General features: G+C 40.6%; 38 protein-coding genes. 27 read left to right on the forward strand and 11 right to left on the reverse strand.

What is annotated here, in order from left to right; all coding sequences use genetic code 11:
* From B3E92_RS18570 to ygiD, 4 genes are all read left to right on the forward strand, one after another.
* The coding region (locus B3E92_RS18570) for a hypothetical protein (protein ID WP_286897891.1) at positions 1 to 192 on the forward strand (192 nt) is incomplete at its 5' end.
* A gap of 44 nt (positions 193 to 236) precedes the next feature.
* Positions 237 to 479, forward strand: a complete 243-nt coding sequence (locus B3E92_RS18575) for a hypothetical protein (protein WP_159333286.1) — start codon at positions 237 to 239, stop codon at positions 477 to 479.
* Positions 480 to 687: 208 nt separating this feature from the next.
* Positions 688 to 1521 (forward strand): helix-turn-helix transcriptional regulator, encoded by an 834-nt coding sequence (locus B3E92_RS18580; protein ID WP_070565951.1) that lies wholly within the window; start codon positions 688 to 690, stop codon positions 1519 to 1521.
* A gap of 137 nt (positions 1522 to 1658) precedes the next feature.
* Entirely contained in the window at positions 1659 to 2516 is an 858-nt protein-coding gene (ygiD, locus tag B3E92_RS18585; RefSeq protein ID WP_286834798.1) for a 4,5-DOPA dioxygenase extradiol, read from the forward strand.
* Here the strand turns inward: ygiD and B3E92_RS18590 are convergent.
* Entirely contained in the window at positions 2513 to 2644 is a 132-nt protein-coding gene (locus tag B3E92_RS18590) for a hypothetical protein (protein ID WP_262886174.1), read from the reverse strand. The two genes, ygiD and B3E92_RS18590, sit on opposite strands and share 4 nt — an antisense overlap.
* A gap of 76 nt (positions 2645 to 2720) precedes the next feature.
* Between B3E92_RS18590 and B3E92_RS18595 the strand changes: the two genes are divergently transcribed.
* The 3 genes from B3E92_RS18595 to B3E92_RS18605 all read left to right on the forward strand — a co-directional run bounded on the left by B3E92_RS18595 (position 2721) and on the right by B3E92_RS18605 (position 4558).
* Positions 2721 to 3020 carry a SelT/SelW/SelH family protein gene (locus tag B3E92_RS18595; protein WP_070565953.1) on the forward strand — a complete coding sequence of 100 codons (300 nt, stop codon included), beginning with the start codon at positions 2721 to 2723 and terminating at the stop codon, positions 3018 to 3020.
* A gap of 67 nt (positions 3021 to 3087) precedes the next feature.
* The gene (locus B3E92_RS18600) at positions 3088 to 3924 is read left to right on the forward strand and encodes a bifunctional transcriptional activator/DNA repair enzyme AdaA (protein ID WP_286834797.1); all 837 of its coding nucleotides are present in this window, start codon (positions 3088 to 3090) and stop codon (positions 3922 to 3924) included.
* A gap of 22 nt (positions 3925 to 3946) precedes the next feature.
* A complete protein-coding gene (locus tag B3E92_RS18605; RefSeq protein ID WP_070565957.1) occupies positions 3947 to 4558 on the forward strand; it encodes an alpha-ketoglutarate-dependent dioxygenase AlkB family protein in 612 nt (203 codons plus the stop codon).
* A 123-nt stretch (positions 4559 to 4681) separates the two neighbouring features.
* On the opposite strand, the gene B3E92_RS18610 is transcribed toward B3E92_RS18605, so the two are convergent.
* Entirely contained in the window at positions 4682 to 6562 is a 1881-nt protein-coding gene (locus tag B3E92_RS18610) for a M1 family metallopeptidase (protein WP_286834796.1), read from the reverse strand.
* A 196-nt stretch (positions 6563 to 6758) separates the two neighbouring features.
* Here B3E92_RS18610 and B3E92_RS18615 point away from each other — a divergent pair, with 196 nt between their 5' ends.
* From B3E92_RS18615 to B3E92_RS18630, 4 genes are all read left to right on the forward strand, one after another.
* The gene (locus B3E92_RS18615; RefSeq protein WP_070565961.1) at positions 6759 to 8069 is read left to right on the forward strand and encodes a BamA/TamA family outer membrane protein; all 1311 of its coding nucleotides are present in this window, start codon (positions 6759 to 6761) and stop codon (positions 8067 to 8069) included.
* Between the two features lie 107 nt (positions 8070 to 8176).
* Positions 8177 to 8974: a hypothetical protein gene (locus B3E92_RS18620; protein ID WP_070565962.1), complete on the forward strand. Its 798-nt coding sequence runs from the start codon at positions 8177 to 8179 to the stop codon at positions 8972 to 8974.
* An 18-nt stretch (positions 8975 to 8992) separates the two neighbouring features.
* Complete coding sequence (locus B3E92_RS18625) at positions 8993 to 11062, forward strand: TonB-dependent receptor (RefSeq protein ID WP_286834794.1); 2070 nt, start codon at positions 8993 to 8995, stop codon at positions 11060 to 11062.
* 9 nt (positions 11063 to 11071) lie between these two features.
* Positions 11072 to 14389 carry a DEAD/DEAH box helicase gene (locus B3E92_RS18630; RefSeq protein ID WP_070565968.1) on the forward strand — a complete coding sequence of 1106 codons (3318 nt, stop codon included), beginning with the start codon at positions 11072 to 11074 and terminating at the stop codon, positions 14387 to 14389.
* 71 nt (positions 14390 to 14460) lie between these two features.
* Here the strand turns inward: B3E92_RS18630 and B3E92_RS18635 are convergent, their stop codons facing one another.
* On the reverse strand, positions 14461 to 14757 hold the full coding sequence (locus B3E92_RS18635) for a hypothetical protein (protein WP_286834793.1): 297 nt from the start codon (positions 14755 to 14757) through the stop codon (positions 14461 to 14463).
* Between the two features lie 290 nt (positions 14758 to 15047).
* Positions 15048 to 15533 carry a hypothetical protein gene (locus tag B3E92_RS18640; RefSeq protein ID WP_286778456.1) on the reverse strand — a complete coding sequence of 162 codons (486 nt, stop codon included), beginning with the start codon at positions 15531 to 15533 and terminating at the stop codon, positions 15048 to 15050.
* 130 nt (positions 15534 to 15663) lie between these two features.
* Here B3E92_RS18640 and B3E92_RS18645 point away from each other — a divergent pair, with 130 nt between their 5' ends.
* The 3 genes from B3E92_RS18645 to B3E92_RS18655 are packed head-to-tail and all read left to right on the forward strand — an operon-like array spanning position 15664 to position 18767.
* Entirely contained in the window at positions 15664 to 16110 is a 447-nt protein-coding gene (locus B3E92_RS18645) for a MarR family winged helix-turn-helix transcriptional regulator (RefSeq protein WP_083295940.1), read from the forward strand.
* A 48-nt stretch (positions 16111 to 16158) separates the two neighbouring features.
* Complete coding sequence (locus B3E92_RS18650; protein ID WP_083295941.1) at positions 16159 to 17220, forward strand: HlyD family secretion protein; 1062 nt, start codon at positions 16159 to 16161, stop codon at positions 17218 to 17220.
* Positions 17221 to 17222: 2 nt separating this feature from the next.
* Entirely contained in the window at positions 17223 to 18767 is a 1545-nt protein-coding gene (locus B3E92_RS18655; RefSeq protein WP_286778457.1) for an MFS transporter, read from the forward strand.
* Here the strand turns inward: B3E92_RS18655 and B3E92_RS18660 are convergent, their stop codons facing one another.
* Positions 18768 to 19517, reverse strand: a complete 750-nt coding sequence (locus B3E92_RS18660) for a class I SAM-dependent methyltransferase (protein WP_115046855.1) — start codon at positions 19515 to 19517, stop codon at positions 18768 to 18770.
* Positions 19518 to 19534: 17 nt separating this feature from the next.
* Positions 19535 to 20233 (reverse strand): RadC family protein, encoded by a 699-nt coding sequence (gene radC / locus B3E92_RS18665; RefSeq protein WP_070565979.1) that lies wholly within the window; start codon positions 20231 to 20233, stop codon positions 19535 to 19537.
* A 163-nt stretch (positions 20234 to 20396) separates the two neighbouring features.
* Between radC and B3E92_RS18670 the strand changes: the two genes are divergently transcribed.
* On the forward strand, positions 20397 to 20855 hold the full coding sequence (locus tag B3E92_RS18670) for a peptidylprolyl isomerase (protein WP_046671802.1): 459 nt from the start codon (positions 20397 to 20399) through the stop codon (positions 20853 to 20855).
* A 26-nt stretch (positions 20856 to 20881) separates the two neighbouring features.
* The gene (locus tag B3E92_RS18675) at positions 20882 to 21286 is read left to right on the forward strand and encodes a DUF5606 domain-containing protein (RefSeq protein WP_070565981.1); all 405 of its coding nucleotides are present in this window, start codon (positions 20882 to 20884) and stop codon (positions 21284 to 21286) included.
* 100 nt (positions 21287 to 21386) lie between these two features.
* Here B3E92_RS18675 and B3E92_RS18680 read toward each other — a convergent pair whose 3' ends face one another.
* The 5 genes from B3E92_RS18680 to guaB form a co-directional block, all read right to left on the reverse strand.
* Positions 21387 to 22319, reverse strand: a complete 933-nt coding sequence (locus B3E92_RS18680) for a hypothetical protein (RefSeq protein ID WP_070565983.1) — start codon at positions 22317 to 22319, stop codon at positions 21387 to 21389.
* 128 nt (positions 22320 to 22447) lie between these two features.
* Positions 22448 to 23773, reverse strand: a complete 1326-nt coding sequence (gene murA, locus B3E92_RS18685; RefSeq protein WP_070565984.1) for a UDP-N-acetylglucosamine 1-carboxyvinyltransferase — start codon at positions 23771 to 23773, stop codon at positions 22448 to 22450.
* A gap of 210 nt (positions 23774 to 23983) precedes the next feature.
* Positions 23984 to 24814, reverse strand: coding sequence for a DUF4290 domain-containing protein (locus tag B3E92_RS18690; RefSeq protein WP_070565986.1), 831 nt, complete (start codon positions 24812 to 24814; stop codon positions 23984 to 23986).
* Positions 24815 to 24867: 53 nt separating this feature from the next.
* Positions 24868 to 27147 (reverse strand): ATP-dependent helicase, encoded by a 2280-nt coding sequence (locus B3E92_RS18695; RefSeq protein WP_201638693.1) that lies wholly within the window; start codon positions 27145 to 27147, stop codon positions 24868 to 24870.
* A gap of 143 nt (positions 27148 to 27290) precedes the next feature.
* A complete protein-coding gene (gene guaB, locus B3E92_RS18700; RefSeq protein WP_115046845.1) occupies positions 27291 to 28766 on the reverse strand; it encodes an IMP dehydrogenase in 1476 nt (491 codons plus the stop codon).
* 225 nt (positions 28767 to 28991) lie between these two features.
* Here guaB and B3E92_RS18705 point away from each other — a divergent pair, with 225 nt between their 5' ends.
* The 11 genes from B3E92_RS18705 to rodA form a co-directional block, all read left to right on the forward strand.
* Entirely contained in the window at positions 28992 to 29465 is a 474-nt protein-coding gene (locus B3E92_RS18705; RefSeq protein WP_070565992.1) for a hypothetical protein, read from the forward strand.
* Positions 29466 to 29723: 258 nt separating this feature from the next.
* On the forward strand, positions 29724 to 32705 hold the full coding sequence (gene secDF / locus B3E92_RS18710; RefSeq protein ID WP_070565994.1) for a protein translocase subunit SecDF: 2982 nt from the start codon (positions 29724 to 29726) through the stop codon (positions 32703 to 32705).
* Between the two features lie 115 nt (positions 32706 to 32820).
* Positions 32821 to 33258, forward strand: a complete 438-nt coding sequence (locus B3E92_RS18715) for a MarR family winged helix-turn-helix transcriptional regulator (RefSeq protein WP_046671811.1) — start codon at positions 32821 to 32823, stop codon at positions 33256 to 33258.
* Between the two features lie 2 nt (positions 33259 to 33260).
* Complete coding sequence (locus tag B3E92_RS18720; RefSeq protein ID WP_286834791.1) at positions 33261 to 34265, forward strand: NAD(P)/FAD-dependent oxidoreductase; 1005 nt, start codon at positions 33261 to 33263, stop codon at positions 34263 to 34265.
* A 2-nt stretch (positions 34266 to 34267) separates the two neighbouring features.
* Positions 34268 to 34600, forward strand: coding sequence for a 2Fe-2S iron-sulfur cluster-binding protein (locus B3E92_RS18725; RefSeq protein WP_112375625.1), 333 nt, complete (start codon positions 34268 to 34270; stop codon positions 34598 to 34600).
* A gap of 253 nt (positions 34601 to 34853) precedes the next feature.
* The gene (locus B3E92_RS18730) at positions 34854 to 36164 is read left to right on the forward strand and encodes an NAD(P)/FAD-dependent oxidoreductase (protein WP_286834790.1); all 1311 of its coding nucleotides are present in this window, start codon (positions 34854 to 34856) and stop codon (positions 36162 to 36164) included.
* A 475-nt stretch (positions 36165 to 36639) separates the two neighbouring features.
* Positions 36640 to 37665, forward strand: coding sequence for a rod shape-determining protein (locus B3E92_RS18735; RefSeq protein ID WP_046671815.1), 1026 nt, complete (start codon positions 36640 to 36642; stop codon positions 37663 to 37665).
* 91 nt (positions 37666 to 37756) lie between these two features.
* A complete protein-coding gene (gene mreC, locus B3E92_RS18740; protein WP_070566004.1) occupies positions 37757 to 38599 on the forward strand; it encodes a rod shape-determining protein MreC in 843 nt (280 codons plus the stop codon).
* The gene (locus tag B3E92_RS18745; protein ID WP_046671817.1) at positions 38592 to 39110 is read left to right on the forward strand and encodes a hypothetical protein; all 519 of its coding nucleotides are present in this window, start codon (positions 38592 to 38594) and stop codon (positions 39108 to 39110) included. The genes mreC and B3E92_RS18745 overlap by 8 nt, the downstream gene beginning before the upstream one ends.
* A gap of 27 nt (positions 39111 to 39137) precedes the next feature.
* Positions 39138 to 41120 carry a penicillin-binding protein 2 gene (gene mrdA, locus B3E92_RS18750; RefSeq protein WP_046671818.1) on the forward strand — a complete coding sequence of 661 codons (1983 nt, stop codon included), beginning with the start codon at positions 39138 to 39140 and terminating at the stop codon, positions 41118 to 41120.
* The coding region (gene rodA, locus B3E92_RS18755; RefSeq protein ID WP_286727166.1) for a rod shape-determining protein RodA at positions 41113 to 42371 on the forward strand (1259 nt) is incomplete at its 3' end. The genes mrdA and rodA, both read left to right, overlap by 8 nt.

Below are 42371 nucleotides of genomic sequence, written 5' to 3' on the forward strand. Positions count from 1 at the left end.
CCCTCAACTTTTCTTTATTTACTGGGGAAGCATGGCTCATTTAGGGCAACTAGGGTTCCGGTTGGGGATAGGACTCCGGCTGCTGACAAAGGTCTGCAGGAACCTCCGACTACCCTCCCAGCCCTGCTTCGTACCATGGTCGGGGCAGATTTGCCCTGCAACCGTGTTCTGTCCGTGTTGAGTCCGTGTTGAGTCCGAGTCTAAGCCCGCACTCACCCCGCTGCCAACACGGGCAAATGACGCTCCGAACGCGACCATATTCCCTGGATGCCCCTAAAAAAGGCCAACGCCAATCCGAACCGCAGCCGAAAAATTCCGCAGCGACGCTGCAACACGAAAATAACTCGGAAAAACACGCTATAAAGACAGACAAAATAACGATTCAAGGGTTCACATCAGACTGGGGAATACCTCAATTTAACGATGAAGCGGAGCAGCCCTTGCTTCGGAATACCAACTCAAATGAAAAACTAGCATAGAAACGGATAAACATATAAGGATCTATATTATAAACTAGCCAACATAAAAAATGTACCGCCAACCATCAAAGCCTCATTTGGGCACAGTATTGGAAAATAACATAGATTCAAAAGTCAATAACTGTAAACTGCCGGTAGGACACTGCGAATAGCCAATATGCAAACGAAACCGTATATTCGTAAATAGCAAATTAAAATTTCCCTTATTTTGAACGGACTTTTCAAAATTTACAAAGTTGACGCCGATGAGGCACTGCGCATACAACAATCCAAAAACGAAATACACCAACATGATTTCGAGGAACTGATTATTGGTGTGGCAGGAAAACTCGAACATTTTATCGATTTTAAAACAAAAACCTACACCGCTCCATTTATAAGTTTTGTCACTCAGGGCAAAACGCACCGTGTGAAACCTCTTTTGCACAACAATAGCATTGAATTTTGGGTCATTCGATTTAAAAGTGAATTTATCCCCGAAACAACTTTCCAACTTTATACCCACTTTCATGAAAATGCGACATTGACCTTCGCCAGCCCCAACTGCTTCGGGAGATTGATAGTCTTGTGTGAGCTAATGCAGCAGGAATGCTTACAACATAGCGTAGACTATGCGGTTATCAAGCAGCTATTGAGCACCATCTTTACCATGATTGAATCTGAACGAAAAAGGCAATTTCCAGACAGCCAACAGCAATTGAAAAATCAGAGTACAACGTTCACAAGCTTTCTATCTATACTGGAAGAGAACTACCGCCGTCCTGAAGGCGTTAATTTTTACGCGGAGAAGCTTTTTATGTCGACACGAAACCTAAATTTAATTTGTCAGAGCATATTACAACAAAGCGTTTCTGAGATTATCGAAACACGGAAACTTATTGAAGCAAAAAACCTCTTGTTGACAACGACTAAAACGATCTCGGAAATTGGTTTTGAACTCGGTTACCAAGATAAAGCCTACTTTACCAATGTCTTCAAAAAGAAAGCAGGCATGACGCCTTCGGAATTTAGAAATGAAATCCAAAAACTTATTTCCGAATAGCGTATAACAGATTTCCGAATAGTACAACAGATTGACAGGATAATGATACCGCCTAGCCAAGCCCATCCCCTACCTTTGTAATAAAAATTGACGCAGTCACATCATATCAAATGCGTAGAAAGGATTTTATTAAAATTATGGCAACATTAGCATTAGCTGGAGTAGCTTATAAAGCAAACTCTTTATATAAATTTTCCGAGGAACTGGAGGCAACGGACAAATTTCCGGTCTTATTTTTAGGACATGGAAGTCCCATGAACGCCATAGAGGACAACGAATTTGTCCGGGGATTCAAAAAAATTGGCCAAACTTTCGAAAAACCGAAGGCGATTCTTGTTGTCTCGGCACACTGGGAAACACGTGGAACATTTGTCACAGCGATGGAGCATCCCGCCACCATTCATGACTTTGGCGGTTTTCCTCAGGCGTTATTTGATGTCCAATACCCAGCTCCAGGCAGCCCGGCTCTCGCTTTAGAAACACAGCGTATCGTAAGCAAAACAGACGTTCATCTCGACGACAAATGGGGGCTGGACCATGGATCATGGTCTGTAGTCAAACACCTATACCCTGATGCAGACGTGCCTATTATTCAAATGAGCATCGATTACACACAATCTGCAGCATACCATTATGAAATTGCACAGCAATTAAACACGCTAAGAAAAAAGGGGGTACTCATTATCGGTAGCGGCAATATGGTGCACAACTTACGGATGGTCGCCTGGGACAAACTCGATACGGCAGGCTATGCCTATGAGTGGGCTACGATAGCCAATGAAAAAATGAAGAAATTTATTCAGAACGGCAACCATCAAGCGCTCATCGATTTCAGAAAACAGGGCAAAGAGTTCGACTTGGCAATTCCAACTCCTGAACATTACCTCCCTTTAATCTATACCTTGGGTTTACAGGAGAAAAATGATGAGTTGTTTCTCTTCAACGACAATTCAGTGGCTGGATCGCTGACCATGACTTCTTTGAAAATCGGTTAAGCCTCCAGCATACCTGTCAGGAATATCCAACAATGCCAGCCCATTCCATTAACTGAGAAAAAGGCCAATGGAATGGTCTTGTTGTATACAGGACTCCGCTGAGTTGGAAATAATCTCGAAATTTCCATGACAAAAAGCGTTAGGATTGCAGCGCTAGGATTGATAAATTTGTTTGAAACAAAACAACGTACTTGAACTTAACTCATGGCAACAAAACCTGTTATTGAAATTGAATATTGTCCAAAATGCAATTGGATGCTGCGCGCCGCCTATATGGCGCAGGAGGTACTGAGTTCGTTCACGGATGAGATCCATGGAGTGATGCTGGTTCCCAGCGAAATTGCAGGCCGTTATACCGTACGGGTAGCGGATCAGGAGATTTTCGATCGAAAAAGAGCGGGTCGATTCCCCGAAATAAAAGAACTCAAACAGCTCATCCGAGATCTAATTGCACCAGATAAATCCTTGGGTCATTCGGACAAATCTCCTTCATCCAACATTTAATTTAGCATAAATCGGATTTTAAAGACTTCTTCTTATTAGCAATTTTGTATAAATTAAATGAACAATCATGACTACTCAACAAGAAGTAGATTTTCAACGTATCGCCAAGGCCATACATTTCTTACAGGAAAACTTTAAGACGCAACCTACATTGGGTCAGATCGCTTCTCATGTTTACATGAGTGAAGCTCATTTTCAACGCATGTTTACCGCATGGGCTGGTACAAGCCCCAAGAAATTCTTACAGTACGTAAGTATAAATCATGCAAAATCATTGCTCAAGGAAAGTAATATCGCCGAAACCACCTATCAACTTGGTCTTTCCAGCAGCAGTAGACTTCATGAGCTATTTATCAATATTGAGGGAATGACTCCCGCTGAATATAAAAATGAAGGCTCCAATCTATTGATTTCCTACGCCTATTATCAGAGCTTATTCGGCACAATGCTAATTGCATCCACTTCAAAAGGTATTTGTCATATTGCCTATGCCGATGACAACTTAACAGCTTTTGACACCCTTCAACAACGCTTTCCGAACGCAACATATCGACAACAGGGAGATAGCATGCACGATAATGCACTCAGCGCATTAAATCCCCAAGACAAAGATATCCGCCAGGTAAAATTACATTTAAAAGGCACTGATTTTCAATTGAAAGTCTGGGAAGCTTTATTAAAAATCCCTATGGGTAACTTAAGTACCTACGGTGCTATCGCTTCTCAAATCGGAAACCCCAAAGCTTCCCGTGCTGTCGGCACAGCTGTCGGTAGCAATCCGATAGCTTACCTTATCCCCTGTCATCGTGTTATACAAAACAGCGGTATATTTGGTGGTTACCGATGGGATCCAATGCGGAAAACAGCGATGATCGGATGGGAGACTTTGCATACGGCTATTTAATAAACACACACAATACGATAAAATGGAACTTTTCGACAATCTCTTCGATGGCAATAGAAATCTACTCCCTTACGATGGGACTGTCAATTATTATGGTAAAATACTGCCTCCACAGAAAGCAAACCACTATTTTGATAGACTCATGGACTCGATCGAATGGGTAAATGACCGTGCTATTATTTTTGGAAACGAAATCGTCACCAAACGAAAAGTGGCTTGGTATGGCGACCAGGCTTTCGAATATAGCTATTCCAACACCACTAAAAGGGCGCTTCCCTGGACAAAAGAGCTTCTTGAGCTGAAAAAGATTGCCGAAGAACAAACACAGGAGACGTATAATTCCTGCCTGTTGAATCTTTATCACAATGGCGACGAAGGAATGGCCTGGCACAGTGACGGTGAAAAAGACCTTAAAAAAAATGGAGCAATTGCTTCTTTAAGCTTTGGTGCTGAACGAAAGTTTGCCTTTAAACACAAAACGAGCAAAGAAAAAATAGACCTCATCTTGGGCCATGGAAGTTTATTGGTGATGAAAGGTCTTACACAAACGTATTGGTTGCATCGGCTTCCACCGACAAAAAAAGCGTTCAGTGCACGAATTAATCTGACATTTCGAAGCATTGATCAGCTGTAGTCTTACAGGCCCAAGGTACGGCTTACAGGAATGGACACCTATTTGTAGGTAAACTTCACAACAGCATTCAGTCATTAATCGTGTCAACCTTTTCAAACATAAAGGCTGACACGATCGATCGGGTTATTTAATAACGTCCCAGCTGTTGTCCTTGGCTGTGTAATCCATAAAAATCCCTCCGTCCAAGGTAATATTTTTCACTTTTTTAGTCGAAGTCCACGTCAGGATTACCTGTATTTCATTGTGTTGCCAAATTGACGGAGTTTGATGTTTTGTCTCCACCGATCCATCCGTATAGGTAATCAACACATCAAACGGAATTGCAAATCCCCCAACATTAGTGATCGTAAGTGTATTTTTACCGGCAAGCTGTTTAAAACCATTCACTTTAAGGTCGATGTAATTATTGGTAAAATACCAATTTTTCCAATACCAATTTAAATTTTGCCCAGCTCCGGCGTTGATGCTGTAAAAGAAGTCCCAAGGCGTCGGATGCTTTCCATGCCATAGCTCCATATAATGATGTAGTGCTTTTTTAAACAGTTGATCGCCCAGATAATCCCGCAATGCAATATAAGACAACGCGGCCTTGATGTAAGCATTGTTACCATAACCTAAACCACTTAACTGAGAGGTCATCGTAATCAGGGGTTGGTCTTCTTCTGTAGAGGGGTCAAAGATATAACGCTTTACACGGGCATCTTTGAAAAGTTCTTTATTTTTTTCGGCACCAATCTCCGCATTTCCGATCCAGAATTCCAATGCAGTAGCCCAACCTTCATCCATATAACCGTATCGCGTCTCATTGATACCCATGTAAAAAGGAAAATAAGTATGTGCAATTTCATGGTCTGCTGTTTGCCGTGCATCCACAAGATTATCTGGAACACTCGAATCGTTGATCATCATCGGATATTCCATATCTGCAAATCCCTGAACGGCTGTCATTGTTGGGTATGGATAGGTGACACCAGGCCAATTTTTAGAAAACCAGTCAATGCAGTATTGTTGCCAGACAATGTATTGTTCAAAATCTGGCGTTCCGGCGACATAACTAGATTGCACACTCACGCGCTTGCTTCCCAAATCTACACTCCCCCCGTCCCAGATATAATTGTCACTCAAGCTGAAACAAAAATCAGGTACGTAGCTTGCTTTGAATTTCCACGTATTCCAGGCTTCTTGTGCTGTCACTTTGCCCGATTTCATTTCGGCATCTGTCGCGATATGTATTGGGGTATCGCTGACTTTTGATTTTTCGAAACGGTCCAGAATAGGTTTCTGCAGTACATCAGCCGCATTGGTCAATTCGCCTGTCGCCCAAACAACAAAGTTCTTCGGAACGGATATCTCAAATTGATAATCGTTGAAACCATTGTAGAATTCTTGTCGGCCATTATGTTCCAAAAGATCCCAGCCATTGTAATCGTCGTATACAGACACACGCGGATAAGAGTAAGCACAATAAAAGGTCGAAGCATTCAATAGCCCTTCACGGTCGCTTTCGACAGATAACGGATATTCCCAGCTAATGTCCAATGTTGCAGTGCTTCCCGGAAGGATTTTCTGCCCAAAATCACCTAACTTCACCGTTCCCCAGTCCTTGCTGTTTACGTCGTAAACTTGACCATTCAATTTAAACGATTTAATCTTTAGGCCCGAAGTCAGGTAATCGTCCGAAGCGTATGCCGCACGTACCGCATTAGGTTTGTGCACATTGTTCACAAATCGGATAGCCAAGCGTTTCAATGTATCAGGACTATGGTTTGTGTACAGAATAGTCTCTGTTCCACTCACCATCTTTGTAGCCGGATCCAACTGCACCCGCACATCATACTTTCCAAAATTCTGCCAATAGTTTTTTCCCGGTATGCCCGTTGTAGTACGGGTCCCCTTTGCGATCGCTTGCTGAATATTCCTTGGGGTATACAGTTCTTGTGCATGAGCAGCCCCTGTCAATAAAAGCAACGTCAATCCGTAATTCAATATAGTGCGTCCTATCATATCCTAGTTTAAATAATCAAACTAAGATAAATTTGCTGTGATTTGCAAGTTTAATTCTCCAGCTTCGCAAGAAAAATAAACTTCTCCAACACAATACCCTATTCGCATTTGTTCAACCATCAAAAAGACAGGCTCCAAGTGCCGGAGAAAACATTTTATTTTTTTTTACGTTTAGTTTTAAGATAAGCCCGAATGTATGCATCAACTTTTACGTTATAACGATTTCTTCCGATACGCTTTTTTAGGAATACTTTTAATTTCAATCCCTACACTCCTTGCAGCTCAAAATGATGTGAAAGCAGACTCTGTTGCACAGTACAAACAGCAGCGTGACTCTGCCTTGGCTAGTCAATACGATATATCGGATCTCATCGGAAGAATAATACATCCCAAACGAAAAAAGGAACATGCAAGTAAACGTTCTCCCATCACCTTAATGCCCAACATTGCCTACAACCCAACCATTGGTGGCCAGATTGGAATCAAGGCTGTCGCCGGGAAAGTACTAGGTGATCCCAAAACAACCACCATGTCGATCGCAGCGACATCCGCCTCGATCACCACGAAAAATATTATGGTCTTCTATATCAGCCACAATGTATTTACTCCGAACAATAAACTAAATTTTCAGGGTGCTTTTGCACTTGTCAAAATGGTGGCTTTAGACGCAGGGCTGGGCATGACTCCCCATGGAAAATGGAACAATGCCGATGAAGAGATTCTTGCCAACCCCGACCATAAGAAATACGGCGCAAAATATAATGCATTTACATTTAATGAAAAAGTCTATAAACGCATCGCCGACGGGCTATTTGTTGGGGCCGGACTGGCGTTTGACTTACGACGGAAAATAACCAGCAGCGGCCCGAATGGCAACGTTACGCCCAACACCATCTACACCGAAAAACATGGCTTCGAGCCCGACAGTTACAATTCCAACGGCCTATTGCTCAATATGCAATATATGACCAGAGACAATCCCAACAGGCCTTACAAGGGTATATATTCGGATATCGGTGTGCGATGGAACACAACGCTGCTGGGTAGCAGCAAAAGTGCAGTACAGCTTACCACCGACTTTCGCAAATACTTTAGTCTATCCCAGTCCGACCCAGCTCATGTACTCGCCTTCTGGTATTGGGGTTCCTATAAACTTGGTGGTACTCTGCCCTATTTTGATCTTCCAGGAACAGGAAGGGACGTAGCCGTCAGAAGCGGCCGCGGTTATACCATCGGTTATTTCAAAGGAATTTCTTTCGGTTATGCCGAAACAGAATACCGCTTCCCAATTTTAAAGAATCGCTTTTTGAGCGGAGCTGCTTTTTTTAACCTACAGACTGCCAGCGACGAACTGGGCACCAAACTTTTTGAAAGGTGGCAACCTGGGGGTGGTGCCGGGTTGCGAGTTCTCTTTAACAAAGCAACACGCACAAATCTATGTCTGGACTATGCCTTTGGAAAATATGGTTCCCGTGGTTTCTTTTTGGGGCTGAATGAAGCTTTCTAATTCCAGGCTGCGGCAGCTTTCTTTGCCATAAAATAACTAAATTAGCCGATGTTATTGCTCTTTCGCTGCATGAAGAGTGACTGCATAAGCATTGACGATACTTCATCATGAATTTAAAAACCTTTTTTCTATACATTCCATTATGTTTAGGTCTCGTTTCCTGTCATCAGGCAAAGACGCCAACACCAACATCAACGAAAAGTGAAGACCAAAAGAAAGAACAAGTAGCCCTTCCTGCCTCCGCGTCGCTCCCATCGGATACGTCGAGCTACGATAGCCCGCGTTTTGAAGGCAGGGTAAAAGAACAAGCGCAGCAGTTAATGGAAATGAATGATGCCGGCCTCTTCGATAAACTTCATCAGAAGTTAACGACAACACTACCGGCGGACCAGAAGGATTATTTTCTTAGGCATCCTACCTTAGCTGTTTTAGCGATCACCAAAGGGAATATCTTTGAAAATGGTGCCGATGACCTTGGGTATATTGTGTACAATAAAGATAATCATCGCATCGAAATCATCCTATTGGATCGTAAGAACAATACATTCAACACACTGTATAAAGAATTAAAAGTTGTCAATACCCTTCAAAATTTGGATTGTTCATCCAGCTTTGGATCGCTCGATTATCTTGTTGCTTCCGAACTGATTTACCAAGAGGATTATATTCGCCTAAACAATTCAAATTACCTGATTGACGACAACTCCTTTGAGGTGACCGATATTTCTACGAACAAAAACTTCGATTTGCAGCAGGGCTGTCTGAACAAAAACATCGCAAAAGATGCCATGGCCAACAGTCTTTGTGTACCGACCAGCTCCGTATACGCGAATTTTCAATGCTTAAAATACAATAAGAAAAAGCAGATTTTTGAAATTTATTTCAGTCAGGAATTTGCAGACTAAGCCGAACTAACCCGAACAATGAAAAGATATTACCTACTTGCTACCCTTGGTTTATGTAGCAAATTATATGCGCAAGAAGTGGATACTACAACTAATCGGCTAGAGCAAGTCGAAGTTAAAGCCTACTTCAATAAACAACCGCTCTTGCGATTGACTTCTTCTGCAGCTGTGTTAAGCAACCAAGCGATCCAATCCCAACAGTCGCCCTCTTTTGTTTCGGCAATGAACAGGGTACCGGGTTTACGGATGGAAGAACGTTCTCCTGGAAGTTACCGGCTTGCACTCCGCGGGAGTATGATCCGTTCACCTTTTGGTGTTCGCAATGTTAAAATCTATCTGGACGACTTTCCGCTTACTGACGCCGGCGGGAACACCTATCTTAACTTGCTCGATCCCTATGCAATCGAGCAAATCAATATCTTGAAAGGTCCGGACGGATCGATCTACGGGGCCAATTCAGGCGGTATACTCTCCTTATATAGTAAAGGATTTGATCAATCTGCAAAACCTGAAGTCAATCTCCAATTAACGGGAGGCTCCTATGGTCTTTTCCAGGAGCAGCTCAATGCAATATTACCCGTCAGCAAGACGCAACAACTTGCCGTCAATCAGAGTTGGACGAGAAGTGACGGTTATCGCCAAAATTCAGCCTTAAACAAAAAGAATATCCAGCTCAATTACAATTGGCAATATGCAAAAACATCCGAATTAAAATTCACGGGGCTCTATTCGGATCTCGGTTACCAAACTCCGGGAGGGCTCACCGCAGCACAAATGGAAAGCGACCGCAGGCAAGCCCGGCCAAAGGGCGGACCAAACCCTGGTGCTGCTGAACAAAAAGCAGCAATCTACGATAAAACATTCTTTGGTGGACTGAGCAACCAGACGCATCTCAGTTCTAAGATGACCTTATTCGCCAGTGTATTTGGTTCATCCAATCAGATCAAAAATCCCTTCATCACCAATTACGAGAAAAGAGATGAAAAGAATTTGGGAACGCGCCTGTATTTATCTTATGTCGATCTGTTGAGCCAAGATTTAAAATATGAAGTACAACTGGGCTTGGAAGCGCAAAAGGGATGGTATGCTATTGACAATTATGACAACGCCCAAGGTGTCGCTACCGATCCTCAGGCCAAGGACAAATTGGAAAACAGTCAGCAATCATTTTTTGCACGCACCCAACTGGAATGGCTAGAGCGTCTCCAGGTAGAGCTGTCGCTCGGATTAAATGAGAATAAAATTGGCTACCAGCAACGTTATCCTGTCGCACAAGAAAACAAAGAAAATATTGATTTCGGGAGTACATGGATGCCACGAGCAGCACTATCCTATTTGATCACTCCAATGCTTGCACTTAGAGCATCGATTTCTAAAGGTTTCTCTGCACCAACTGTTGCTGAAGTCCGCTCGTCAGACAATACAATTAATACGATGCTGAAACCAGAAACAGGTACAAACCATGAATTTGGGCTTCGTTGGCATTTGTGGAATCGCCGGATTATTTTAGATGCAGCGGCCTACACGTATCAAATGAACAATGCCATCATCCGACAGGTACGGGATAATGGTGCTGAATATTTTCAAAATGCGGGTAAAATAAACCAAAAGGGATTGGAAGCCTCGCTATTCATGTATTTGATTAGGCCTCAAACAACCGGTATGGTCCGTAGCCTACAGCTGACCAGCAATTTTTCCTTCAATGACTACAGTTTCAAAACCTATCAGGTAGGCGACAAAAACTATAAGAACAATAAACTCCCTGCAGTTCCTAAAACAGTATGGGTAAATTCGTTGAATATACTTTTCCCGAATGAATTCCAACTGGATCTTCTTTCCAATTTAACAGCAGCCATACCACTGGATGATGCAAACACTGTTTATGCCAAACGGTATCATCTTTTGCAAGCCAAATTATCTTGGAGCAAATCTGTCTGTTCACGGCATAAAATCAGGCTTTTTGTTGGGGCCGACAATCTGCTCAATGAAAAATATAGTCTTGGAAACGATATCAATGCTTTTGGAGGACGGTATTTTAATCCTGCCCCTTTACGTAATTATTATGGCGGAATGAGTTTTAATTTTTAACCAAGCATCATGGAATTCCATCAGTATACATTGACCGATATCGATTTCACCAAGGTGAGCCGTTATTCTTATTTTCCTTGGATGGACCTGACACTGGCCCATTTTCAGGTCAATGCGATGGAAATGGAGGTCAATCAGGCAACTTTTCGGGTACTGGAGAATTATACCGATTTTGAAGTGATGATCATCCATACGTTGCCCACAACAGCCGTCTTTTGCAATTGTCCACAAACAGGATTCTGCCGTCATCAAAAGGCGGCTTTAGGTAAACTATTTACACAGGAGAATTGGCTGGCATTTTTTGATCACAACCGCTATCAGCATCTCCTCAAGAAGGTTGCGGCACAATATGGACTGGAAAAGGAATCGTCTTTAGAAAACTATTTTTCAGCCCAGATCAAAGCAGGGAAGCTTGAGTTTCTATTAAAAGACAAACAGCTAACCTCTATTGATGACTTTGATCTAGTGGAGGAATCTCTTATCCCAAAAAAGGTCAAGACGACGGCCGAACAGCAGCATTATTTTGTGGTGTTAACGCGCAACCGGTACTACAAAAATCTACAAATACTCCTGTGTCAAGCTCCAATGACGAAATCCGGCCTACCTAAAAATCCGATTTCCGCCAGTGAGAGCCAGTCCCGTATCTGGCAAAGCAGCTCGATTGAGGAAATGCAATTTTACACCGCTGTTTACCAATTTTCTCAAGCTGTACAACAGGATATCGAAATCAGCTCCAGTCTGAAGGCGGTTGCAAAAAATCCGTTACACCTCGATTTTTATCTGCATGACTATGAAAAATCCGACAATATAACAGCCTCCACCTTATCGCCGGTTCAATTTAACCTAAACAAAGGTGAAATTAAGCTCTTCATTACAAAAAAAGGTGCGTTTTATACCATTCAAGGAGAAATTCATATTCATACGATAGCCTACAATTTACAGGATTTAGTCGTTCTTTTGGACCATTTCATTCTCATCAAAAATCAGCTTTTTCTGATTGAAAATAGATTTCACCTCAAGTTGATCCGTTTGTTTGGCAACAAAGGTGAGCAATTGTTGATCCATCAGCGTAAGTTCGAAGAATTCAACAGGTTGTTTTTGGAACAGATAGCACATTCCGTGGAGTTAAATTTTAAAGATATTCCCAAAGCAAGCAAGCCACAGTTGAAGGAAAATCTGTATTATCAGGACATGCAGCCATTTTTGTTTCTGGAAGAATCGGAAGATTTTGTCAACCTTATTCCTGTCATGCGTTATGGTGAGGTCGAAATTCCTATTTTAAGTAAGCGGAATATATTTGGTACAGACAGCAAGGGTACACAATTTTTGGTCGATCGGAAACGTGAAGCTGAAACAAAAGTTATTTCCCTGTTACTGAAGCAGCATCCCTATTTTCAGGAGCAAATGGATGAAGGAAGCTTTCAGCATTTTTATTTGCATCGCAAATACTTTCTGGACAGTAACTGGTTTCTGGATGCTTTTGAGGAGTGGCAACATCAGGGTATACAGATCATCGGATTTAATACGTTACGTGGAAATAAATTAAGCCGTTTTAAGGGAAAAATACATGTGGAGGTCCTCAGTGGACAAAATTGGTTCAACGCCAATATACAGGTCAAATTTGGCCCCAAAAGTGTCTCCCTAAAAAAACTTGAAAAGGCAGTACGGAACCGCTCGCAATTCATCACCTTGGATGACGGCACCCAGGGCATTTTACCGCAACAGTGGCTCGATAAATTTGAAGCCTATTTTAATGCAGCAGAATCGATAGCTGATGATTTCATTGAAATTCCAAAATACAAATTCAATGAAATCGATCAACTATTTGATCAGGCGGAGCTAGACCCCATCGTGTTGGCGGAGCTCAGCACGTTGAGAAAGCAGCTCGCTAATTTTTCTTCGCTATCCGAGGTCCAGCTACCTCCAACTTTTGTCGGAAACTTACGCCCTTATCAGCAACAAGGACTACAATGGCTGCATTTCTTGGATGGGCTTAACTTTGGCGGCTGTCTTGCCGATGACATGGGACTTGGCAAAACGATCCAAATATTAGCCTTTCTGGCTACTCAAAAAGCAAAGGGACAATCTGCACCAACATTACTTGTACTTCCCACGACCTTAATTTTTAATTGGCGGCATGAAATCCAGCAATTCCTTCCATCTTTCCAGACGTTGGTTTTAGATGGTCCAAATAGAATGGAAAAAGGGATGCAGTTTGAACAATATGACCTTGTTTTAATTTCTTATCACAACCTGCTGACGGATATCAATATGCTGAAAAAAATAACCTTCAATTATGTCATATTGGACGAATCGCAGCAAATCAAAAACCCGGATTCCCAGCGATACAAAACGGTAAATTTATTAAAATCAAGAAATCGCATTATTTTAACAGGAACTCCTATCGAGAATAATACGATGGATCTTTATGCCCAGCTTTCCTTTATTGTGCCGGGGCTACTAGGAAGCAAAAAATATTTCAAAGATGTCTATACGACTCCTATTGATGCTTTCCATGACCGCAAGAGAAAAAAAATGCTGAAAGAGAAAATAAAGCCTTTCATTCTCCGTAGAACAAAACAGGATGTATTACGTGATCTTCCTGCAAAAAATGAACTGATCCTTTACTGTGAGATGAAAACCGCCCAACGGCGAATTTATGATCTTTATGAAAAAGAGTTTCGGGATTTTATCTCAGCCAAAGATGGCGATGAAATCAAGAAAAGCCCCATGCATGTCCTAAAAGGTCTAACAAAATTGCGTCAGATATGTAATTCAAGCAAACTTCTCCAAAACGAAGATCTGACTACCGCTGCGGACTCTGCCAAAATCGAAATGCTTATCGAGCAGATTCAGCATAAAAAAGACCAGCACAAAATGATCGTGTTTTCACAGTTTGTCAGTATGCTCAACCTGATTAAAGAGGCTTTGGATAAACAGGGGATTCGCGCGTTGATGCTCACGGGCCAGTCCAAAAATCGAGGTAAATTGGTTAGTGACTTTCAATCCGACAAGGATATCCCCGTTTTTCTGGTTAGTCTAAAAGCTGGTGGTACCGGACTTAATCTTACCGCAGCCGATGTAGTGTACCTGGTAGACCCCTGGTGGAATCCTGCTGTTGAACAACAGGCGATCGACAGGATCTATCGCATGGGGCAACAAAAGACGGTTACCGCTGTTCGATTAATCAGCCCTAACACGGTCGAAGATAAAATTCAGACCTTACAGCAAAATAAAAAGGAAATTAGCAACAGTATTCTGGATGAGGGCGGAAGTTTAGATGCCTTTTATCTCGACAAAAGCTATTTAATGAATTTGCTACGCTAAACTATTGAAATCAAAAAAGGGGACATCGATCGATGTCCCCTTTTTTGATATAATTCGTTTTCAGCTGCTCTTTATTTTTTGTCAGAAATGTACGTTTTGTTACCATTTCCGTTGATATAATATTTGCCACCTTTTGGACCGAGATATATTGTATGGCCGTTGTATTTTTCACTTGTTGCTTTATCAGTTGTTGCTACGGCATCCTTTTTAACAGCAGTGGCTTGTTTTTCAGCTTTAGCACTTTCTTTTTTCACGGCTTTTTCCTTCGCTTCCATTGGTGCTGCTGGCGCTGTTTTTGTATCAGCCATCTTTTTCGTCTGCGTTGACTTTTCCTTGACCGCAACTTCCTTCTTCGCTGTAGCTTTCACCGGCGCTGCCTTCGTTTTCGTTTCGGCCTCGTTGGCTTTAGTCTTTACTTTTTGTTCAGACTTTTTGGCTTATTTTTCCATTTTTTTAGGAGCCGTTTGTGCATAGGATTGTCCCAATCCGACTGCAGCGATCAAAGCTAATGCAGCTGTGATTTTTTTGAAACGATTTATTGCTTTCATAACCCAATTGTTATTTAAATAATTGTAAATAAAAGCACAATACAAATGCCATATTTCGATTTAATTACCTGAAAAAATATTTTTTACAAATTTTTAACTTAGCCAAGGAATTATTCGACAACTTGTTTTCTAAATTTCGAATCAATTATATATTTTATCCCCTTTGCATCTATAAATACGGGCTTTCCATGGTAGTGCTCATTGCTCCTTCGATCAATGGCAACACGATACCGGGTGGGTGAACTAGTGGAGCTGTAGGTTATATTTCCAACCGATTCTCCAGGGCTCACGATTACTTCCGAACCTTCATATACGCGCTCACTCACCCTGCCCGTAAAACGCTGTTTTCCCGATGACGTTTTTACTTTCTCCTGCTGTTCCGGCCCTTTATCGATTGGCGCAACGTCTAAGCTCATCACATCTATCTGAGGGCTTAAAGGGAAGAATGGATCTACCCAGCGATATACAAAATGATAATCAGTCTCTAAATTATTAAAAGCATGCATTTGCTGCGCTCTTACAACACTTATCCCGCCTCCTAAAATCAGCAGTGGCAGTAGGCAACGTCTAAAGAAGATTAATTCAACTCTTAACATATCTTTTTTTCCTTTCGTTTAGGTGCTCCCAAATAAAATGCCATCTCTCTCTAAAGCATTCATCTTTAACACATTTTTAACTAAAGTAATTTAGTTTGATATTTAACTATTTTATATTTAACTTTGTACTATGAAAAACGAATCCATGAATCCAGTAAAACCCTTAGTGGATAGTATCATTGCTTTGCGAACGAGCTTAAAACAATACTATATCCAGAAAATAAAGGAACAGCAATTGGATATCACCTATGAAATGTTACAAGTATTGGCAGCACTGTGGAAAAAGGAGCAAATGAATCAGCAAGATATAGCCACAGCAATACAGAAGAACAAAGCAAGTGTCACTCCGTTGATCGATAATCTTTGTAAACGGGATCTGGTTAGACGCGTCAGCGATCCCAATGACAGGCGAAATAATTTAATCGAATTAACGGTAAAGGGAAACGAATATAGGACATTATTAGACCCTGTCCAACAAGACCTCTACCGTGTGATCCTGCAGGAGATATCAGAAAAAAAAGTATTGGAAATTACAGAAACTCTCGAAAAATTGACCGCAATTATTGATAAGCAATAGTATCGGGAGCCTTGATTTTCAGAAAAAAAGAAGATAAATAATTGAGTCATGAGCAATTCAACATTAAGTGAGAAAGAAATAAAACGAAGGCGGAAGATATGGATCATCAACATCCTATCTGCAGTCGTCATTGTGTTTACCATTATCTGGGGTATCTTAGTCTTTTTCCACATCAACGAATCTGTTTATACAGATGATGCCCAGGTAGATGCCCATATTACCCCTATAAATTCGCGTATCAGCGGTTATATCAAAGCAATTCGATTTGATGAGCATCAAAAAGTTCACAAAGGCGATACACTCGTCATTATTGATGATGCGGAGTACAGAATTTTATTACAAAATGCACAAGCCACTCTTGCCGATGCCAAAGCAAGTAAAACTATATCGCAATCTGGAATTGCCATTGCCAGCAATAGTACTGCGATAGCAAATGCCAATATCGATGAGATGAGAGCCCGGCTAGATAATATGGAATTGAATTATAGGCGTTACGAGAGTCTGGTGAAAGATGAAGCAGTAGCGCAATATCAATTCGATCAGGTAAAAGCAGATTATGAGGCCATGTTAGCCAAATATAAGGCACTTTTGGCGCAAGAGCGTGTATCGAAACTTAACACACATGAGTCTGAACAGAAGCTGTCGGTCAATGATGCCTCATTACTAAAGGCCGAATCTGCGATTGATCTAGCCAAGTTAAACCTTTCGTATACGGTTATCACGGCACCGTACGACGGTGTATTGGGACGGCGGACGATTGAAGAGGGTCAATTGGTGCAAAACGGTACGCCATTGGTCAATATTGTACGTGATGAGCAGAAATGGATTACCGCAAATTATACCGAAAGTCAACTAAAAAATATTGCCCTCGGGGCAAAAGTCAACATTGAAATTGATGCATTGGCCGGGAAGACATTTGAAGGTGAAGTAGCCGCCATATCCGAAGCAACAGGATCTAAGTATTCTGCTGTTCCGGTTGACAATTCTACGGGGAACTTTGTTAAGGTACAACAGCGCATTCCGGTTAGAATTAATTTTACAGCATCCAATACCCCAAAAGATCTCGCCATGCTTCGCGTAGGTATGAATGCTATCATACGTATTAAATAATCATGAAAGATCGTATATTCAGAGATTGGTTGAGTTCAGGTTGGGAATTGTTCTTTCTGTTTGTACTCAATATTTTATTTTCGTTCAATAATGGAATCCCAACATCCATTAACACGTATGTCATGAATGGATACGCCGGTATCACTGCAGATCTGAGTATGGCTACATATTGTTATTATGCAGGAATGGTATGTGCCATACCACTGGTATTTAGGTTGTTGAAATTATTTTCCAAAAAGACGATATTAATTGTATCTATCTTCATTATCCTCGCTTCCAATGCGGTTTTGGAACATGCTAATAATGGTGTTAACATCTGTATGGCCACATTTTTTATCGGGAGTGCCAAGATTATTGTCACGATGGCTATCATTGGGGAAATGATCCCTTTTCTCATGCCACGTGGAGAACGGTATCAATTATATGCAGTCTACTACCCCATGACAATGATCATTCCTGCCTTGGCAAGTTATGTATCTGTTCTATTTGCAACACGTTTCTATTGGGAAACTGTCTTTTTATTTCAAAATATACTACTTGCAGTAGCGTTGTTAATCTGCATCATCTTTATGAAATCGTCAGATTTTAAAAAGGTACCGCTGTATCAATATGACTGGTTTGGAAGTATTTTACTTTGTATTTCATTATTGAATTTTGCCTATTTCAGCACATATGGTCTGACACAAAATTGGTTTCATTCCAGGTTTATTTTGGTCACCGGAATCGCATCGCTCTGTTTTTTTATACTTTTTATAAATAGAAGTGTACTAATCCGAAAATCACTCTTAAATTTTGAAGCCTTTTCAACACGGATTCTGCCTATCTCCATTGGAACAATTTTTATTTTCGGCATTTTTTATAGCTCGACCTCGCTGTACTCCTCCCTTTTGGGAATTACGCTTGGTACAAACCCCTTGGAAGTCGCCGAAATAAATACCTATGTAATTCCTGGTTATATGATCGGCGCAGTAATCGCTTATATTTATTTCAAAATAACAAAGAAATGCAAGTTCATTTTGGCATTCTCCGCAGCGTGTTATGCCCTATCTTGCTTTTTCTTTGCAAGGATTATTGACCAACATACAAACTCGGCTTTGTTCTATCTCCCTTTGACATTAAGAGGAATGGGCGTGATCACTTCCTACATTGGAATAGGCGTATATATGGCCGGCAATATTCCCAGTAAATATTACCTCTCTGGCTTAGTATTTTTGATTCTTACACGTTCATTTTTGGTGCCTGTAGTCTGGTCAAACATCATTGCCAATTGGTATTACCACCTACAGATCCTTAATGCCAATAATCTTGCTGGTATAATCGATCGAACAAATAGCTTGGTGCTACAAAGAGGAAATATAATGAAATCGGTCCAAGTCCAAGCCTCGCTACTATCCATACGCGACGCCTACTCCGGGCTATTTATTATCGGGGTAATCCTAACGTTATTCATCTTAATCTTCCCTTTTCATTCTTCGCCTATACGAAGAGTTTTCGACTGGAAGAGAAAAAATGCAACGAAAGAAGCTTTGCAAATTCCTATTTCTTAGTTAACTGTTATAAATTTCAGTAATATACTTGAATACGATACGCTCAGCGATTGCGTACTTATCGAAAAGTGTACGGAGATCGTCATAGAGCGTTTTGTTTTCAGCCTGCTCTTTTGGAAAATAGGATGATGAACGTACTCTTCCCAAGAACGACCGAAGATCCAATATCTGTTGGTTTGGCAAGGTTATTTTGATCATTGGACGTGGTGAAAAAAATTGTTTGAGATCATCGTCACTGATATTTTTGTGACTGACAGATTGATAGCTTGGTATATGGCTGAGCAGAAAATCTTCGTATTCCTGTTGAAAAGCGTCGTCCGGATCACGCTGGTTCCAAACCAACACAATATGTCCATTTTCGGTGAGGATGCGGGCGAACTCCCTTTTACATGCATCCCGATCAAACCAATGAAACGATTGACCCGCAAAAATAAGATCGACACAGCCAGACTCAATGGATGTACTTTCGCCGGTGGCATTCAGCGCGATTAAATTCCGATAGGTTTTAAAATGATGCAATAAAGATTCACGCATTTTCCGATTGGGTTCAACAGCAAAAACGTCATTTCCATTTTCGAGAAAAAGTTGCGTAGATAGCCCAGTGCCACTACCAATATCGGCAACCAACCATTTTTTATCCAGCCCTATCTGTTCTTTAAGTACTTGAATAATCTCTTTTGGATAACAAGGTCTAAATTTCTCGTAATCGACAACCCGGTCTGTGAATCTATCAATACTGTTTTTGTTCATACTAAGAATTACTGTAACTAGTCGATTATACCTTCGTCTTTAAAACTATAATAGCCGTTATCGGTAAAGATTAAATGATCGGCAACTCTAATATCCATAATTTTAGAGGCTTCAACAATTTTTTGCGTCAGAATTTTGTCAGCATTGCTGGGATACAAGGTGCCCGATGGGTGGTTATGAACTAAAATAATGGCATGTGCTTTAAGGCTGAGTGCGGAGCGTAAAATTATCCGGACATCGACCGGCGTAAAATCATTACCACCACGGCCGATGAGCTGTTTGTCCAATATTTTATACCCCGTATTCAAATACAGAGTCCAAAACTCTTCATGAGGCAGATCCTGCAGGATGGGTTTCATCAAGTTGTAAACGAAGCGGCTGCTATTTACCAGCTTTCGTTCTTCTGCAGGCAGGTCGTTTTTGCGGCGGGCGAGCTCCAATGCCGCAATAATGGCGATGGCTTTTGCTTCACCTATCCCTTTATATAGGCTCAGTTCCGAGACCTCCATCATCGAAAGGGTGTGCAGGTTATTTTTGACATCAGCCAATATGCGTCGACATAATTCGACAGCACTTTCATTTTTGGAACCAGAGCCGATCAGGATAGCCAATAATTCGGCATCTGTAAGCGCCCTACGCCCCTGGCTCAATAGCTTCTCTCTCGGGCGGTCGGCCTCTGCCCACTCCCGAATGACTAGTTTGTACGGATTTGACATCTAAAGTTAATTATAATTGGCTAGCGTACATAAATATACAAAAAATAGCTAATTAATATCCTGAGAAATACACAATCTATCAATTAAAAAAAATTGGCAATCGCGATTTACTTCACATTTCACTCTGAAACGTTATCTTTGTATTTCATAAAAATTTTTGAATATGAGTAAAGCGATTATTAAAACAGAAAAAGGCGACATGACTGTGGAGTTCTACACAGCTGATGCTCCAAATACAGTAGCCAATTTTATCAAACTTGCTAAATCAGGATATTATGATGGATTAGCGTTTCACCGTGTGATCCCTGATTTCGTTATCCAAGGTGGATGTCCAAATTCACGTGAAGGTGCTGCTGGAATCCCTGGAACAGGTGGACCTGGTTATAAAATTGACTGTGAACTAACAGGCGAAAACCAATACCACGATAGAGGTGTATTGTCTATGGCTCATGCAGGTCGTAATACAGGTGGTTCGCAATTTTTCATCTGTCATAGCCGTAACAACACTGCGCACTTAGATCGTAACCATACTTGTTTTGGAAAAGTAATCGAAAACGTAGACATCGTTGACGATATCAGACAAGGTGACCGTATTTTATCAATTGAAGTTATCGAAGATTAATTCTTGGAGATTTAAATAATATTAAAATGAATTTAAGAGCATTAGTATCCGTAACTGGTAAACCAGGATTGTTCAAATTGGTTGGACAAAATAAAGGTGGTTTTATTCTAGAAACCCTTGATCAAGCAAAAATTAAAACTGTAGTAAGTTTATCTTCTACAAAAATGGCGACTTTGGAAGATATCACAATCTATGGTGAAGAAGAAGAAATTCGTCTATTGAATATTTTTGAAACAATCAAAGAGAAAGGCATCGCTCTACCAGATACAAAATCTGATGGCGCTACTTTAAGAAATTTCTTCCGTGAAGTAGCTCCTGGCCATGATGAATCACGTGTTTATTCTTCGGATATTAAAAAGGTAATCACATGGTACAACATTATCAAGGAATTCCCTTTATTTGAAGAAGAAGCACCAGCTCCTTTAATGTAAACTTTTACATATAGCCCAAATAAAAAAGGAGTTGATCAAATGATCAACTCCTTTTTTATGGTGTTTTCTTTTCAATGATGTTTCCTTGATGTGTTGTTTCCTAATGAAACACTACATAAAGTACATTTTTTTCGATGTTCTTTTGATCCTTGGCCCCATCAAGCTTAACATGTGCTTTTGTTACCTCAAATTCTTTGGGTTCAAATTTCTTTTCGACAACGGCAGTGGTCGTAAAGCGCAAAAGGGAATTTTCATCCGCATTGAGATAGGCATCAATTTCAAGTATGCCTTCGTTTTCGTCAAACACATAAGGATGCAACACATTGATTCCTTTCGGAATACGTGGACTTTTCCAGACAACAAATTTAGGGAGCGTCTTATCGCTTGCATCAATTTTATTGTAAATAGCCTGCTGACAGGTAATTCCGGCAATTACTTTTGTTTTTCCGGTCTTATCGATCATATACTCTTTGGGATTTATGCGTATCTGCACTTTCGCCAATCCATTAAGTCTCCCTTCAGGATAGTTCAGCCCTACATGGATAGCCTCATTTTCGCTATTTGCTAGAAAAACCTCGCCTAAGCCTTTGTTATAATTCACATAATTTTCCAGGCGGTAAGTCAGGCCTTCAGCATTCGATTTTGCTTGCTGTTGATCAAATTTAATTTCCATCTTGCGTAAAGGAACAAGCATCAGCTCCATGCGCTGCAGGGGATTTTCAATATCAAAGCTATCTTTCTTTATCTGTTCCGCCTGAGGTAGTGCGGATATCGCTTTCCACAATGCAGCAGGTGAACTATCATTGGTCAGATTCATCAACTTGATCAGTTCAGCAAAAGGCATATTAGGAAAAGTAACTTTTTGTACGATTACCGCAGCATTGATCCGTTTAGAAGAGCGGATATCCGTTGTTGTATTTGATTCTTCATGTAGCTTAACCTCTTTAGGTGTAGAGGATTGACAATTGTGAAAAAGAAGCACTATGCCTAATAATGGGAAAACTAAGGCGTACTTTTTTAGATATTTTTTCATATCTATAGCTGTTTAAATGTAGTATAGACAAATTTACCTTATTTGACGCAGATATCACAAAAAAAGCCCCAGAATTTATATCCGGAGCTTCTTTTATCTTACACTAGCACATAGGCTATTCGCTTTAATTAATGACCTTTTGGTTCGGCATCGATACGTTTAATATCTGCTCCTAATTTACGCAAGCGTTCTTCGATATCTTGATAGCCACGTTCAATCTGTTCGATATTGTGGATCACAGATTTTCCTTTAGCAGATAGGGCTGCAATCAATAAAGAAACCCCGGCACGAATATCTGGCGAAGTCATCTCAATACCTCTCAGATGATGTGATTTATTCAGTCCAATAACGGTTGCGCGGTGCGGATCGCACAAGATAATCTGAGCCCCCATATCGATCAATTTGTCCACGAAGAACAAACGGCTCTCGAACATTTTTTGGTGGATCAATACGTTTCCTTTTGCCTGAGTCGCCACAACAAGTACGATACTTAATAAATCGGGCGTAAAACCTGGCCAAGGTGCATCTGAAATCGTCAGGATAGATCCATCGATAAATGTATCGATTTCATACGATTCTTGCGCTGGAATAAAAATATCATCACCGCGTAATTCAAACTTGATGCCTAAGCGCGAAAATACAGATGGAATAACACCCAGTTCTTCAAAACAGACATCTTTAATGGTGATTTCTGAACCTGTCATTGCTGCAAGGCCGATGAAAGAACCTATTTCAATCATATCAGGCAACATGCGGTGTGAAGTTCCCCCCAGACGCTCTACGCCTTCGATGGTCAACAAATTAGATCCAATACCGGATATTTTAGCCCCCATGCGATTCAACATCTTACATAGTTGTTGTAAATAAGGCTCACAAGCAGCGTTGTATATCGTTGTTGTCCCTTTTGCCAATACAGCAGCCATCACGATATTTGCCGTACCCGTTACAGAAGCTTCGTCCAAAAGGATATAACTTCCTTTTAACTCCGTTGCATCAACGTTAAAAAAATGGGTAGTCGCATCGTACACAAACTTAGCACCCAATTTTTCAAAACCCAAAAAGTGGGTATCTAATCGTCTACGTCCGATTTTATCACCCCCCGGTTTCGGAATAGCGGCTTTTCCGAATCGAGCCAACAAAGGACCGACAATCATGATAGAGCCACGCAACCCACCGCCTTTTTCTTTAAATTCGGGTGACTGGAAATAGTCTATATTTATATCTTTAGCTTCAAAAACGTATGTGTCCTTATCTATGCGATCAATTTTAACACCTAAAGCAGCCAATAGATCGATCAACTTATTGACATCCTTAATATCTGGGATATTACTGATGGTCATAGGTTCTTCTGTCAGTAAAACTGCAGAAAGGATCTGTAAGGCCTCATTTTTTGCTCCTTGAGGAATAATCTCTCCCTTTAACGGTTTTCCACCGATTATTTCAAATGCGTTCATTTATATATAAGTGATATCTTCTTAGTGTCATACCCCTGTTCTTGTATTTGTCTCGGGATATTTAGCCTTCCGCCCAACATACCGGGATCGGAGACCAAAGAACCTTGTTTTTTTATAAAACAGCGCGATTCTTAAAAAAAGAAGGCAATTGTAAAGAAATCTGTTAATCACTTCGCAATTGCCTGCTTCTTTAAACAAAATCTTTAAGAACTAGCCTCGTTTATTATTATAATTACCCTGCGGCTTTCTGTTTCTGTTATTGTTGTTATTGTTGTCCCTACCGTAGCTGTTGTTATTGTTGTCTCGACTATAGCTGTTGTTATTGCTTCCGTAGTTATTGCGCTTCGTATTATTGTTGTTGTTACTTGTCATACGAGGCTTGCCTCCACCTTTCGACTGGTGACCGGAATTATTATTATTGTTATTGTTATTATTTCCGCCTGAGTTACTGTTAGCCGGACCTTTAACGCGATTTCCCGGAGGCGGAGTTTTAAAGTCAAGTTTGGTCAATACGGTACCTTCTGGTAAGGTCAATTGATAACCTGACAACTCTTTGAGATCCTGGATGATCAACTCGTCTGAAACAGAATCCTTATTCCAGGTCAGGTAAGCCATTTTCATAAAATTAGCGATACCGATGACCATCTGCTCTCTTTTGGCTTCGTCATTGGCCAATAACGCCTTTTCAATCATTTTCTCTACGGTAAAACCATAGTGCTTGAATCTAATGGAATGCTGCGGATAGCCTAAATGCTCAACTTCGTGTTTCACACTTTTCGCTGTGGCAATTGGATAAGGCGAGTCGATATCCAATTTAAAATCAGAGATAATCTGTAGGTGATCCCACAGTTTATGTTTAAAATCAGACACGTCTCTCAAATGTGGGTTCAATACCCCCATCATATCGATTACAATCTGCGCATGTTTATTTCTTTCTTCCTTTGTGGGTAAAGTACAGATGTAATCTACCATATTTTGCACATTGCGACCATATTCTGCAAGGATCAATTTTGGTCTAGTGCTGTTGTAGTCAAAGTTCATATAGCTAATATAAGTACCTAATTAAACGATTAAGATATCGTTTTGGTATTTTATTATTGAATTATTCTAAGTTTTGCAAATTTAAGCAACAATTGTTTCTGTCCCAATTCCTTAAAGAAAATAGTTGCTTTTATATCTCCTTTGTTTCCTTCGAGATTCACAACTTTGCCAAATCCAAAGCGTTCATGTTCAACTTCCATGCCGACCTGAAGATTTGATGTATCTGAAGGAGCAAAACCCGCAGTAGGTTTGTGGGCTTTCGGCAGTATCGATGTCGTTTTAACCATGGGCTTAGGCTTAGGTTTAGAAAACGTATCATCACTGTCCTTTTGCTGCCATGCAATTCGTTCGCCTTGAAAACTTCCGGCTGAGGCAGAAGTTTGTCGTGGTTTAAAATCCAATGCAAGACATGCCGGATTCAATTCATCCAAGAAGCGACTGGGTTCGCAGTTATTCAGCGTTCCCCAACGATATCGCGAAGTAGCATACGAAAGTAGTAATTTTTTTTCAGCTCTCGTAACGGCAACATAAAAAAGTCTTCGTTCCTCTTCCAGTTCCGACCTGGAATTCAACGACAACTGGGAAGGAAATAGGTTTTCTTCTAAGCCTACAATAAAAACAATCGGAAATTCCAAGCCTTTGGAAGAGTGGATGGTCATCAATGATACAGTATCCGCATTTGGATCTTTATCATTATCGTCGTTTGTCAACAGGGCAATATCCTGCATATAGACATCAAGTCCACGTTCTTCGATATCTTCCCGTTCCGAAAATTCCTTGATACCATTGAGGAGTTCCTGGATATTTTCGTAACGTGCCAACCCCTCTACCGATTTGTCTTCGTACAATTCTTTCAGAATACCGCAGTGCTGCGCAATATGCATTGCGGTATCAAATGCGTTATTGTTTTTGGCCAGGGCCTGAAAACTCTGAATCATCTGTGCAAAACCACCGACAGACGTTGCGCTACGCCCATCTAGAAACTGGGCTGCATTTGCAACAACATCCCATATACGATACTGATTCTGATCTGCAGCGATCATGATCTTTTCCATCGTCGTATCCCCTATCCCTCTACGCGGGTAATTGATCACACGCTTGAGTGCTTCCTCATCATTCGGGTTGAAGGTAAGTCTGAAATACGCGATCAGATCTTTAATTTCTTTCCGTTGATAAAAAGACGTACCACCATAGATTTTATAAGGGATATTGATTTTGCGTAAGGCCTCCTCCATAGCCCTGGATTGGGCATTGGTACGATACAGAATAGCAAAATCCTTATAATTAAGCCCTTTTAACGATTTCTCTTCAATGATCTGGTCGGCGACGATCTTACCTTCCTCATTGTCAGAGAAAGCACGTGAAACCTTGATCTTTTCGCCTTCTTCATTATCCGAGAAAACATTTTTCTCCAATTGATTCTGATTATTGGCAATCACCGAATTGGCCGCATTCACGATCATCTTCGTAGATCGATAATTCTGCTCCAGTTTAAAGATCTTCACATCCGGATAATCTTTTTGGAAATTCAGGATATTCTGAATATTTGCGCCACGAAATGCATAGATTGATTGTGCATCATCCCCAACCACACAGATATTTTCGTTGACTGCTGCCAGGCGTTTGACAATAAGGTATTGCGAGAAGTTGGTATCCTGGTACTCATCGACCATCAAGTAACGAAATTGATGCTGGTATTTATGCAGTACCTCTGGATGTTTATTTAACAATACATTCGTTTTAAACAACAGATCATCAAAATCCATTGCCCCAGCACGGTAACAGCGCTGTGCATAGGTCATATAAATCTGTCCCAGTTGACCACGACCATTGGAAATATCCTCGGCCAATATGGCTTCATTCTTATTATATTCCTGCGGTGAGATCAGGTTATTTTTTGCCTGTGAGATACGTCCGTACACATGATTGACATTATACAGCTTATCATCGAGATTCATTTCCTTTAAAATGGCACGCAACAAACTTTTGGTATCATCCGTATCGTAGATGGTAAAGTTTCTGGGATAACCGATCAATTCAGCTTCTACACGGAGTATTTTTGCAAACACCGAGTGGAATGTTCCCATCCAAATATTTTTCGCTTCGCTCCCAACAACAGAAACGATACGCGCGCGCATCTCTTTGGCCGCTTTGTTGGTAAATGTTAATACCAAGATATTGAATGGATCAACACCTTTTCGAATCAAGTGTGCGACACGATAGGTAATGACCCGTGTTTTTCCTGAACCAGCTCCCGCAACAATCATCACAGGACCTTCTGTTTGCTCTACGGCTCCTCGTTGTGAAGGGTTTAAACCCGCTAAATAATCCAAATTAACTCCTTAAATTTTAAAACCTGAGAATAGGGTATAAAAGTACAAATTTCCTGTTGATCACTCAGGCTATTTTGCTAATATTTTTACACAAAAAAAACCGATAATCAAGATTATCGGTTTTTATATCATCCAAGCAACATCTAGCCTCTGCTGTTATAATTTGGTGCTTCCTTCGTAATGGAAATATTATGTGGATGGGACTCTCTCAGCCCTGCTCCTGTAATACGGACAAATTGTGCTTCCTGTAATTTTTCAATTGTTGCAGCACCACAGTAGCCCATAGAAGCGCGTAATCCACCAATGTATTGATAAACAACCTCAGCCAATGTACCTTTATAGGGAACACGTCCCACAATACCTTCGGGAACCAATTTTTTGATATCATCTTCTACGTCTTGGAAATAACGATCTTTCGATCCTTTTTCCATGGCTTCGATTGAGCCCATGCCGCGGTAAGATTTAAACTTACGTCCTTCATAGATAATTGTCTCTCCAGGAGCTTCTTCCACGCCTGCGAATAGAGAACCAGCCATAATTGTGCTTGCTCCGGCTGCGATTGCTTTCGCAATATCACCAGTCTGTTTGATACCTCCGTCTGCGATCAATGGCACGCCAGTTCCTTTAAGGGCTTTGGCAACTTCATATACGGCATAAAGCTGCGGAACACCGACACCAGCGATAATACGGGTTGTACAGATAGAGCCCGGTCCGATACCTACTTTTACAGCATCTGCACCTGCTTCAGCCAAAGCTGTTGCTGCTGCACCTGTTGCAATATTTCCAACGATTACCTGTAGGTCAGGGAACTGCGATTTCACCAATTTCAACTTATCGATTACACCTTTAGAATGCCCATGTGCTGTATCGATTGTAACCACATCCACACCTGCTTTCACCAAAGCCTCCACGCGGTCAAGGGTATCTGGTGTAACGCCTACTGCCGCACCAACCAATAAACGACCATGGCTATCTTTGGCAGCATTTGGGTAATGCTTATATTTTTGTATATCTTTAAAGGTAATCAAGCCTTTCAAAATACCTTCTTCATTGACTACTGGAAGTTTTTCGATTTTTTCGTTTTGAAGAATTTCTTCCGCTTTCACTAAATCCGTTCCTTCGGGAGCAACCACAAGATTTTCCTTGGTCATCAATTCATTGATGGGACGGCTCATATCTTTTTGGAAACGAAGATCACGATTCGTCACAATACCGACCAATTGACCTTTTTCGTTCACAACAGGGATTCCACCAATCTTGTGCTCCTTCATAATATTGAAGGCATCACCCACCGTTGCTGTTGCCAATAACGTAACTGGATCCTGAATCATACCGCTCTCAGAGCGTTTTACTTTACGTACTTCAGCAGCTTGTTCTGCAATAGTCATGTTCTTATGTAACATACCAATACCGCCAGCTTGTGCAATCGCAATCGCCAAATCAGCACCGGTTACCGTATCCATTGCTGCAGAAACCAATGGAATATTTAATTTGATTTTTTTTGTTAGCGAAGTGCTCGTATCAACGTCACGGGGTAAAATTTCAGAATAAGCTGGAATTAATAAGACGTCGTCGTAAGTGAGACCTTCTGCTACGAATTTTTGTGGATCTAATTGCATGGCAAATATGTATTGGGTTTTCTATTTGCCAGGCAAATTTAAGAAAAATAAGCAATAATAAAAAATAAAAGATACAAATTACAATCGGAAGACAAATTAGAAACGTTATGAATTAAGACTACATGACGGCCCCTATGTTGGCAATATCATTTTTTGGCAAGCTATTTGCTTTTGTGTAACACGAAAAGTTATTTTAATTAATGAAAATATAAAGATAAGATAATTATGAAAAAGACATTACTCTCATTAGCTGCCGTCGCAGCATTAGCATTTGGCGCACAGGAAGCGAAAGCTCAGTCTCCATTCAGATCAGCGATAGGTGTTGTATTCGATGGTACAACAACTGACTTATGGGGTGTTCAATATAAGCAATCTTTTGGCGGTGCCAACATGGGACAAGCACAGGTGATGTTTGACGACCACGTGGTTGCTGTAGGTGCAGACTACCAATATGCAAGACCCTTCCAAGGCGTGAATGGTTTGGGATGGTATGCCGGCGTTGGTGCACAATTGACATTTATCGACGTAGGAGATAATATTACAAATGTTGCTTTACGTCCTCAACTAGGTTTGGAATTCAAAATTCCAGTTGCTCCGATTGCTTTCCACGCAGACTGGAAACCAGACTGGAGATTGAATCACAATAGTGATTTTGATGCATCAACATTTTCTTTTGGTATCAAATACACATTGAAATAATATAAGCAACTAAACAGTGTAAAAAGGTCCTTCTCGTCTTGAGTAGGGCCTTTTTTTATAAATAAAATCAATTAATATTTCTTTTTTTCTTCAATTCTCCTATTTTTATGCCGTTGACCTAATTGGCATAAATAAAACTTTTCATTCTACAAAAATTTTATACCTTTGCCATTCTTGGTAAAATGTGATTAAACGAGAACTAATTATCAATTACATAAACAGTATTTAACATTAAAATTAATACAATTATAACAGACGATGCAAGGTAAAGGGCTGATTAAACTTTTAGTGATAGTGGTGTCATTAGCGTGTCTATACTCCCTATCATTTACTTGGGTGACCCGCAATGTGGAGCGAGATGCTGAGAATTTTGCCAAAGGAGACTTGGCAAAAGAGAAAAGCTATCTCGACTCAATGGCAGGTGAAGTAGTGTACAATTTAGGTTTTGCAAAATACACCTATCGGGAAGCTAAAGCAAATGAACTCGCTTTGGGATTGGATTTAAAAGGCGGTATGAACGTAACCATGGAGATCTCATTGGACGAATTGATCCGCAATTTGGCGAACAATCCAAAAGATGAGAAATTCAACAAAGCGTTGGAACAGGCAGTGGCAAAAAGTAAAACGAGTGCAAAAACAGTCGTTGCTTTATTTATGGAGGAATACAAATCCATCGGTGCGACAACGCCACTTTCAACATTCTTCTCAACAAAAGACAATGCTTCTTTAATTAAACCGGGTGATTCAGACTCAAAAGTTGAATCATTCCTTCAAAAAGAAGCAGACAATGCCATCCAAAATTCTTACAAAGTACTTCGTACGCGTATCGACAAATTTGGCGTTGCATCTCCAAACATTCAAATTCAACAAGGTACAAACCGTATTTTAATCGAATTACCTGGTGTAAAAGATGAAAGCCGTGTTCGTAACCTATTACAAGGTTCAGCTAAATTGGAATTCTATGAGACCTATACGAATCAGGAAGTTTATCCAATATTAGAAAATATCGACAAAACTTTAGCTTCAACGTTAAAAGCTGCTCCAGCAGCTACGACAAATGCTGCTGCAGATACAAGCAAAAAATCAGATGATTTATTGTCTAATCTAACCGGTGGTAAGAAAGATGCTAAGAAAGACAGTGCTGCTGTAAATCTAGGTCAGAAAAATCCATTATTTGAAGTATTACGTCCAGCAGTTTATATGGGCGAAAACCAACAAATGGCGCTTATGCCAGGTTCAATGGTTGGTATTGCTTCTTTAAAAGATACAGCAAAAGTAAATGCTTATTTACAACGTCCAGAGGTAAAATCAATCCTACCTGGAAACTTAAAACTTTTATGGGCTGTAAAACCTGAGCAAAAGACACCTGAGCAACTATCATTATATGCAATTAAGGGGGCTGGACAAGACAACGGTGCTGTATTGACAGGAGATGTCATTACGGATGCAACAGCAAACTTTGATGAGAAAAATCAACCTGTGGTTGGTATGCAAATGAACAGCGAAGGTGCACGTGAATGGAAGAAAATTACTGCAAAAGCGGCTCAAAACAGAGATGCAATTGCGATCGTTCTTGATAATGTGGTTTATTCTGCTCCTTCTGTAAACGGTGAAATCCCAAATGGTAGTTCATCAATCTCTGGATCCTTTACGGTAGAAGACACCAAAGATTTAGCAAACGTATTGAAAGCAGGTCGTCTTCCGACAACTGCTAAAATCGTTGAAGAAGCTATTGTGGGACCTACTCTAGGTCAGGCTGCCATCGATGCGGGTGTTAACTCTGCTGTTATCGGTATTATCGTAGTAATGATCTTTATGATCGCTTACTACAATACTGCAGGTATCGTGGCAAACATCGCGGTGTTGTTAAACGTATTTATCATTATGGGGGTATTGGCATCCTTAAATGCTGTACTCACCTTACCGGGTATCGCGGGTATCGTATTAACGATGGGTACTGCGGTCGATGCGAACGTCTTGATTTATGAACGTATCCGTGAAGAACTGGGATTAGGAAAATCGATCCGTCAGGCTGTTGCAGATGGTTACAAACACGCTTTACCTTCCATCCTGGATTCGCAGATCACAACGTTTTTGATCGGTATTATCTTATTCTTATTTGGTAGCGGTCCAATCTTAGGTTTCGCAACAACATTAATGGTGGGTATCATTACTTCATTGTTTACTGCGATCCTTGTTACTCGTGTTATTTTCGAATGGATGTTGGCGAAAGATTTCAAAATCAAAGTCTCTTTCCCTTGGTCTGCAAATACCTTGCATAATGCAAACTTTAAATTCGTTCAGAAACGTAAAATCTTTTATGCGATTTCAATCGTTGCCGTGTTAATTTCTGCGGCATCAATTTTCACAAAAGGATTCAGTTTAGGTGTAGACTTCCAAGGTGGCCGTACGTATACTGTCCGTTATGATAAACCTGTGGACTTGGAAGCTGTACGTACAAACTTGGATGATATCTTCCAGAAAACAACTGAAGTAAAAGTCTTTGGTGCATCCAACCAACTGCGTATAACAACAACTTACCATATCGAAGAAACTTCGGACACTGCTGATAAAGAGGTATTGGACAAATTAAACCAAGGTTTATCAAAAGTAGATGCTTCCAATAAACATGAGATCCTTTCGTCTCAAAAAGTTGGACCAAGTATCGCTACCGACATCAAATCTAGAGCAACCAGTTCCGCAGTTTTCTCTATCATCATTGTTGCAGCTTACATCCTGATCCGTTTCCATAAATGGGAATATTCAGTTGGAGCAGCTATTGCAACAATTCACGATGCGATTATTTTATTGGGATTATTCTCAATTTTGGATGGTATCGTACCATTCTCATTGGATATTGACCAACACTTTGTGGCAGCGATATTAACTGTAATTGCCTACTCGGTGAATGATACAGTGGTTGTATTTGACCGTTTACGTGAATTCGTATCGAAACCAAATGCGCATAATGAAGATCTAGGCGATGTGGTAAACCATGCGATAAACTCTACTTTAAGTAGAACAATCATCACATCATTGACAATCGTGTTTGTGCTTGCTGTATTGTTTATCTTTGGTGGTGAAGTTATCCGTGGATTCTCATTCGCAATCTTAATCGGTGTTATCGTAGGTACATATTCATCGATTATCTTAGCGGCACCTTCGGTATATGACTTACGTAAAGGAAAGCATTTAGCAGAAGGTAATACAGCTAAAAAAGCTGAAGTCGTAAGACCATAATAGCTAATGTTAATAAAATAAAGAAGGGCGTTCGAATGAACGCCCTTTTTTTATTGCATTCAAATTACTTGTCACACTAAATATTTTAAATATATTTGTTACACTAAATATTTGTATGCTAAACGAAAAATTTGACCGCTACTCTTTCATCTTGGACCAAACGGCCAAGAAAGTAAAACAGTTCGCCCAATCTTCTTTTGCGGAGAAAGGATTTGATATTACTGTAGACCAATGGACCATCTTAAAGGCTTTATACGAAACAGATCAACTTTCACAAAAAGAATTGGCAAAGCGCTGCGGAAAAGACCAGCCCACACTGACACGGATCGTTGATATCCTTCTTAAAAAAAACCTGGCCGAGCGGATTACTGACGAAACTGACCGTCGAAGTCTCTACCTTCATTTGACAGAAGAAGGAAAATTAAAAGTAGCATCGCTAACGCCGCTTGTTACAGAGATTCGCATGAAGGCCTGGGAAAATCTAGCAGACGAAGATTTCGAAGCTTTTACAAGAATTTTGAATACAATATATAACAACTTAAATATAGAATAGCTATGATAAATACGGATATCTGTATCATCGGAGCAGGACCTGTTGGCCTATTCGCAGTTTTTGAAGCTGGACTTTTAAAAATGCGCTGCCATTTGATCGATGTACTACCTCAAGTGGGCGGTCAGCTTTCGGAGATCTACCCCCATAAACCTATCTACGACATTCCCGGTTATCCAAGTATCACTGCGCAGGAATTGATCGATAAACAGCTCGAACAGATTAAACCCTTTGACCCCACATTCACCTTAGGCGAGCGAGTGGAACATATCACAAAACAGGACGATGGTTCCTTTATCGTAGAAACCAATGATCATACGATGGTCCATACACAGGTCATTGTCATTGCCGGGGGATTAGGCTGCTTTGAACCGCGCAAGCCAGAAATCCCAAACCTTCATCTCTTTGAAGGAAAAGGCGTCGATTATATGGTAAAAGATCCCGCCAAATACCGGGATAAAAAAATCGTCATTGCCGGTGGCGGTGACTCCGCGCTCGACTGGACTTTCCATCTTGCAGATATTGCGCAACAGGTCACTTTAATCCACCGAAGTGACTCCTTCAGGGGTGCCCCAGACTCGGCTGAGAAAGTGTTCAAATTGGCCAAGCAGGGTAAGATCAACCTATTATTGTCTCACAATCTGACCAATATCCATGGCAATGGCTACTTGTCCCATGTTGAAACCACAAATAAAGAAAAAGAAGTCATTGCTACAGATGCAGACTATTTTATTCCTTTATATGGTCTTACACCGAAGCTTGGTCCAATTGCAGATTGGGGATTAAATATCGATAAAAATGCCATAGCGGTCGATACGTTCGATTACTCGACCAATATCGAACGAATCTATGCTATTGGAGACATCAACACCTATCCAGGTAAACTGAAACTCATTCTTTGTGGGTACCATGAGGCTGCACTAATGTGTCAAAGTGCGTTCAAATTTGTGTATCCAGATCAAAAATTGACATTCAAATACACAACAGTAAACGGTATAAATACTTTCTAGCCATGGACGATAATTTAATTCAAGTCACTGTTATAGATCGGGATGGGACCGAAAATATCCTGGAAGTTCCGACCGATATCAATCTTTCACTCATGGAGATTTTAAAGGCATCCGACTATGAAATATTGGCCACTTGCGGTGGTATGGCGCTGTGCGCTACCTGCCATGTCGAAGTTGTCGAAGGACTGCATACACTTCCCCAAGCGAGTGATCAAGAACTCGACATGCTGGACACGCTTCCGGATGCCGATGATCAAAGTCGACTTGCCTGTCAGCTGTATCTACAGAATAACAACAACGGCATGAAAATCAAGATCAAAGGTGCGCTACAATAGTATCATCATTGTGTATTTTATACACAATGATGATACTATACATCGTTTTTTTTCAAAGGGTACAATGTACACTATAAAGAGCTAAAAATCAAACAACTACAAAACATATTATTGAAAGAATTAGCCTCTTTACAATAAAATTCACAACATATCAGCATAATAAATAAATATTTTTTAGCTTTTTGAGCCAAAATTTAAGATATTTGCAGCTTAATTCGATTGTACCGAATTTTTACAACAAACTATTAAAAATATGCCAAGCAATAGTTCAAATAGAAAATTCCCAAGAGTAATCATTATTGGTGCTGGATTTGGAGGAATTGAAGTTGCTAAAAAGCTTAAAAATAAGGAAGTTGAAGTTCTGTTGCTGGACAGAAATAACTTTCATACTTTTCAACCATTGATGTACCAAGTTGCCACGGGTACTCTTTCAGCGGACTCCATCTCCTTCCCTGTTCGCAAAATGTTCAAAGGTCAAGACAACTTTCATTTTAGACTTGCTGACGTAAAAAGCGTAGACAATGAAGCTAAGATTGTAAGAACAGATGTTGGTGATTTTGACTACGATTATTTAATTGTTGCGACAGGTGCTACCACGAACTTCTTCGGAAATCAGCAAATCACGAAATATGCTTTGCCGATGAAAAATATACAAGAAGCATTAAATATTCGAAGCTATGTTTTACAGAACCTCGAAGAAGCAGTGCGAATAGAAAACCCTGCTGATCGTAAAGCTAATTTGAACTTTGTTATTGTTGGGGGTGGTCCAACAGGTGTAGAACTTTCGGGAGCAATCGCAGAAATTAAAAACAATGTTCTTGAGAAAGATTATCCAGAATTGAAAAAATCTGAGATGTCGGTTTACCTGGTTGAAGGACTTCCAAAAGTATTGGCCAACTTATCTGAAAAATCTTCTAAAGATTCAGAAATGTACCTCAAAGATTTGGGTGTAGAAGTATTATTGAATGTTCAGGTAACTGGATATGATGGCAATTCAATTACTTTCGCCGATGGCAGAAGCATTGAAACAAAAACTGTTATCTGGGGAGCAGGTGTAGCTGGGCAGTATCCGAATGGTTTCAAAAAGGAGATTATCCAACGTGGTAACCGTATACAGACAGATGATCAATGCCGTGTTATTGATATGCCAGGGGTCTATGCTATTGGTGATGTTTCGGCATTTATCACAGATGATCTTCCTCGTGGCTTACCTGGTGTTGCACCGGTAGCGCAACAGCAGGGAGCATATGTTGCAAAACACATTCTCCAAACCATGTCCAATCAACCAACAGAGAAATTCAACTATTTTGATAAAGGATCCATGGCTACGGTAGGTCGTAACAAAGCTGTCGTCGACATGGGAAAAATCCATTTCAATGGATTCTTTGGCTGGATGACATGGATGTTTGTCCACTTGATGTCCATCTATGGATTCAGAAATAAATTGATCACATTCGTCAACTGGTCGATCAAATTTTTCACCAAAAACAGTGGTGTGCGTTTGATCTTCCACAAATATGATGAGCCAACTCCAGAGGAAAAACAAGCAGAAACTGCCCACTAACTTCCTATTGGAGTCTAAATAAACATATTTCAGTAGCCCGACAGCGGCATTATCCCAAACGATAATGCCGCTGTTTCTTTTATCTTTATTAACCTTCTGAAGCTGTTTCTCTTCGCCATATTAACCTACTGAATAGGCTTCTAAAACGTTGTGACGGCTTCGCTTATCAGCTCTTCATAGCATTTGAGTCTTTAGCTAGTTTTCCAAAACCACCTTTTCACTTTTGGATTCTTGCTCCTTGTGCTCCATGATTTAAAAAACACCCACTTATTTCTTAATTTAACACGGCGTCCGATTAAAAATAACTTCAGCCGGGACGTAAGAATTACAGATTATATTCGTTAAATTTAAAGACAGTTTTTTCCAGATAGAATTTACTTTCAGAATATAGTTTTTTTTGATGTATAACCTCAAAAAGATTAATTTTTTTTGTGTAGGTTTGCATATTATTTTAAAATAGCTTAAGGATTAGCAGATGGGCTTATTTAATTGGTTTACGCAAGAAGTTGCGATTGACTTGGGTACTGCAAATACCCTAATAATTCATAATGACAAAGTAGTAGTGGATGAACCTTCTATTGTTGCATTTGACCGCACCACAAACAAAGTGATCGCCATTGGTCGCCAGGCCATGCAAATGGAAGGTAAAACACACGATAATATAAAGACAGTACGTCCTTTACGTGATGGAGTAATCGCTGATTTTACGGCAGCTGAACACTTGATCAGAGGTATGGTCAAATTGGTAAACAATGGTAAGAGCTGGTTTTTCCCTTCCCTACGTATGGTGGTTTGTATTCCTTCCGGTATTACGGAAGTAGAGAAAAGAGCTGTACGCGATTCAGCGGAAATTGCTGGTGCGAAAGAAGTCTACTTAATTCATGAACCCATGGCTGCTGCTGTCGGCATCGGAATTGATGTGGAAGAACCAATGGGTAATATGATTATCGATATCGGTGGTGGTACCACTGAAATTGCTGTCATCGCTTTATCGGGTATTGTATGTGACCAATCTATTCGTGTTGCTGGTGATAACTTCGATTCTGACATCGTTCAATACATCAGAAGACAACATAACATCATGATCGGTGAACGTACGGCTGAAAAAATCAAAATTGAAGTCGGTGCTGCTCTACCAGAGTTGCAGGAACCACCGGCGGATTTCGCTGTTCAAGGCCGTGATTTGATGACAGGTGTTCCTAAGCAAATTACTGTTTCTTATACCGAAATAGCGCATTGTCTGGATAAGTCCATATCAAAAATTGAGGAAGCCATCTTAAAAGCACTTGAAATTACCCCACCAGAATTATCAGCGGATATTTATCAAACAGGTATTTATCTTACCGGTGGTGGTGCATTGTTGCGTGGTTTGGACCGCCGTATACAAGCGAAAACTAAACTTCCAGTACATATTGCCGAAGATCCGTTACGTGCTGTCGTAAGAGGGACTGGTATTGCACTTAAAAATATTGGACGATTTAAATTCTTGATGCAATCATAACGTTCGATAATTAATAACAATATTTTATTAAAGAGCGATATAATATGCAAAACTATTATATCGCTTGCTTATTAAATACCCACATTAAAAAATGAGAAACCTTTGGTTATTCCTGAGACGATACAATGCATTCTTCTGGTTTATCCTATTTTTTGGATTCTCGTTATTTTTGGTGATCACCAACAATTCTTTCCAACGTAATTCTGTTTTAAATTCTTCAAATAGTATCATCGGAGGCCTGTATGCAAAGGTCAATTCCTGGAAAAGCTACCTGCACCTCGGGGAGACCAACGATGCACTTGCAAAGGAAAATGCACAACTGAGAAAGGACTTACAAGCCTATCGATCAACAGACAGCATCAAGATCGGTCCTGTCCCGGCAATCGATAGCAGTGAGTTTGGGCGTTACGAATTTATTATTGCAAATGTCATCAACAATAGCATTCACCAAAAGGCAAATACGATCACACTCGATAAAGGCAGCAAAGATGGTATAGAGCGAGGTATGGGTGTTATCGCTCCCAACGGAGTAGTTGGTATCGTATTGAATGTTTCCCAAAACTTCTCGACAGTGCAATCCCTATTGCATCCCGATACGCGTATATCCGTAACATTAGGCCACACCGAGGTTTTCGGCTCGTTGGTATGGGGCAATAGCATGGATTACCGCGCGGCAATGGTCAAGGAAATTCCAAACCATATCAAAGTCAACAAAGGAGATAAAGTGTACACCTCAGGATATTCAGGACATTTTCCAAAAGGAATTTTTGTTGGAACGGTCATTCAGACGGGGATCTCTTCAGGAGACGCTTTTTTGGATCTTAGACTATTGTTGAGTACCAATTTCTCCAACTTGCAACATGTCTACGTTGTAAAAGACCTGTTAAATAAAGAATTAAAGACACTAGAAGAATCGACAAAGGACAATGGCTAGGATTTTAATATTTAATATTATTCGATTTATCGTTTTGATAGGGATGCAAGTTTTCCTATTTCAAAATATCGGTTATTACAATCTGGTCGCTGCATTTCCTTATATCTTATTTATTTTTTTACTTCCTACAGGAACACCTAATTTCCTGGTGTATTTGATCGCATTTCTCACGGGACTTACCGTAGATTCGTTTTATGATACCCTTGGGGTCAATACCGCAGCCTGTGTTGCACTGGCAGCCTTCCGTATTTTCTTCATGAAAATTACGCTTGAAGTTGAAGAACGCGAATCTTTCTTTACCCCGATGTTGGGCTTCATGAATATTCGCTGGTTCTTTTCCTACATCTTTTTCGGAACATTGATTCATCATACATTTTTGTATCTCTTGGAATCTTTTTCCTTCCAGCACATCCAATACACCTTATTGAGTATCGTTTTAAGTTGTATATTTACAGTAATTATCATGCTATTATTTAGCATATTATTCTACAAAAAGAAAGATCGGTTGTAGTAAATCGATGGATAGAAATTCATTTCTATGAACAGTTTTTTTGCGCGTAAGTACGTCGTTTCAGGAATCTTTATTGCCATCACATTGACCTTGGTGGCCCGCTTATTCTATTTACAGATCATAGACGATTCCTATATACATTCCGCAAACAGCAATGTCATGCGCAAGGTCATTGTGTACCCCGCCAGAGGGGTTATTTTGGACCGAAAGGGAAAGGTATTGGTTCAGAACGAACCGGTATATGATCTTATGGTTACTCCGCGTGAGGTGAAAGAAATCGACACCGCTTTGTTTTGCAAATTGATAGACATTGACAAGGAAGGCTTTATCAAACGGATGGAAAAGGCAAGAGTGCACTCGCCTTACCGTGCATCTATTTTTGAAAAACAGCTGTCTGTACGGACATGGGCTCAATATCAGGAATACCAATATCAATTTCGTGGTTTCTATGTTCAAAAAAGAACAATCCGAAGTTACCCCGACAGCATAGCAGCTCAATTTTTAGGATATGTAAGTGAGGTAAATGATAAAGATATTGAACGCTCCAATGGGTTTTATCGTAGTGGTGACTACATTGGTCGCAGTGGAGTAGAACGTTCTTATGAAGACCTTATTCGTGGAAAACGCGGTGTCAACAACTTAATGGTTGATGCGCTGAACCGTCCGAAAGGGGTATTTATGGAAGGGAAATACGACACACTTGCTGTTGCAGGGGAAGGACTGGTTTCCTCGTTGGATAAAGACCTTCAGATTCTTGGGGAGAACCTCATGAAAAATAAATTGGGGTCCATAGTTGCCATTGAGCCTGCAACGGGTGAAATCTTGGCCTATGTCAGTAGCCCGAGTTACAACCCCAACATGATGGTCGGCAGGCAGTCCGGCAATAATTATATGAAATTATTGAAAGACGAAACCAAACCACTTTTTAACCGCCCTATTCAAGCCTCCTACCCTCCAGGCTCTGTATTTAAAGTTGTTTCAGCATTGACTGCGCAGCAGGCTGGTGTTATTGATCGTAATACCGTATTTTTCTGCCCACATGGATACAGCTATGGTGGTGGACGCGGCTGGATGGGCTGTACGCACTATCATGGATCAACCACATTACAGCGCTCTGTAGCCGTATCATGTAATACCTATTATGGTTTTACCTATGCTAAGATGATCGACGGACGTGGGCTTTCGGGACCTAAGGCCTACGATCTATGGCGCAATGCCGTGACACAGTTTGGAATTGGCCATAAACTAGGCATTGATCTACCGGGTGAAAAGCCGGGTTTACTGCCGACATCAGATTTTTATACCAAAAGATACGGTAACGATAAATGGCGTTCAAGTTTCAATATCTCCTTATCGATCGGACAAGGGGAAATGGGAATAACACCGTTGCAAATGGCCAACATTATGGCTATCGTTGCCAACAAAGGCTTTTATTACAGGCCCCATTTGATTAAAGGTATTGGTGCACAGAAAATTGCCAAGAAGGAATTTACCGAAAAAGTCAGTGCCGGAGTGGATGAGCGGTACTATCCTGTTGTTATCCAAGGGATGAGTGATGCTGTTAATACACCCGAAGGTACCGCTTGGGCCAATCGTATCCCGGGCATCGAAATGTGCGGAAAAACAGGTACAGCGCAAAACCCACATGGTGAAAACCATGCCGTTTTCTTTGCTTTTGCCCCACGAGAAAACCCTAAAATTGCTATTGCTGTCTTTGTTGAAAACGCGGGTTACGGTGGAACCTGGGCAGGACCTATCGCAAGTATGATGGTTGAGAAATACCTCAAAGACACGATAACTGCGCCAAAATATATTCAGGACCGCATTTATAAAGCAAATTTTCTTCCTGCACCCAAAAAAGTTGTGGATCCAAAGACTAAAGATGTAAAAAAGACAGACTCAGTCAAATCGAAAACTGACACGTTAAAATCAAAACGCCAGCTGGCAGCTTTAACAAAACCAAAGGAAACAATTGTTCACCATAGCGAGATAAAGAGAAGATATGAATAATCAAAAAACAAGTTTTTTTGGAAAGATAGACTGGCTAACCATCACGCTTTGGCTTGCGCTATGCTTAATCGGCTTATTCAATATCCGTGCAGCGGTGTTTAATCCTGAAATGCCCAATTTCTTTACCTTAGGAACCAATTATGGAAAACAGTCTTTATATCTTGTTTCCGCAATTATTCTAGGGGTATCCATTCTCATCATAGACGCGAAATTTTTCAGTTCCGCCTCACCGATATTTTATGGTATAACAGCTGTATTGCTTGTCATCGTGCTCGTGGTAGGGCGAAATGTCGGCGGAAACCAAGCGTGGATTGACCTAGGTTTTTTCCGCTTACAACCTTCTGAGTTTGCCAAACTTTCGACCTGTCTGCTCTTAGCTAACTTTTTGAGCGCTCAGAGCAATAAAGCACCGACCATGCAGACACTGGCCATGGGAGCCGGTATTGTCTTATTTCCTGTATTTTTAGTTATGCTGCAGCCCGATACGGGATCTGCCCTTGCGTTCTTTTCGTTGATTTTTGTATTCTATCGTGAAGGCTATGTAAATAATGAACTGCTTATATTTGGCGGGCTCTGCATTTTACTTTTTGTTCTTTCTTTATTGGTCAATCCTTGGATACTTATCTTGATTTTAGCATTGCTTATTGGCCTTGTCATGTGGAACTACCGCAAGAGAAGAAAATACATTATCAATCTCAGTATACTTTTTGCTGCATGCGCTGTATTTATTCTCTGTGTGGACCTGGTGTATGAGCATGTGCTACAACCTCATCAACGTGACCGTATTGACATTATCCTGGGTAAAATGGAAGACCCTAAAGGAAAAGGATATAATTTGAATCAGTCGAAGATTGCAATTGGATCAGGGCAGCTCCTAGGCAAGGGTTACCTTCAGGGAACGCAAACAAAATACAACTTTGTACCTGAGCAGAGCACGGACTTTATTTTTTGCACCGTTGGAGAAGAATGGGGATTTGTTGGATCGGTTACCTTATTACTTATCTATCTCACCCTACTGCTTCGCATTATTCATATAGCCGAACGACAGCGTTCAGCCTTCGCCAGGATATATGCATACGGTGTAGCGTCCATTCTCTTTTTTCACTTATTCATCAATATCGGTATGACCATCGGTATTGTTCCGGTTATCGGTATTCCGCTGCCTTTTATTAGTTATGGTGGTTCATCCTTATGGAGTTTCACCATTTTACTGTTTATCATGCTTAAATTTGATTCAAATAGAAAAGGAGT

Source organism: Sphingobacterium sp. UBA6317 (genome assembly GCF_002440385.1).
Taxonomy (GTDB): domain Bacteria; phylum Bacteroidota; class Bacteroidia; order Sphingobacteriales; family Sphingobacteriaceae; genus Sphingobacterium; species Sphingobacterium multivorum.

Bases quoted from the DNA above. Each gene is read 5' to 3' on its own strand.
- guaB (WP_115046845.1), bottom strand. From the start codon at position 28,766: ATGCAATTAGATCCACAAAAATTCGTAGCAGAAGGTCTCACTTACGAC.
- B3E92_RS18610 (WP_286834796.1), bottom strand. From the start codon at position 6,562: ATGATAGGACGCACTATATTGAATTACGGATTGACGTTGCTTTTATTG.
- B3E92_RS18575 (WP_159333286.1), top strand. From the start codon at position 237: ATGACGCTCCGAACGCGACCATATTCCCTGGATGCCCCTAAAAAAGGC.
- B3E92_RS18720 (WP_286834791.1), top strand. From the start codon at position 33,261: ATGATAAATACGGATATCTGTATCATCGGAGCAGGACCTGTTGGCCTA.
- B3E92_RS18650 (WP_083295941.1), top strand. From the start codon at position 16,159: ATGAGCAATTCAACATTAAGTGAGAAAGAAATAAAACGAAGGCGGAAG.
- ygiD (WP_286834798.1), top strand. From the start codon at position 1,659: ATGGCAACATTAGCATTAGCTGGAGTAGCTTATAAAGCAAACTCTTTA.
- B3E92_RS18600 (WP_286834797.1), top strand. From the start codon at position 3,088: ATGACTACTCAACAAGAAGTAGATTTTCAACGTATCGCCAAGGCCATA.
- B3E92_RS18615 (WP_070565961.1), top strand. From the start codon at position 6,759: ATGCATCAACTTTTACGTTATAACGATTTCTTCCGATACGCTTTTTTA.
- B3E92_RS18725 (WP_112375625.1), top strand. From the start codon at position 34,268: ATGGACGATAATTTAATTCAAGTCACTGTTATAGATCGGGATGGGACC.
- B3E92_RS18730 (WP_286834790.1), top strand. From the start codon at position 34,854: ATGCCAAGCAATAGTTCAAATAGAAAATTCCCAAGAGTAATCATTATT.
- B3E92_RS18625 (WP_286834794.1), top strand. From the start codon at position 8,993: ATGAAAAGATATTACCTACTTGCTACCCTTGGTTTATGTAGCAAATTA.
- B3E92_RS18590 (WP_262886174.1), bottom strand. From the start codon at position 2,644: ATGGAAATTTCGAGATTATTTCCAACTCAGCGGAGTCCTGTATACAAC.
- B3E92_RS18630 (WP_070565968.1), top strand. From the start codon at position 11,072: ATGGAATTCCATCAGTATACATTGACCGATATCGATTTCACCAAGGTG.
- mreC (WP_070566004.1), top strand. From the start codon at position 37,757: ATGAGAAACCTTTGGTTATTCCTGAGACGATACAATGCATTCTTCTGG.
- B3E92_RS18675 (WP_070565981.1), top strand. From the start codon at position 20,882: ATGAATTTAAGAGCATTAGTATCCGTAACTGGTAAACCAGGATTGTTC.
- B3E92_RS18680 (WP_070565983.1), bottom strand. From the start codon at position 22,319: ATGAAAAAATATCTAAAAAAGTACGCCTTAGTTTTCCCATTATTAGGC.
- B3E92_RS18655 (WP_286778457.1), top strand. From the start codon at position 17,223: ATGAAAGATCGTATATTCAGAGATTGGTTGAGTTCAGGTTGGGAATTG.
- B3E92_RS18595 (WP_070565953.1), top strand. From the start codon at position 2,721: ATGGCAACAAAACCTGTTATTGAAATTGAATATTGTCCAAAATGCAAT.
- mrdA (WP_046671818.1), top strand. From the start codon at position 39,138: ATGAACAGTTTTTTTGCGCGTAAGTACGTCGTTTCAGGAATCTTTATT.
- B3E92_RS18605 (WP_070565957.1), top strand. From the start codon at position 3,947: ATGGAACTTTTCGACAATCTCTTCGATGGCAATAGAAATCTACTCCCT.
- secDF (WP_070565994.1), top strand. From the start codon at position 29,724: ATGCAAGGTAAAGGGCTGATTAAACTTTTAGTGATAGTGGTGTCATTA.
- B3E92_RS18640 (WP_286778456.1), bottom strand. From the start codon at position 15,533: ATGTTAAGAGTTGAATTAATCTTCTTTAGACGTTGCCTACTGCCACTG.
- B3E92_RS18705 (WP_070565992.1), top strand. From the start codon at position 28,992: ATGAAAAAGACATTACTCTCATTAGCTGCCGTCGCAGCATTAGCATTT.
- B3E92_RS18660 (WP_115046855.1), bottom strand. From the start codon at position 19,517: ATGAACAAAAACAGTATTGATAGATTCACAGACCGGGTTGTCGATTAC.
- B3E92_RS18645 (WP_083295940.1), top strand. From the start codon at position 15,664: ATGAAAAACGAATCCATGAATCCAGTAAAACCCTTAGTGGATAGTATC.
- B3E92_RS18735 (WP_046671815.1), top strand. From the start codon at position 36,640: ATGGGCTTATTTAATTGGTTTACGCAAGAAGTTGCGATTGACTTGGGT.
- murA (WP_070565984.1), bottom strand. From the start codon at position 23,773: ATGAACGCATTTGAAATAATCGGTGGAAAACCGTTAAAGGGAGAGATT.
- B3E92_RS18620 (WP_070565962.1), top strand. From the start codon at position 8,177: ATGAATTTAAAAACCTTTTTTCTATACATTCCATTATGTTTAGGTCTC.
- B3E92_RS18715 (WP_046671811.1), top strand. From the start codon at position 32,821: ATGCTAAACGAAAAATTTGACCGCTACTCTTTCATCTTGGACCAAACG.
- B3E92_RS18690 (WP_070565986.1), bottom strand. From the start codon at position 24,814: ATGAACTTTGACTACAACAGCACTAGACCAAAATTGATCCTTGCAGAA.
- B3E92_RS18745 (WP_046671817.1), top strand. From the start codon at position 38,592: ATGGCTAGGATTTTAATATTTAATATTATTCGATTTATCGTTTTGATA.
- radC (WP_070565979.1), bottom strand. From the start codon at position 20,233: ATGTCAAATCCGTACAAACTAGTCATTCGGGAGTGGGCAGAGGCCGAC.
- B3E92_RS18670 (WP_046671802.1), top strand. From the start codon at position 20,397: ATGAGTAAAGCGATTATTAAAACAGAAAAAGGCGACATGACTGTGGAG.